53 protein-coding genes (2 of these 53 cut by a window edge) are annotated in these 56,783 nt (G+C 67.6%); 28 read left to right on the top strand and 25 right to left on the bottom strand.

Annotated elements, in window-relative coordinates; translation table 11 throughout:
* The 5 genes from ACFK0J_RS09530 to ACFK0J_RS09550 all read right to left on the bottom strand — a co-directional run.
* Positions 1-706 carry the 5' portion of a polynucleotide kinase-phosphatase gene (locus tag ACFK0J_RS09530; RefSeq protein WP_378738533.1) on the bottom strand. It extends 1,883 nt beyond the left edge of the window, so the window shows 706 of its 2,589 coding nt (coding positions 1-706); the start codon lies at positions 704-706; its stop codon lies off the left edge, out of view.
* A complete protein-coding gene (locus ACFK0J_RS09535) occupies positions 706-2,235 on the bottom strand; it encodes a 3' terminal RNA ribose 2'-O-methyltransferase Hen1 (RefSeq protein ID WP_378738535.1) in 1,530 nt (509 codons plus the stop codon). Before ACFK0J_RS09535 ends, ACFK0J_RS09530 begins: the two co-directional genes overlap by 1 nt.
* Positions 2,236-2,326: 91 nt before the next feature.
* A complete protein-coding gene (locus ACFK0J_RS09540) occupies positions 2,327-3,226 on the bottom strand; it encodes a glycosyltransferase (RefSeq protein ID WP_378738536.1) in 900 nt (299 codons plus the stop codon).
* 193 nt (positions 3,227-3,419) lie between these two features.
* Complete coding sequence (locus tag ACFK0J_RS09545) at positions 3,420-4,322, bottom strand: glycosyltransferase (protein ID WP_378738539.1); 903 nt, start codon at positions 4,320-4,322, stop codon at positions 3,420-3,422.
* A 181-nt stretch (positions 4,323-4,503) separates the two neighbouring features.
* Positions 4,504-6,972: a phosphoketolase gene (locus ACFK0J_RS09550; RefSeq protein WP_378738541.1), complete on the bottom strand. Its 2,469-nt coding sequence runs from the start codon at positions 6,970-6,972 to the stop codon at positions 4,504-4,506.
* A 240-nt stretch (positions 6,973-7,212) separates the two neighbouring features.
* Between ACFK0J_RS09550 and ACFK0J_RS09555 the strand changes: the two genes are divergently transcribed.
* The 7 genes from ACFK0J_RS09555 to ACFK0J_RS09585 all read left to right on the top strand — a co-directional run bounded on the left by ACFK0J_RS09555 (position 7,213) and on the right by ACFK0J_RS09585 (position 13,702).
* Positions 7,213-7,785, top strand: a complete 573-nt coding sequence (locus ACFK0J_RS09555; RefSeq protein ID WP_378738543.1) for an FKBP-type peptidyl-prolyl cis-trans isomerase — start codon at positions 7,213-7,215, stop codon at positions 7,783-7,785.
* 172 nt (positions 7,786-7,957) lie between these two features.
* Positions 7,958-9,364 (top strand): trigger factor, encoded by a 1,407-nt coding sequence (gene tig, locus ACFK0J_RS09560; RefSeq protein ID WP_378738544.1) that lies wholly within the window; start codon positions 7,958-7,960, stop codon positions 9,362-9,364.
* A 274-nt stretch (positions 9,365-9,638) separates the two neighbouring features.
* Positions 9,639-10,229, top strand: coding sequence for an ATP-dependent Clp protease proteolytic subunit (locus ACFK0J_RS09565; protein ID WP_218475169.1), 591 nt, complete (start codon positions 9,639-9,641; stop codon positions 10,227-10,229).
* Positions 10,230-10,296: 67 nt separating this feature from the next.
* On the top strand, positions 10,297-10,965 hold the full coding sequence (locus tag ACFK0J_RS09570) for an ATP-dependent Clp protease proteolytic subunit (RefSeq protein ID WP_378738546.1): 669 nt from the start codon (positions 10,297-10,299) through the stop codon (positions 10,963-10,965).
* Between the two features lie 447 nt (positions 10,966-11,412).
* Positions 11,413-12,693 (top strand): ATP-dependent Clp protease ATP-binding subunit ClpX, encoded by a 1,281-nt coding sequence (clpX, locus tag ACFK0J_RS09575; protein ID WP_218475172.1) that lies wholly within the window; start codon positions 11,413-11,415, stop codon positions 12,691-12,693.
* Between the two features lie 382 nt (positions 12,694-13,075).
* On the top strand, positions 13,076-13,384 hold the full coding sequence (locus tag ACFK0J_RS09580; RefSeq protein WP_378738547.1) for an STAS domain-containing protein: 309 nt from the start codon (positions 13,076-13,078) through the stop codon (positions 13,382-13,384).
* A 36-nt stretch (positions 13,385-13,420) separates the two neighbouring features.
* The gene (locus ACFK0J_RS09585; RefSeq protein ID WP_378738549.1) at positions 13,421-13,702 is read left to right on the top strand and encodes a ribosomal protein L7/L12; all 282 of its coding nucleotides are present in this window, start codon (positions 13,421-13,423) and stop codon (positions 13,700-13,702) included.
* Positions 13,703-13,723: 21 nt separating this feature from the next.
* Here ACFK0J_RS09585 and ACFK0J_RS09590 read toward each other — a convergent pair whose 3' ends face one another.
* Positions 13,724-14,176, bottom strand: a complete 453-nt coding sequence (locus tag ACFK0J_RS09590; RefSeq protein ID WP_378738550.1) for an Lrp/AsnC family transcriptional regulator — start codon at positions 14,174-14,176, stop codon at positions 13,724-13,726.
* Between the two features lie 110 nt (positions 14,177-14,286).
* On the opposite strand from ACFK0J_RS09590, the gene ACFK0J_RS09595 reads away from it, so the two are divergent.
* Together ACFK0J_RS09595 and ACFK0J_RS09600 are read left to right on the top strand one after the other, a co-directional pair.
* Positions 14,287-14,904 (top strand): LysE family translocator, encoded by a 618-nt coding sequence (locus ACFK0J_RS09595; RefSeq protein WP_378738551.1) that lies wholly within the window; start codon positions 14,287-14,289, stop codon positions 14,902-14,904.
* A gap of 48 nt (positions 14,905-14,952) precedes the next feature.
* Complete coding sequence (locus ACFK0J_RS09600; RefSeq protein WP_378738553.1) at positions 14,953-15,543, top strand: DinB family protein; 591 nt, start codon at positions 14,953-14,955, stop codon at positions 15,541-15,543.
* Positions 15,544-15,561: 18 nt separating this feature from the next.
* On the opposite strand, the gene ACFK0J_RS09605 is transcribed toward ACFK0J_RS09600, so the two are convergent.
* The 7 genes from ACFK0J_RS09605 to ACFK0J_RS09635 all read right to left on the bottom strand — a co-directional run bounded on the left by ACFK0J_RS09605 (position 15,562) and on the right by ACFK0J_RS09635 (position 20,856).
* Complete coding sequence (locus tag ACFK0J_RS09605; RefSeq protein WP_378738556.1) at positions 15,562-16,341, bottom strand: ESX secretion-associated protein EspG; 780 nt, start codon at positions 16,339-16,341, stop codon at positions 15,562-15,564.
* 2 nt (positions 16,342-16,343) lie between these two features.
* Positions 16,344-17,657, bottom strand: coding sequence for a hypothetical protein (locus ACFK0J_RS09610; protein ID WP_378738559.1), 1,314 nt, complete (start codon positions 17,655-17,657; stop codon positions 16,344-16,346).
* Complete coding sequence (locus tag ACFK0J_RS09615; protein ID WP_378738560.1) at positions 17,654-18,043, bottom strand: hypothetical protein; 390 nt, start codon at positions 18,041-18,043, stop codon at positions 17,654-17,656. Before ACFK0J_RS09615 ends, ACFK0J_RS09610 begins: the two co-directional genes overlap by 4 nt.
* Positions 18,044-18,045: 2 nt before the next feature.
* Positions 18,046-18,690, bottom strand: a complete 645-nt coding sequence (locus tag ACFK0J_RS09620; RefSeq protein WP_378738562.1) for a DUF3558 domain-containing protein — start codon at positions 18,688-18,690, stop codon at positions 18,046-18,048.
* Positions 18,691-18,789: 99 nt separating this feature from the next.
* The gene (locus tag ACFK0J_RS09625) at positions 18,790-19,281 is read right to left on the bottom strand and encodes a hypothetical protein (RefSeq protein WP_378738564.1); all 492 of its coding nucleotides are present in this window, start codon (positions 19,279-19,281) and stop codon (positions 18,790-18,792) included.
* A gap of 189 nt (positions 19,282-19,470) precedes the next feature.
* On the bottom strand, positions 19,471-20,286 hold the full coding sequence (locus tag ACFK0J_RS09630) for a hypothetical protein (RefSeq protein ID WP_218475189.1): 816 nt from the start codon (positions 20,284-20,286) through the stop codon (positions 19,471-19,473).
* A 192-nt stretch (positions 20,287-20,478) separates the two neighbouring features.
* Positions 20,479-20,856: a nuclear transport factor 2 family protein gene (locus tag ACFK0J_RS09635; protein ID WP_218475191.1), complete on the bottom strand. Its 378-nt coding sequence runs from the start codon at positions 20,854-20,856 to the stop codon at positions 20,479-20,481.
* A 551-nt stretch (positions 20,857-21,407) separates the two neighbouring features.
* Here ACFK0J_RS09635 and mihF point away from each other — a divergent pair.
* Positions 21,408-21,722: an integration host factor, actinobacterial type gene (mihF, locus tag ACFK0J_RS09640; protein ID WP_029895202.1), complete on the top strand. Its 315-nt coding sequence runs from the start codon at positions 21,408-21,410 to the stop codon at positions 21,720-21,722.
* A gap of 186 nt (positions 21,723-21,908) precedes the next feature.
* On the opposite strand, the gene ACFK0J_RS09645 is transcribed toward mihF, so the two are convergent.
* The 3 genes from ACFK0J_RS09645 to ACFK0J_RS09655 form a co-directional block, all read right to left on the bottom strand.
* Positions 21,909-22,439: a hypothetical protein gene (locus ACFK0J_RS09645; RefSeq protein ID WP_378738566.1), complete on the bottom strand. Its 531-nt coding sequence runs from the start codon at positions 22,437-22,439 to the stop codon at positions 21,909-21,911.
* 79 nt (positions 22,440-22,518) lie between these two features.
* Entirely contained in the window at positions 22,519-23,358 is an 840-nt protein-coding gene (gene fdhD, locus ACFK0J_RS09650) for a formate dehydrogenase accessory sulfurtransferase FdhD (protein ID WP_378738567.1), read from the bottom strand.
* Positions 23,355-25,649, bottom strand: coding sequence for an FdhF/YdeP family oxidoreductase (locus ACFK0J_RS09655; protein ID WP_378738569.1), 2,295 nt, complete (start codon positions 25,647-25,649; stop codon positions 23,355-23,357). Before ACFK0J_RS09655 ends, fdhD begins: the two co-directional genes overlap by 4 nt.
* 1,037 nt (positions 25,650-26,686) lie before the next feature.
* Here ACFK0J_RS09655 and ACFK0J_RS09660 point away from each other — a divergent pair.
* The 3 genes from ACFK0J_RS09660 to ACFK0J_RS09670 are packed head-to-tail and all read left to right on the top strand — an operon-like array spanning position 26,687 to position 30,302.
* Positions 26,687-27,130 carry a hypothetical protein gene (locus tag ACFK0J_RS09660; RefSeq protein ID WP_378738571.1) on the top strand — a complete coding sequence of 148 codons (444 nt, stop codon included), beginning with the start codon at positions 26,687-26,689 and terminating at the stop codon, positions 27,128-27,130.
* On the top strand, positions 27,127-27,963 hold the full coding sequence (locus ACFK0J_RS09665) for a hypothetical protein (protein ID WP_378738573.1): 837 nt from the start codon (positions 27,127-27,129) through the stop codon (positions 27,961-27,963). The genes ACFK0J_RS09660 and ACFK0J_RS09665 overlap by 4 nt, the downstream gene beginning before the upstream one ends.
* Positions 27,960-30,302 (top strand): protein kinase, encoded by a 2,343-nt coding sequence (locus tag ACFK0J_RS09670; RefSeq protein ID WP_378738575.1) that lies wholly within the window; start codon positions 27,960-27,962, stop codon positions 30,300-30,302. Before ACFK0J_RS09665 ends, ACFK0J_RS09670 begins: the two co-directional genes overlap by 4 nt.
* A 97-nt stretch (positions 30,303-30,399) precedes the next feature.
* On the opposite strand, the gene ACFK0J_RS09675 is transcribed toward ACFK0J_RS09670, so the two are convergent.
* Together ACFK0J_RS09675 and ACFK0J_RS09680 are read right to left on the bottom strand one after the other, a co-directional pair.
* Positions 30,400-31,653: an FHA domain-containing protein gene (locus ACFK0J_RS09675; protein ID WP_378738577.1), complete on the bottom strand. Its 1,254-nt coding sequence runs from the start codon at positions 31,651-31,653 to the stop codon at positions 30,400-30,402.
* A gap of 306 nt (positions 31,654-31,959) precedes the next feature.
* Positions 31,960-32,790: an SDR family oxidoreductase gene (locus ACFK0J_RS09680; protein ID WP_378738579.1), complete on the bottom strand. Its 831-nt coding sequence runs from the start codon at positions 32,788-32,790 to the stop codon at positions 31,960-31,962.
* 164 nt (positions 32,791-32,954) lie between these two features.
* On the opposite strand from ACFK0J_RS09680, the gene ACFK0J_RS09685 reads away from it, so the two are divergent.
* Complete coding sequence (locus tag ACFK0J_RS09685; RefSeq protein WP_378738581.1) at positions 32,955-33,626, top strand: TetR/AcrR family transcriptional regulator; 672 nt, start codon at positions 32,955-32,957, stop codon at positions 33,624-33,626.
* Between the two features lie 8 nt (positions 33,627-33,634).
* Positions 33,635-34,189, top strand: coding sequence for a GNAT family N-acetyltransferase (locus tag ACFK0J_RS09690; protein ID WP_378742721.1), 555 nt, complete (start codon positions 33,635-33,637; stop codon positions 34,187-34,189).
* 9 nt (positions 34,190-34,198) lie between these two features.
* Here the strand turns inward: ACFK0J_RS09690 and ACFK0J_RS09695 are convergent, their stop codons facing one another.
* Positions 34,199-35,749 carry a glycerol-3-phosphate dehydrogenase/oxidase gene (locus ACFK0J_RS09695; protein WP_378738583.1) on the bottom strand — a complete coding sequence of 517 codons (1,551 nt, stop codon included), beginning with the start codon at positions 35,747-35,749 and terminating at the stop codon, positions 34,199-34,201.
* Positions 35,746-36,372, bottom strand: coding sequence for a TetR/AcrR family transcriptional regulator (locus tag ACFK0J_RS09700; protein WP_378738585.1), 627 nt, complete (start codon positions 36,370-36,372; stop codon positions 35,746-35,748). The genes ACFK0J_RS09695 and ACFK0J_RS09700 overlap by 4 nt, the downstream gene beginning before the upstream one ends.
* Positions 36,373-36,511: 139 nt before the next feature.
* On the opposite strand from ACFK0J_RS09700, the gene ACFK0J_RS09705 reads away from it, so the two are divergent.
* Together ACFK0J_RS09705 and ACFK0J_RS09710 are read left to right on the top strand one after the other, a co-directional pair.
* Positions 36,512-38,089, top strand: a complete 1,578-nt coding sequence (locus tag ACFK0J_RS09705) for an FAD-binding oxidoreductase (RefSeq protein ID WP_378742723.1) — start codon at positions 36,512-36,514, stop codon at positions 38,087-38,089.
* A complete protein-coding gene (locus ACFK0J_RS09710) occupies positions 38,086-39,033 on the top strand; it encodes a diacylglycerol kinase (RefSeq protein ID WP_378738587.1) in 948 nt (315 codons plus the stop codon). The genes ACFK0J_RS09705 and ACFK0J_RS09710 overlap by 4 nt, the downstream gene beginning before the upstream one ends.
* 11 nt (positions 39,034-39,044) lie before the next feature.
* On the opposite strand, the gene ACFK0J_RS09715 is transcribed toward ACFK0J_RS09710, so the two are convergent.
* On the bottom strand, positions 39,045-39,719 hold the full coding sequence (locus ACFK0J_RS09715) for an AAA family ATPase (protein ID WP_378738589.1): 675 nt from the start codon (positions 39,717-39,719) through the stop codon (positions 39,045-39,047).
* Positions 39,720-39,882: 163 nt separating this feature from the next.
* Complete coding sequence (locus ACFK0J_RS09720; RefSeq protein ID WP_378738591.1) at positions 39,883-40,476, bottom strand: helix-turn-helix domain-containing protein; 594 nt, start codon at positions 40,474-40,476, stop codon at positions 39,883-39,885.
* Between the two features lie 170 nt (positions 40,477-40,646).
* On the opposite strand from ACFK0J_RS09720, the gene ACFK0J_RS09725 reads away from it, so the two are divergent.
* The 11 genes from ACFK0J_RS09725 to proB all read left to right on the top strand — a co-directional run bounded on the left by ACFK0J_RS09725 (position 40,647) and on the right by proB (position 54,678).
* Positions 40,647-41,570, top strand: coding sequence for an NAD(P)/FAD-dependent oxidoreductase (locus tag ACFK0J_RS09725; RefSeq protein WP_378738593.1), 924 nt, complete (start codon positions 40,647-40,649; stop codon positions 41,568-41,570).
* Positions 41,571-41,772: 202 nt separating this feature from the next.
* Entirely contained in the window at positions 41,773-44,448 is a 2,676-nt protein-coding gene (locus ACFK0J_RS09730) for a valine--tRNA ligase (RefSeq protein WP_378738595.1), read from the top strand.
* Between the two features lie 95 nt (positions 44,449-44,543).
* Positions 44,544-45,914, top strand: a complete 1,371-nt coding sequence (locus tag ACFK0J_RS09735; protein WP_378742725.1) for a bifunctional folylpolyglutamate synthase/dihydrofolate synthase — start codon at positions 44,544-44,546, stop codon at positions 45,912-45,914.
* 65 nt (positions 45,915-45,979) lie between these two features.
* A complete protein-coding gene (locus ACFK0J_RS09740; RefSeq protein ID WP_378742727.1) occupies positions 45,980-46,321 on the top strand; it encodes a DUF4233 domain-containing protein in 342 nt (113 codons plus the stop codon).
* Between the two features lie 137 nt (positions 46,322-46,458).
* Positions 46,459-46,740 carry a hypothetical protein gene (locus ACFK0J_RS09745; protein WP_378738597.1) on the top strand — a complete coding sequence of 94 codons (282 nt, stop codon included), beginning with the start codon at positions 46,459-46,461 and terminating at the stop codon, positions 46,738-46,740.
* A 124-nt stretch (positions 46,741-46,864) separates the two neighbouring features.
* Positions 46,865-47,281: a nucleoside-diphosphate kinase gene (gene ndk, locus ACFK0J_RS09750; RefSeq protein ID WP_357383066.1), complete on the top strand. Its 417-nt coding sequence runs from the start codon at positions 46,865-46,867 to the stop codon at positions 47,279-47,281.
* A gap of 504 nt (positions 47,282-47,785) precedes the next feature.
* Positions 47,786-50,836 carry a translation initiation factor IF-2 N-terminal domain-containing protein gene (locus ACFK0J_RS09755; RefSeq protein WP_378738599.1) on the top strand — a complete coding sequence of 1,017 codons (3,051 nt, stop codon included), beginning with the start codon at positions 47,786-47,788 and terminating at the stop codon, positions 50,834-50,836.
* Positions 50,837-51,170: 334 nt separating this feature from the next.
* The gene (gene rplU, locus ACFK0J_RS09760; RefSeq protein ID WP_218475229.1) at positions 51,171-51,482 is read left to right on the top strand and encodes a 50S ribosomal protein L21; all 312 of its coding nucleotides are present in this window, start codon (positions 51,171-51,173) and stop codon (positions 51,480-51,482) included.
* Positions 51,483-51,504: 22 nt separating this feature from the next.
* Entirely contained in the window at positions 51,505-51,771 is a 267-nt protein-coding gene (gene rpmA / locus ACFK0J_RS09765; RefSeq protein ID WP_040732806.1) for a 50S ribosomal protein L27, read from the top strand.
* A gap of 158 nt (positions 51,772-51,929) precedes the next feature.
* Entirely contained in the window at positions 51,930-53,384 is a 1,455-nt protein-coding gene (obgE, locus tag ACFK0J_RS09770) for a GTPase ObgE (RefSeq protein WP_378738602.1), read from the top strand.
* A 196-nt stretch (positions 53,385-53,580) separates the two neighbouring features.
* Positions 53,581-54,678 (top strand): glutamate 5-kinase, encoded by a 1,098-nt coding sequence (gene proB, locus ACFK0J_RS09775; RefSeq protein WP_378742729.1) that lies wholly within the window; start codon positions 53,581-53,583, stop codon positions 54,676-54,678.
* A 123-nt stretch (positions 54,679-54,801) separates the two neighbouring features.
* Here proB and ACFK0J_RS09780 read toward each other — a convergent pair whose 3' ends face one another.
* From ACFK0J_RS09780 to ACFK0J_RS09790, 3 genes are all read right to left on the bottom strand, one after another.
* Positions 54,802-55,926: a hypothetical protein gene (locus ACFK0J_RS09780; protein ID WP_378738604.1), complete on the bottom strand. Its 1,125-nt coding sequence runs from the start codon at positions 55,924-55,926 to the stop codon at positions 54,802-54,804.
* Complete coding sequence (locus ACFK0J_RS09785; protein ID WP_218475235.1) at positions 55,923-56,297, bottom strand: hypothetical protein; 375 nt, start codon at positions 56,295-56,297, stop codon at positions 55,923-55,925. Before ACFK0J_RS09785 ends, ACFK0J_RS09780 begins: the two co-directional genes overlap by 4 nt.
* A gap of 92 nt (positions 56,298-56,389) precedes the next feature.
* Positions 56,390-56,783 carry the 3' portion of an ESX secretion-associated protein EspG gene (locus ACFK0J_RS09790; protein WP_378738606.1) on the bottom strand. It continues 311 nt past the right edge of the window, so the window shows 394 of its 705 coding nt (coding positions 312-705); the start codon falls outside the window, past its right edge — the gene reads right to left on this strand; the stop codon is at positions 56,390-56,392.

A 56,783-nucleotide genomic window follows, 5' to 3' on the forward strand; every position in this document is an offset into this window, starting at 1 on the left:
GGTCGACCAGATCGCCGACGAACACCGCGGTGCGGCCCGCCGGATGCCGCGCGCAGATCGCGCGCCCCGTGTCGTCGCGGTCGAGGACATAGCCGAGTTCGCCGAGCAGTGTTTCCAATTCGGCCCGGCAGCCGTGCACGTCACCGATCACGTCGAACGGCCCGGTGAGCTCTCGCTTGTCGTTCCAGGCCTTCTCGTCGACGATGGTCGCGGCCTCGATCTCGGCCACCCCGCGCAGCACGTACACCTTGCGGAAGCCCTCCCGCTCCAGTCCGCGCAGGCTGCGCCGCAGTTCGCGCTGCTGCCTGGCGACCACGTGCGGGCCGAGGGACGCCCGGTCCGGGCGTGCCGAATTACGTTCCAGGCACACCGAATCCGGTACATCGAGCACGATCGCCACCGGCAGCACGTCGTGCGCCCGCGCCACCGCGATGAGCTCCTGCCGCGATTTGGCCTGCACGTTGGTCGCGTCGACGACCGTGCGCAGTCCGCGCCGCAGCCGGACGCCCGCGATGTGGTGCAGCAGCGCGAATGCCTCCGGCGTCGCCGTCTGGTCGTTCTCGTCGTCGCTGACGACGCCGCGGCAGGCGTCGGAGGAGACCACTGCGGTCGACCGGAAGTGCTTGCGCGCGAACGTCGATTTGCCCGAACCGGTGCTGCCGATCAACACGACCAGGGAAAGTTCGGGTACCGAAAGCTCCGCCATCAGGCCGCTCCTTCCCTCGTCGATGTCGCTGTGCTGGTCGATTCGACCTTGGTGAACACTGCCATTTGCGTCGGTGCCCCGACCTCGGCATCGGCCACACCGATCGGCACCAATCGCACGGAATACCCGTTCCGGGCCGCCACTGCGTCGGCCCACGCCGCGAATTCCGCACGGGTCCACTCGAATCGATGGTCGGCGTGCCGGAACGCACCGGCCGCCAACCTCTGGAACTGCCCATTGAACTCCGCGTTGGGGGTCGTGACGACCACCGCGCCCGGTGCGGCCGCTGCGAACACCGCGTGCTCGAGCGCGCTCAGCCGTGGCAAGTCGATGTGCTCGATGACCTCCATCAGCACCGCCGCGTCATAACCGCGCAGCCGGGCGTCGGTGTAGGTGAGCGCGCCCTGTCGCAGGGTCAGTCGCTGCGCCACCCGTTCGGGCAGCCGGTCGATCCGCAGTTTGCGTTCGGCGATGCGCAACGCTCGCATCGAAACATCCACACCGACGATCTCGGTGAATGTCTTGTCCGCCAGCAGCTCCCGAAGCAGCACGCCCTCACCGCAGCCGAGATCGAGCACCCGCCGCGCGCCGACCTCATGCAGTGCGGTGAGCACCGCGGCGCGTCGAGTAACCGACAAAGACGGTGTGCCCGACGCGGTGTCGACTTCGTCGTGCCCGTCGTCCACCGCGGTGTCGGCGTCTTCCGCACCACTGCCCGTAGCGCTGTCCTCGGTAGCGTCCACCTCCTCCACCGCGCCCAACTGCTCCGGCTCCACCTCATCCAACTCGGCCAGCCGCGCCAGCGCGGTCCGCACCAGGGACTGCCGCCGAGCCAGATAGCGCCGCGTGATCAGCCCCCGCTCCGGGTGTTCGGCCAGCCACCCGCCACCCGCCCGGATCAGCTTGTCGACCTCATCCGCGGCCAGCCAGTAGTGCTTGGACCCGTCCAACACCGGCAGCAGAACATAGAGGTGCGACAGCGCATCGGCCAGTCGCAGGGTGCCGGTCAACGCCAGCCGCACATGGTGCGAGTCGCCCCAGTCCGGAAATGCCGGATCCAACGGCAGGGGAGTGGCGCGCACCGTCCACCCCAGTGGCGCGAACATCCGCTCCGCCACCTCCGGCCCACCCTTGCACGGCACCGCGGGCAGTTCGATACGCAACGGCAGCGCCGTCCGCGCCAGCTCCGGACGCAGCGTGCAGCGCCCGTGCAGTGCGGTGCGGAACACCGCCCCGATCGCTACCGACAACAGCGACGACGCGGCGTACGGCCGATCGTTGACGTACTGGCCGAGGCTGAAATCCGCTGTGCCACGGGAACGTCCGCGCACCAGCCGGATCGGATCGATTTCCAGCACCAGCGCCGCGGTGCATCGGCTGGCCGTCGCCTCCGGATACACCACATGCGCTGTGCCGTAGGACTGTTCGAACGCCTGCACCCGGTCGGGATTCTTGTGCAGCAAGAATCCGAGGTCGGTAGCCGGCCAGGCGGCGCCGTCCGGTGGCGTGCAGGTGATCGTGAGGAGCATTCAGCGATCGTGACCCAGTCGCGGGAACCAGCGCAAGGAAGTTTCATCGCAGGCGAGGCAATCCAGGCGAAAATGCTCCATCCCAGGTCCGTTACCCGTAGTAGACGCGATGGCGCAGGCTGCCCTGGATCCGTCCGACGAGCACGCCCGCATGCAGCGTCCACAAACCGCGCGGGAACCGATTCCGGGTGAGCCGGATGAACGGATTATGCAGCACCACAAGCACTATCGAGAACCACGTCGCTTGGAACGGCAGCCGAGGGCAACCGACGGACCGATGTTTGGCGTACACCGCGACGGCACCGCGCCCGTAGTTGAGCGCTTGCCGCCAGGTGTCGCGATAGGTCGTGCGCAGCCGGTACGCGACGAGAGCGTCCGCGGCGTGGCCCAAGCGCAGCCCGGCTTCCTGGATGCGCCAGCTGATGTCCACGTCGTCGCCGCCGAAAAGGCTTTCGTCGTAGCCGCCGACCTTGTCGAAGGTCGTGCGCCAGTAGCCGGCGTTGTTGCCGTGCGCGTAGGGCAGGTAGTGGGTGGGGAACCCGTCCTCGGGCGCGGGCACCGGTCGCCAGCTGGCGACTTCCGGGCTGTTGAGCGTGGTCACTTCGACGGCGCCACTCACCGCGTCGTAGTCGGCGGCGGTCCGGACCATCGCGCTGAGCCAGCCCGGATGCACCCGGTCGTCTTGATCGACGAAGGCGAGGAAGTCGCCATCGGCGAGCGCTGCCCCGTTGTTGCGCGCATAGGACGGGCCTTGCGTGGCGGAGCTGTCCACGTAGCGCAGCCGCAACGTTTCGGTGAGCGGATGCCCGTCGATGTGTTCGGCCAGGCCGTCGCTGGACCCGTTGTCGCTGACCAAGACCTCATAGGGCTCCGGGTAGTCCTGTTCGGCCAACGCGGCGAGTTGTTCGTCCAACTCGGGAAGTCCGTTGAACACCGGAATGATGACCGAGACGAGCTCGGGCTTACGCGCGGACACGGCAGACGCCGACATCGATACTCCCCCTAGGTCCTCGAGAGGACGCTATCTAGCGGATCTGACACATGGACTGGTGCCGCCCCGACGGCATCGAGGAACATACTCGCGAACTCCCCTTTGCCGCAATATTTCTCGAATGTGTCACCCGCCACCGGGGAAAACGTCGAGTACCGCCGCGCCGAATACTTTCGCGCGCAGCGGAACCCGGTTACCCGTAGTAGACCCGATGGCGCAGCATGCCCCGGATGCGCCCGACCAGCACACCAGCGTGCAGCGTCCACAACCCCCGGGGCAGCCGATTCTTGGTCAGCCGAATAAACGGATTGTGCAGTACCACAATGGCGATCGACACGAACGTCGCCGGCAACGGCAAGCGCGGGCACCCCAGGGGTCGATGCTTGGCGTACACATCGACGGCACCGCGCCCATAGTTGACCGCCTGCCGCCAGGTGTCGCGGTAGGTCGTGCGCAGGCGGTAGGCGACCAAGGCGTCCGGCGCGTGGCCGAAGCTCAACCCGGCCTGCTGCAGCCGCCACGTGATGTCGACATCGTCACCGGCGACGATCAGGCTCTCGTCGTAGCCGCCGATCTTCTCGAAGGCCGTGCGCCAATAGCTGGTGTTGTTGCCGTGCGCGTAGGGCAGGTAGTGGGTGGGGAAGCCGTCCTCCGGGGCAGGCATCGGTCGCCAGCTGGCAACCTCTGGGCTATTAAGGGTCTGCACTTCGACGGCACCGCTCACCGCGTCGTAGTCGGCGGCGGTCCGGACCAGCGCGCTGAGCCAGCCCGGATGCACCCGGTCGTCCTGGTCGACGAAGGCGAGAAAGTCGCCCTCCGCAACGGTAGCCGCATTGTTGCGGGCATACGGCGCACCCGGTTTGGCCGAGCTGTCGACATACCGCAGCCGCAACGCCTCCGTCAGCGGGTGGCCATCGATATGCTGGGCCAACCCGTCGCGGGAACCGTTGTCACTGACCAGCACCTCATAGGGCCCGGGATAGTCCTGTTCGGCCAAACCGGCCAGTTGCTCGTCCAAATCGGGAAGCCCGTTGAACACAGGAATGATTACCGAGACGAGCTCGGGCTTACGCGCGGATGCGACAGACGCCGACACCGGTACTCCCTATCTGGGTCCCCGACGAGGACGCTATCTAGCAGATCTAACAAGTGAACCATTTCAACTTACCTTGCTGGCGTCGTGGAACATACTCGCCAACTGTGGGTTACCGCCAGGTTTTCGGCGGGTGACACGTGCGCGCTCAGGCGATTAGGGGATGGATTAGGGGAATGACCGTTCAAGCGGTCTGATACGGCCAGCTCCAGTCTGCGACCGCGGGAATATCCTCGCCGTGCTCGCGGGTCCAGGCGCGCGCCTCCCACCGGGCGTCCACCATCTCCTGCCGCAGTCCGGCGGCTCGCTCGCCCAGGCTCGGCACCCGATCGATGACGTCCATCACCAGGTGGTAGCGATCCAGATCGTTGAGCATCACCATGTCGAACGGTGTGGTGGTGGTGCCGCGCTCCTTGTAGCCGCGCACGTGCAGCCCGGCATGGTTGGTGCGCCGGTAGGTGAGTCGGTGCACCAGCCACGGGTAGCCGTGGAAGGCGAAGATCACCGGCCGGTCGTGGGTGAACAAGGTGTCGAATTCACTGTCGGGCAAGCCATGTGGGTGCTCGTCCTGCGGTTGCAACCGCATCAGGTCGACCACGTTCACCACCCGCACCCGCAACTCCGGCAGCCGATCCCGCAGAATCGCCGCCGCCGCCAGGGTTTCCAGTGTCGGCACGTCTCCGGCGCAGGCCAGCACGACATCCGGGACGGTGCCGAGCTTGTCGTTGTGACTCGCCCAGTCCCAGATGCCGATGCCGCGGGCGCAGTGCTCGGCCGCGTCGTTCACCGAAAGCCAGTCCGCCTGCGGCTGTTTGCCCGCGACCACCACGTTCACGTAATGCCGCGAACGCAGACAGTGGTCGTAGGTGGACAGCAGGGTGTTGGCGTCCGGCGGCAGATAGACCCGGACGATCGACGGTTTCTTGTTCAGCACCACGTCCAGGAAGCCCGGGTCCTGATGGGTGAACCCATTGTGGTCCTGCCGCCAAACATGCGAGGAGAGTAGGTAATTGAGGCTGGCGATGGGGCGCCGCCACGGCACCGCCGCGCTGGCGTCGAGCCACTTGGCATGCTGGTTGAACATGGCGTCCACGATGTGGATGAACGCCTCGTAGCAGGTGAACACCCCGTGCCTGCCGGTGAGCAGATAACCTTCGAGCAGCCCCTGGCACATGTGCTCGGACAGCACCTCGACCACCCGGCCGGTGCGGTCGAGTTTCTCGTCGTATTCGCCGATTTCGGCCTGCCAGTTGCGGCCGGTCACCTCGAGGATGTCCTGCAACCGATTGCTGGCCAGCTCGTCCGGCGCGAAGGTGATGAAGTTGTCCGGGTTGGTCCGGGTGACCTCGCGCAGCCAGCCGCCGAGCACCTTGGTCGCCTCGTGCGTGCTGCCGCCCGGCGCGGCCACCTCGACACCGAAGTCGCGCCAGTCCGGCAGATTCAGATCACGAACAAGCATGCCGCCGTTGGCGATCGGGTTCGCACTCAGCCGCTGGTCGCCCTGGGGCACCTGGTCGAGCAGCTCCGACACCGGCCTGCCCTGCTCGTCGAACAACTCCTCCGGCCGGTAGGAGCGCAGCCACTGTTCCAGCACCGCACGGTGGCTCGCGTCGGAGCGCGCGGCGGGCAACGGCACCTGATGCGCCCGGAACGTGCCCTCCACCTGATCGCCGTCCACCATCGGCGGACAGGTCCAGCCCTTCGGGGTGCGTAACACGATCATCGGCCAGATCGGGCGCACGCCGTCGGTGCCGGCCCGCGCGGCGCGCTGGATCTGCGCGATGCGTTCCATGCAGGTGTCCACCGCGACGGCCATCGCCTGATGCACCGCCGTGGGATCGCTACCGGACACGATGATCGCCTCGTAGCCGTACCCGCGCATCAGCGCGACCAGCTCCTCCTCTGGAATGCGCGCCAGGATGGTCGGATTCGCGATCTTGTACTGGTTCAACGCCAGGATCGGCAGCACCGCGCCGTCGCGCGCCGGGTTGAGGAATTTGTTGGCATGCCAGCTGGTGGCCAGCGGACCGGTCTCCGCCTCGCCGTCGCCGACCACACAGAACACCGTCAGGTCGGGGTTGTCCAGCGCGGCGCCGAAGGCGTGCAACAGGGAATAGCCGAGCTCGCCACCCTCATGGAACGAGCCGGGCGTCTCCGGCGCGCAGTGGCTCGGCACCCCGCCGGGAAAGGAGAACTGCGCGAACAGCGCGCCCATCCCGGTCGCGTCCCGCGGAATATGGCTGTACAGCTCGGAGTACGTGCCTTCCAGCCAGGCGCACGCGTTCGGCCCCGGCCCGCCGTGCCCTGGTCCGGCGACGAAAACGGCGTTGAGCCCGCGCTGCCGGATCGCCCGATTGGCATGCACCCACACCAGGTTCAACCCGGGGACGGTGCCGAAGTGCCCGAGCAGTCGCGGCTTGATGTGCTCGGCTTGCAGCGGCTCGCGCAGCAACGGATTCGCCATCAGATAGATCTGACCCACCGAGAGGTAATTCGCGGCTCGCCACCAGGCGTCGATCGAGACCAGTTCGTCGCGGTCCAGTGGGCCCGCGGCATCGGTCAGTCGATAGGGCTGGGGGGCGACGGTCGCGCCGCCCGTGCTGCCGACATTGTCGGCCGAGGTGTCGCCACCCGCACTGGCCAAGTGGGTCATGCGCCGACTCTCCTCACGCTCGGGGCCATCGAAAGCGGTCCTGGAGCGCCGCCGGCGTCGGTCCGGCAGCCGCACCGAATCAATCGGCAACTCCAGATGGAGGATTCACCGTCAGCCTACTGATCAATCACTTGTTCTGTAGGTAGGTCCGCAGGCCAGCGGCCTCCGGCGCGGCGAAGGCGAGCTGGGGACGGCGCGTGGCGCGCCGGGGCGGCCGGATCGGGCGGTAGGGTCCGCGCCATGCACACACTCGGCAGGATCATCGGGATAACCACCATGACCGCGGCGGCGTTCACCCTCGTCGCCTGTGGCTCGGACGACAAGGCGTCGTCCTCTCCTTCCGCTACCTCCTCCGCGAAGTCCGCCGCACCGGCGCAGGCCGGGCCCACGCAGAGCAAGGGCCGCGAATGCACCGCGGAGGACATCAGCGTGAGCGGCGACTTCGGCACCGCACCGAAGGTCACCATCCCCGACAACTGTGACCCGCCCAAGGCACTGATCACCAAGGATTTGATCCAGGGCAGCGGCCCCGGCGCGGCCTCCGGTCAAGAGCTGACCATGAACTACGCGCTGTTCACCTGGTCGAATAGGCAGAAGAAGGACAGCTCGTTCGACCGCGGGACGCCGTTCCAGCTCACCCTCGGCGGCGGCCAGGTCATCGAGGGCTGGGACCAGGGCCTGGTCGGCGTGCAGCAGGGCACCCGCAGGCTGCTGATCGTGCCGCCGGACCTCGGCTACGGCGCGGGCGGTCGCGGCATCGCGCCGAACGAGACGCTGGTCTTCGTCACCGACGCGGTCTCCGTGGGGAAGTAGCGGCGGCGAAAAGCGGCCGAGTGCAGCCCGCCGGGGCCGGTCAACTAACCTGGTCGGGATGCGTACGCCGCGTCCCTCGCCAGCCCGGCGGGCGCCGGGGTTCCCGGATCGAGTCCGGGACGACGGGGGATCGCGTCTCAACCAGAACAGACGACGAACAAGGAGCATGTCCGTGAAGAGCACCGTCGAGCAGCTGAGCCCGACCCGGGTCCGGATCAATGTCGAGGTGCCCTTCGAGGAACTGAAGCCGGACTTCGAGCGCGCGTACAAGGCACTGGCCAAGCAGGTCAAGATCCCCGGCTTCCGTCCAGGCAAGGCGCCGGCCAAGCTGCTCGAGGCCCGCCTCGGCCGCGGCGCGGTGCTGGAGCAGGTCGTCAACGACGTGCTGCCCGGCCGCTACAGCGAGGCCGTCACCGCCGCCGAGGTGAAGGTCATCGGCCAGCCCGAGATCGAGATCACCAAGATCGAGGACGGCGAGCAGCTGGCGTTCACGGCCGAGGTCGACGTGCGCCCGGAGATCACGCTGCCGGAGTACGAGAACCTGGCGGTGACCGTCGACGCGTTCACCATCGGCGACGAGGACATCGAGGAGCAGCTGCAGTCGCTGCGCCAGCGTTTCGGCACCCTCACCGGCGTCGAGCGCCCGGTCCAGGACGGCGACTTCGTCTCCATCGACCTGTCGGCCACCGTGGACGGCGAAGCCGTGCCGGAGGCCTCCACCACCGGCCTGTCCCACGAGGTCGGTTCCGGCCAGCTCATCGAGGGCCTCGACGAGGCGCTGATCGGTCTGTCCGCCGGTGAGTCGAAGGACTTCACCTCCACCCTGGTGGCCGGTGAGCACGCGGGCAAGGAAGCCGTCATCACCGTCACCGTGCAGTCGGTCAAGGAGCGCGAGCTGCCGGCGGCCGACGACGACTTCGCCCAGCTGGCAAGCGAATTCGACACCCTCGAAGAGCTGAAGGCCGACCTGCGCAACCGGGTCGAGCGCAACAAGAAGGTGCAGCAGGCCGGCGAGATCCGCGACAAGGTGCTGGAGACCCTGCTGGAGCAGGTCGAGGTGCCGCTGCCCGAGGCGGTCGTGCAGGCCGAGATCGACGCCGTCACGCACGACGCGGTGCACGGCTTCGACCACGACGAGGCCAAGCTCGCCGAGGCGCTGGAGGCCCAGGGCTCCAGCCGCGAAGAGTTCGACAAGGACGCCAAGGAATCGGCCGAGAAGTCGGTGAAGACCCAGCTGCTGCTGGACGCCATCGCCGAGGCGGACAACACCCAGGTCGGCCAGGACGAGCTCACCGAGCGGATCCTGTTCCAGTCGCAGCGCTACGGCATGGCGCCGGAGCAGTTCATCCAGCAGGTGCAGCAGGCGGGCCAGCTCGGCGCGATCTTCGCCGACGTCCGGCGCGGCAAGGCACTCGCCGGTGTGGTCAACAAGGTGAAGGTGACAGATTCCGAGGGCAACGCGGTGGACACCGCCGAAATGTTCGGTGCGCCCGAGGATTCCGACGCCGCGACCGACGCTCCCGCCGATTCGGCGGTAGACGGCGACTCGACCGAGACCGCTGCGGCGAAGGCCGAATAAATTTTATGGAATGCCAGCGTGAGACGTGGCAACAGGCCGCGTTGATTGCGCTGTGAACGAGCGAAGCGAGTGAACCAAAGACACAGCGCGCCCTCGCGAACAGCGCAACTGAGCGCCAGCGAAGTTGCGCTGTGAGCGAAGAAAGGGCGGTACCGGGAGTTCGGTGCCGCCCTGCTTCGTTAATGTTTGTGACAACGAACCAGAGATGGCCGTCGGCCAACGAGCCGGTAAGAAAAGGCAGGTATCCGTGACAGTCAATCAGGCAGGGGTCGTCATGACATCCGCGACTGCTGGTCTCAACCTCAGCGATTCGGTGTACGAGCGCCTGCTCCGTGAGCGCATCATCTTCCTCGGCACCCAGGTCGACGACGACATCGCGAACAAGCTCTGCGCGCAGATCCTGCTGCTTGCGGCGGAGGATCCGACCAAGGACATCTTGCTCTACATCAACTCGCCCGGTGGTTCGGTGACCGCCGGTATGGCCATCTACGACACCATGCAGTTCGTCGAGTGCGATATCGCCACCTTCGGCATGGGCCTGGCCGCGTCGATGGGTCAGTTCCTGCTCACCGCGGGCACCAAGGGCAAGCGCTACGCCCTGCCGCACGCGCGGATCATGATGCACCAGCCGTCGGCCGGCATCGGTGGTTCCGCCGCCGACATCGCGATCATGGCCGAGCAGTTCGCGCACACCAAGCGTGAGCTCAACGAGCTGCAGGCGCTGCACACCGGCAAGTCCGTGGAACAGGTCACCATCGACGCCGACCGCGACCGCTGGTTCACCGCCAAGCAAGCGCTGGAGTACGGCTTCATCGATCACGTGATCGGTCACGCGAACCAGGCCAACGGCGTAGGCAACGACTAGGCGCCATCCGGACTCTTTGTCCGTTCAGCGCAGCAGCCGCTAACACACACAGACTTTGGAGACGAAGATGGCCAACCAGTTTGACCCACGCGCACTCGGCGGTATGGCACCGCAGAGCCCGCAGTCGCGCTACATCCTGCCGTCGTTCATCGAACATTCGAGCTTCGGCGTCAAGGAATCCAACCCGTACAACAAGCTGTTCGAGGAACGCATCATCTTCCTCGGCGTGCAGGTCGACGACGCCTCGGCGAACGACGTCATGGCGCAGCTGCTGGTGCTCGAGTCGCTGGATCCCGACCGCGACATCACCATGTACATCAACTCGCCCGGTGGCTCGTTCACCTCGCTGATGGCCATCTACGACACCATGCAGTACGTGCGCGCCGACGTCGCGACCGTCTGCCTCGGTCAGGCGGCCTCCGCCGCGGCCGTGCTGCTCGCCGCCGGTACCCCCGGCAAGCGTGCCTGCCTGCCCAACGCCCGCGTCCTGATCCACCAGCCGTCGCTGGAGGGTGGCATCCAGGGTCAGGTGTCGGACCTGGAGATCCAGGCCGCCGAGATCGAGCGCATGCGTCGCCTGATGGAGACCACGCTGGCCCGGCACACCGGCAAGGACGCGGACCAGATCCGCAAGGACACCGACCGCGACAAGATCCTGACGGCCGAAGACGCCAAAGAGTACGGGATCATCGACCAGGTGTTCGACTACCGCAAGCTCAGCGCGCAGAAGAAGTGATCGAACCGGGCGAATCGCCGATCCCGGCGGCGATTCGCCCGTAAATTGCTGTACCCCAGGGAATTCCGGCCGGGAGGTGTGCCACGTGGCATGCTGCCCGGCCGGACTGCTTCAGTCGCCAGGCCGGCCCGGAAACGCTTCCGTCACCAGCACCGATGTACCCAGCGGCCGGAGCGGAAAAGGCTGCTGAACGGATACAACGCGCTCCGGTGCCGTGAGAACTCGCACAACCCGGCGGAGAAACATGCTCGAGTTGTCGACCTCCATCGCACACACCAGGTACGGTCAACCTAGGGACCTTTGCTCCCGGTTGACAGCACTGCCCCACCCACCGGAACCGGTCGACGCGTTTGCGACTTCGTCGGTGGCGTTGAGAACTATGGCGGCAGATAACTGGCAACCTGGACAGACGGTTGCACGCGGACGAAGGAAGTAGGGACCCACGAGATGGCGCGCATCGGAGATGGCGGCGATCTGCTCAAGTGCTCGTTCTGCGGAAAGAGCCAGAAGCAGGTCAAGAAGCTCATTGCGGGACCAGGGGTGTACATCTGCGACGAGTGCATCGATCTATGCAATGAGATCATCGAGGAAGAGCTCGCGGAGTCCAGCGAGGTCAAGCTCGATGAGCTGCCCAAGCCTGCCGAGATCCGGGACTTCCTGGAGAACTACGTGATCGGGCAGGACACCGCCAAGCGCACTCTCGCGGTGGCCGTGTACAACCACTACAAGCGCATTCAGGCCGGCGACAAGGGCCGCGACAGCCGCGGCGAGGTCGTCGAACTGACCAAGTCCAACATCCTCATGCTCGGCCCCACCGGCTGCGGCAAGACCTACCTCGCGCAGACGCTGGCCAAGATGCTCAACGTCCCGTTCGCCATCGCCGACGCGACCGCGTTGACCGAGGCCGGGTACGTCGGTGAGGACGTCGAGAACATCCTGCTGAAGCTGATCCAGGCCGCCGATTACGACGTGAAGCGCGCCGAGACCGGCATCATCTACATCGACGAGGTCGACAAGATCGCCCGCAAGAGCGAGAACCCGTCGATCACCCGCGACGTCTCCGGTGAGGGTGTGCAGCAGGCGTTGCTGAAGATCTTGGAGGGCACCCAGGCGAGTGTGCCGCCGCAGGGCGGACGTAAGCACCCGCACCAGGAGTTCATCCAGATCGACACCACCAACGTGCTGTTCATCGTGGCGGGCGCGTTCGCGGGCCTGGAGAAGATCGTCTCCGATCGGACCGGCCACCGTGGCATCGGCTTCGGCTCCGAGGTTCGCTCCAAGCAGGAGATCGACACCGCCGATCACTTCGCCGAGGTGATGCCGGAAGATCTGATCAAGTTCGGCCTGATCCCCGAGTTCATCGGCCGCCTCCCGGTGGTTGCCTCGGTGACCAACCTGGACAAGGAATCGTTGGTCAAGATCCTCTCCGAGCCGAAGAACGCGCTGGTCAAGCAGTACATCCGGCTGTTCGAGATGGACGGCGTCGACCTCGAGTTCACCACCGACGCCCTCGAAGCCATCGCCGACCAGGCGATCCTGCGTGGCACCGGTGCTCGTGGCCTGCGCGCCATCATGGAGGAAGTCCTGCTGCCGGTGATGTACGACATCCCCAGCCGCGACGACGTCGCCAAGGTGGTCGTCGACTCCGATACCGTCACCGAGAACGTCCTGCCGACCATCGTGCCGCGCAAGGCGCAGCGCACGGAACGCCGGGAGAAGTCCGCGTAACCACGCAGCACAGACACAAGAGGGAAGTCGCCGCGAAGCGGTGGCTTCCCTCTTTGTTTGCCGTGCGAGAGTCTTTGTTTCCAGTAGGAAAGAAGTTGCCAGAAAAAGGTGTAGCCGCTCGGCGGCTGGGGTACCCCTGATTCAGGGTTGAGCAGACAGCCTAGTCCTGGACCGCTCAACGCGGCCGGGGCGCAACGCATTGCCGGCAACGGACGTCTTTGCCGTGCGCGACAGGACCGAGATCCTCATGTCGTCAACACTTGCTACTCCTGCATCCCTCGCCACCACGTCGAGACCCGCGCCTATCCCCGAGCGCGGTGCGATACCGAACGCCCCGGAACCGGCGGCCCGACTGAGTGTTTCCCTTACCTCGCCGAGTGAAATGGTCACCCTATGCGCTGTCGCGGGTGAGGTTGACTTCTACACCGCCGACCTGTTCCGTGACCGGCTGATCGGCTCACTGAGCACAGCCGCACCGATGGTGGTCATCGATCTGTCCCAGGTGACGTTCTTCGGCGTCGCCGGTCTGCACGTGCTGATCGAGGCGCGCACCTGGGCTGAACACACCGACCGCCGGGTCCGCCTGGTCACCGGTCCCCGCTGCGTCGACCGACTGCTGACGGTCGCCGGGGACGTGGTCGCCTTCGACACCGCGACCAACCTCGCCGACGCGGTGCTCGACGCCGCGTAAGTATCGGGACGCGGTGGCGGTCACTACGATTCGATCATGTTTGCCCGCCACCGCCTCGAGCGGAAGATCGACGCGCTCAACTTCAAAATGGACCGGATCCTCGAGCACCTGGGGATCCAAGAATTGCCCGCGATACCCACCGCCGAACCGGTCCGGGCGGCACCGGTTACCGCACGGCCCGGCTCCGGCAGCTTCGCCGAAATCGATGAGCTCTTGGCGCAGGGCAAGAAGATTCACGCCATCAAGCGCTACCGCGAGCTGACCGGCTGCGGCCTCAAAGAGGCCAAGGAGGCCGTCGAGCGCCGCTACCCGTATTGACGCCCGTTACCCGTATTGACGTCACAGTGGCACCGGCCGTTCGTGCACCACGTGCTTCATCACCAGCGTCGACGTCAAATGCTGAACGCCGGGTAGCGTGGCCAGCTTTTCGTCGTAAAGCTGTTGGAACGCAGGCAGATCCGCCGCGACGATGCGCAGCAGAAAATCCGGGTCACCGAAGAGTCGCTGCGCCTGTAGCACGTGCGGGATCTCGGCGACGGCCTGCTCGAATGCCGCGACGGTGCGGCGATCTTCCTGGCGCATGGTGACGAAGACCAGCGCCTCGAACGTCAACCCGACGGCGGCGGCGTCGACCAGCGCGCGGTAGCCGCGGATCACACCGGAGCGTTCCAGTTCCCGCAGTCTGCGGTGGCACGGCGACAGACTCAACCGCACCCGGGCAGCGAGTTCGGTGATCGTCAAACGCCCGTCCTGTTGTAGCTCGGCAAGAATCTTCCGGTCGACGCGATCCATGGGGCAGATCCTTCCACATATGCGCGTTCAGCTGCGAAAACTTGGAATCAACTCCCGGCTCGATCCGCCTATTCTTCCTTCGAGTGTCTATTCGAAGGGAGAAGTTCCGTATGGCTGTCGGGTACATCGCCGCGTTCTGGACCGTGTCGATCCTGCTGATCCTGGTGCCCGGCGCGGACTGGGCGTACGCGATCGCCGCCGGTCTGCGTGAGCGTTCGGTGCTGCCCGCCGTCGGCGGACTGCTCCTGGGTTATGTCGCATTGACTGCGGTTGTCGCGGCCGGGGTGGCTGCCGTTGTCGACCGGAATCCCGTTGTGCTGACGGCACTCACGGTGTTCGGCGGGCTCTACCTGATGTGGCTCGGCGGCACGACGCTGGCCGCGCCGAGTGCCCCCGCCACCCTGCCGGAGGAGACGAATCCGTCCCCATGGGGCGCCAGCGTCCTACGCGGCATCGGCATCAGCGGACTGAACCCCAAAGCCATCCTGCTTTTCCTCGCCCTGCTCCCGCAGTTCACCGACCGCACCGGCTCCTGGCCCCTCGCCGCCCAGATCGGCACTCTCGGCCTCATCCACACCGCCAGTTGCGCGGCCATCTACCTGTGCGTCGGCGTGCTGGCCCGCACCGTCCTACGCGCCCGCCCCACCGCCGCCCGCATAGTCACCCGAGCGTCCGGCATCGCCATGCTCATCATCGGTGCCCTGCTCTTGGTGGAACGCTTCGTGTGACTTGGCTGTTCGCCGCGGCATCGGGAAGTGCCCGGCTAGCCTGCCTGTATGAACCCGCAACACGTGATCGGGGCTGAAATCGCTGCCGATCTGCACCGCTATCTTCAGCAGGGCCGGGACAGCGTTCTTTCTTCGTTGGAAGGCTTGGGGGAGTATGACATTCGACGGCCGGTGACGCCCAGTGCTACCAATCTGCTCGGGCTGGTCAAGCACCTTGTTGGGATCGAGCTCGGGTATTTGGGTGACTGTGTCGGTCGGCCCGCTCCGGTGCGGTTGCCGTGGGTCGAGGATGAGTCGATCTGGGAGGGTGCCGATATGTGGGCTACGGCCGAGGAAACGAAGGATGAGTTGGTGGGGTTGTATCGAACGGCTTGGCGGCACGCCGATGAGTCGATCGAACAGCTCGGCTTGGGTGCCCCGGCCGAGGTGTCGTGGTGGCCGGAGGAGCGTCGGAAGACCACGCTGGGGGCTCTGCTTGTTCGGGTTGTTGCCGAAACTGCCCAGCATGCGGGGCATGCCGACATCGTGCGCGAAATGATCGATGGGCGCGCGGGTGGTGATCATGACGAGATGGGCGATGCCGCCTGGTGGTCTCGCTACGTCGAGCGTGTTCAGCGGGCGGCGGACAGCCATCGGTGACCGAAGTGCTTGTGGCCTTCACCACGAGGCTTTGCTCTGCTCGTTTTCCATGCGGTAGTAGCGGCGGGTGAGGTCGAGGAGGCGGGCTATCTCGTTGGTCATCGAGGTCGGGCTCATCGGGGTCGCGACGATGGGGTCGCCGGATTTGATGTAGTAGCGGCCGTCGTCGGCGTAGTCGGTCCAGAGGAAGCCGCGACCATCGGTGGTCGGCCTGGAATCGATGGAAGGGCCGGGGAATACGGTGATTTCGCCGACGGCGGTGCGGTAACGCTTGAACATGCGGTTGAGCTGTTCGTTGATGCTGACCTCGTCGGGGCGGCGGACGTAGCGCTGGCGGTCGGCGGCGATCTCGTCCCTGCGGAAGCTGACCGCGGGGTGGGTGCCCGCCGGTGCCTTCGGTAGTGCGGCCACCGCCGCGGCGGCCACCTCGCTCGGCGCGCACAAGCCCATGATCACGTCACCGCCGGTGTCTTCGGCCGTGCCGGGTAGCTGAACAAGGGTGGCGCCGGAGCCATTTCGGACCGCGCCATGGAACCGGAACACTGCGGCGAGCCCCGAACCGCCGAAACCCTTGGATTCGACGCGTGTTTCGGGTTCCAGCAGCGTCGCCAGGGCCAATTCCAGGTTCTCGGAATACTGGCCGAGCAGTGACTCGACAGCCGACTCTCGTTGCCGGACAAGGTCATCCCAATCGACCGCCGTCGTCGGCCGGAACGCCAACGGGTAAGGCAGGCGGTCGCGTCCGTAGGCCGACCAGAGGATGTCGAACTCCTGGCCGGTGAATCGCCAACTGCGCACGCTCAGTTTTCCCCGATCACCGGAGGTACGGCCGGGTTCGGTGTGCCGAGCAACTCCTCGGACCTGTCGATGATCAAGTAGTCCGGGATCTGGTGGGTCTCTTCGTCATCCTTCTTCCCGCCCGCACCACCTGCCATCGGCATGCCACTCATGCCAGGGCGGCCCGCGGCGCCCGTAGTGGAGGTGCCGGAGCGGGCGGCGAGCGGTGCCGCGGTTCCCGGCTGTTGCGGGGTGCCGGGGATGCTGCGGCCAGGGGAGGGGGTGCCCGAAGTGCCTGGGGTGCCCGGACCGGGTCGGGTGCTAGGACTTCCAGGACTGCCGGGGGAGCGAGTCGTGCTCGGGCTGCCCGGAGTAGTGCTTCGGCTGGGCACCTGAGTTCCCAGCGGTGTTGTGCCCGGGGTGTTTTGGTTCGTAGTGCCGGTGGGAGTGGAGCTCGTTGTCGCGGGATTGGTTGCCTGAGTGGCGGTTTGCGTTGTACCGGCGGCGGTGGTCTGCGGGTTCTCACCAGCCGTCTGAGTGTTGGAGTTCTGCTCCTGCTTCGGATCTCCGGAGCTGCCGCCCGATGCCTGAGTTTCCTGCTTCGATGGATCGCCGGTGTTCGAGGAAGTCTGCGGGCCCGCGGAAGAGGAGGACGGCGGAGCCATCGGCTGATCCGGATTGTTCACCAGGGTCGGGCTGTTCGGCACCACGGGAACACCGGTGTCCGTCTGGTTCGCGACCTGCCAGTACACCGTGCGGAGCACGCGGCGCGCCTCAGCGGTCGCCTCGGCCTGGTTGTGATCGTCGACCTTCAGCACACCCTCGGTGGGGAGCGTCTTACCGCGCAGGTCGGGGCCCGATTCGGAGGCGCGTGGCATGAGGGCCTGCGTTTGGTGTAGGCCGGTGTACAGCTCGTTCAGTTTGACCGAGATGAGCTCGGTGGCGAGGGTCAGTTGTTGTGACTGGTCTACGTACCGGCTGACGGACTGGACTGCCTGCTGCGCGGCTTGACCCTCCCAGCCGTTTGCGACGGTCGCCTTGATTGCGTCACCGAAGGTGTGCGACTTCTCCCGGAACGTGGCACTGATGTTCTGCCACATTTGCGAGGCTTCCCATGCTTGGCCGGGTTTCATCGCCTCGACTTTGCTGACGAGGTCCTGCAAGGTGCCGGTCTCGATGACGAACAAGTCCTCGCCGGGGTTGGTGATCGACGGCGGATCGTAGCCCTGCTCGATCTCCTGTGCTAGGCGGCTGCGGTGCGAGTAGATCGCGGTACGGTCGTCATTCCACTGCTGTTGAGCAGCGATGATTCGTGCTTGATAGTCGTCTTGACTCATGAGCCGCCCTCCCCAGGGACGTCAATGGCCGCGATCTTCTGGCTGTTGCTTTCGTCTACCGATTGGTAGTTCGCCATGGCCTTGGCGAACACTTGACGCATCAGTTGGACTTCTTCGATGTGGGTTTGAATCGATGCGTCGATCGAGTTGTCGCCGCTCTTGGCTTTCTGTTGGAACTTGTTCTCAAGGATCGGGCCTGATGGCATGGTCCCGAACCCGGCTACTGCTCGAACTCGGTAGGTCGAGCTGCGGATGTCATCCAAATCATCCAGGTAGGTCTGGCATCGGGCGTCCAGATCCTTACCGACTTCGGGACTGAGCCGCAGTTCACCGGCATTCGCCGAATCCAGCAGCCTCTGCCATTCCGCCACCCCGTCCGCAGCCATGGTCAGCTCCCTCCTCCGGGCAAAAACTTTGCAAGATCAGTGGCGTGGCGGAGCGCTTCATCGCAGGGCTCGCCGAGTCTTCCCACTGATAGTCGCGTTGTGACAGCGAAAAGAACTGAGCCACGAGCGGATCCCTGTGGCACATCTACCGCGACGCCGCAGTCGAGGCGCTTTTCGTCACCAACATTCGTATAGCGCAATGCCGGACGGCCTGCGACGGTCATGGCAGTGAATCCCTCGAAGTCGCTCCGTTGCTGGAACTGCTGGAGCGTCACAATCGACGACATCACCGACAGGTCGTACCAGCGAGCAGAGGAACGCCAGCCGCACACCTTCCACCCAGTGGGGTCAACGCCTGCAACATCCTTGTCTTTGGACTCGGGGTTGAGCCCATCAGCCCGCAACGCATCATCTGGCAATGCGGTGCACGGATCCCAGATCGCTGAATCCGGATCCTTCGAGCCCGACGGCTTCCCAGTGGCACTTGTCGTCGTCGCACTCGGCCCCCCGGTCGCCGTAGGCGACCCATCAGTCGAGCCCCCACACCCCGCCAACCCCAGCACCACACCCACTACCAGGGCGATACCTCGCAGCTTGTTCCCCCTGCTGGTCATCCGTTCCCCTAACCGCCGGTGTCCGAAATCCATCCGAGGTGGATGCGTCCCGGTGCCCACCCCCGTTACCTGGGCAAACCGTACCGCCGACCACTCGCGCGCCGCAACAACCCCGGAACATTCCACCACCGATCAGCACGTCTGATACGTTCCGCGAGTGCCTGCTCGGCCGGGCTGGGCTGAGAACGACAATGCGGTTCCGGTGGAGGCGTGTTGGTCTCCGGGCAGACGCTCTAGACCCGCTTCGATTCGGGTCGACTGCTGACTGAGATTCGGTCGTGGATCGCTGGCCGCGGCGTTCATCAGAGCCATTCCGCCGCAGGCTGAAATGAGGACGCCGCCCAGTGCCGCCATTGCCCAGATGAACGGTGGCCGACCGCGGCGCGCAGCGACGACGAGCATCACCCCGGTCACGAGCAGGGTGCTGCCGACGCCGACGAAGGTCACGCCAAGTGACCAGGGCACCAACCATTCTCGGCATTCGTGATACGAACAGCCGTCGGTGAACATCACGGTGAAGGGGGCGATCCAAGCCGCGAACACGCCGATCCCGACCGCGAGGGCATACACGAGCCAGGCCGTGACCAAGTCCCCGACGGACGGCCGAGGCTGCTGATCTTTCACTTCGACAGGCCCCCTGAAATGTGGACGGCTGTCCGGACACCCACTCCCAGGTCACTATAAGTGCCAGCAGCGGGACAGAAGGGACAATCCGGGACGGCGGGGACCGATCCCGCTCAGATCGAGCGGATACCTCCCGCTGGCGCGGCCGTGGCGTGCGGGTCCGTGGATACGACGATCAGAACCCGCGGGTCACCCGCGCGCCGTGCTCATCATCGGCCCTTCCTGCCGCGGCCGCGGGAAGTCCGGGTTCTCCCGAATGTGCTCCGTGGCGCGGGTAATCGCCTGGCTGTACCGCGCGCTCGCGGCATTGTGCGTGAGCAGCGCGACGCCGATCATCGCCGGTGCGACGGCGTGCACGCCCGCGTCGAACCAGCGGGCGTCCTTGACGTGCGGATAGGTGTTGAGCCCGATTGTCAGTGCGAGCAAGACGATTTCGGCGGCGACCACCTGGGTGCGGCTGTTCAGCACGCCCCATTCGGCCAGCTTGGTGGTGCCGATCATGATGATCACCAGGCACACGCTGATCATCGCTTCGACCAGGTAGCTGAACCAGTACAGCGGGTCGGTGATGCCGTCCGGGGCGATGTTGTGCTGCACGTTGACGGCCGACCACAGCATGCCCGCGATCACGACGCCGGCCAGCGCGCGCAGCGACCAGGCGCGGTGCCGGTACAGCGAGGCCAGCTGGGCGTGCGGGCTGGATTCGCGGCGCTGGGCGGCAATGGCTTTGCGTGCCATCAGCAGATCGCGGATGTCGGCCTTTTCGATGGCTTCTTTGGTCTGCCGGGCGCGGTCGGCGGCGGCGGACACGGCCTCGGCGTACTTCCAGCGCTGGCCGCGGTCCTGGGTGCGGATGCGCTCGGCCAGTTCCCGCTCGGCCTCCAGCTCGTCTTCGGCCAGCGCCTCGGTCAGCGCGGGATCGAACTGGTAGGCCAAGCGGCCGCGGGCCCGCTCGACCCGCCTTGCCAACTGCGCGACTTCGTCGAAGGGGTGTTCGTCGGGCATGCGGGCTCCAAATGTGGATGGGCTGAACGGAACTCGACAAATCGGAAGACGCCGGGCTGCCCGCTCACCGGGAGCTGGGTAGTAGCTCGCTGCGAGGGTAGCGGACAGGTGGCGTCGACACCTACTCTTCATAGTCGATTCCGCGCGCCGAAAGCACGCTGGAGCGTCAACTGCGCCGAAAATACCGGCGAGTCACTCGGGTTCGATGGCCATGTCTTCCTGGCTCCAGTACGCGCGCATGCGGGTGATCTTGCCCGCGTCGTCGAACTCCATCACGTCGATCGGCGACAACGTGAAGCGCTGTCCGCCGACCTTGGTGACGATGGTGAACATGAAGGCGGCCTCGTTGCCCACGATGCGCACGGTCTCCGGTCGCAGCTCGGTCTCCCGGTCGAGCGCGGCGATCACGTCGTAGAACTCCCGGATGGCGGCGTGCCCGTGCCGGGCCGGGGTACCCACCGGGTCTTCGACGGTCGCATCGGCGGCGTAGAGGTCGACGACGGCCTCGGTCGGGCCGGAGCCGACCAGCTTGACGTACTGCTCGACCGCATCGCGGATCTGCTGGGTCATCGAAACTCCTACCGAATTGGAACCTGTTCTAATTCGGCAGATTAGCAGCACAGCGGCGGGGGCGGTCAAGGATCGGTTCCGCGCTGTCGTTGCGCTGTCCACGGCGATCGGTGTGGCTCGAGCCGTGGGGAATCCCCCCGAAAGTTGGAATGCCCCCGCAGCTGCTGTGCTGGTGTCGGCATCCGCGTAGAGGGATACGGTGACGACCCGAAAAACTCGATCGCGCCCGGTGCCGGGGATCGTCTTTGACCCCCCGTGGTTCGCCGTTGAACCTTCATCCCGCGCTGATGCTTTCGTAGGTTCTGTCGCTCGAACGGGCCTCGGTGTTACCGCGCCGTCGGTCTTCTTCAGAGTTCCGACCGGTGCGTCTTTTTGTCCGTTTCGTCCGTTGTGTGCGCGTTGATTACTGCTTTCCTCGGCGTCCAGCCAGGAAACTCATCGCTAACTCCGCCGTACCGATCCCGGTGTGTCGACCTTGCGCTGCCGGTGAAGTGCTGTTTACTCGGTCCGGTCAACCAGATGTTCGAGTGACGAGTGGAAGCGGAGGAGACATGGCACTGCCTACCATGACCGCGGAGCAGCGCACTGAGGCGTTGGCCAAAGCGGCAGCGGTCCGCAAGGCGCGCTCCGAACTGATCGGCAAGGTGAAGGCGGGCAAGGTTTCGGTCGCCGACCTGCTGAAGAAGGCCGACTCTGATGAGCTGGTCAAGAAGACCAAGGTCGCCGCGGTGATCAAGGCTCTGCCGGGTGTCGGACCGGTGAAGGCCGCCAAGCTGATGGATCAGGCGGAGATCCCGGAGGATCGTCGGATCGGCGGGCTCGGCGCACGTCAGCGTGCGGCACTGCTCGACGCCCTGAAGGACTGACGGACTCCCCAGTCCGCAGGTTCGACCGGGGACCGAACACTCGCGTCGGTGGCGTGGCTTTGCCTCGCGAAGGACCGCCTGCTCGCGGTCCGGACGACGTAGCTCAGCCCCCAGCCGCACAGACAGTTCAAACGCCCCACAGCGCCTACAAGGGCTGTGGGGCGTTGTCGTCGGGCAACCAGTCGCTCAGCGTCGGCGTCGGGGGAATCGCACGTTGAGCGGTGCGGGATCGGTCATCGGGATATCGCCGCGCGGCGGCAGGAGCAGGCACGCCAGACCGAGCCCGATCAGGAGCGCGGCGCCGAGCAGGCTGAGGGTCAGACTGACCTGGCCCATGTCCTCCGGCCGGTGAAAGACGTGGTAGATGAAATGCGGCACGCTGAAGGTCAGCCAGCCGATGCCCGCCATCCGGGCCGCCGAGGTGGTGTTGAGGACCAGTGCCGTAATCGTCACCGCGGTCAGCGCCAGGAAGAACGCGCCGACATCGGCTGCCAGGTGATGGTTGAACGGGCCGTCCGGCGAGATCCATTGCATCCCGAAACCGGGGAAGCTGGTGTACCACGAGTGCGGCGCGAAGGTCGCCCACAGGCCCACGATGGCGCCTTGCACGGCCAAGATCGCCAAGGCGATCCGGGTGAGCAGCAGGCGGCGACGGTGTTGTTCGAACCGCATTCGCACGCGTAGCCCCTCTTGCGTGCCCTCCACCGAAAACCGCATCGGTCCCTCCGTTCTCGCCGAACCTCGCCGAATACGTGCTGTCACGGTAAAGCGGACATCCGGTCCGGGCAAGGGGCGATCAGGCCAGCAACGATGTCGGGTTCGGTGCCGTACCGAGCCGATCCGGGTGCGTGTAGACATTCATCGTGTCGCCGCGCAGGAAACCGACCAGGGTCAAACCCGCCTCGGCCGCGAGATCGACCGCGAGCGAACTGGGGGCCGAGACGGCGCCGAGCATCGGAATGCCCGCCATCACCGCCTTCTGGACCAGCTCGAAGGAAGCGCGACCGCTCACGATGAGTACCAGATCCCGTACCGGAACGCGGTTTTCGCGCAGCGCCCAGCCGATCACCTTGTCCACCGCGTTGTGCCTGCCGATGTCCTCGCGTACCGCGAGCGCCGTGCCGTCGGCGGTGAACAGTCCCGCCGCGTGCAGGCCGCCGGTCGCCTCGAACAGGGATTGCCTGGTGCGCAACGTGTCCGGCATTCCGGTGAGTACCCGGGTGTCCACCACCGGGCCGCCCTCGGTGATCGGGTAGCGGGTGCGGGTGCGTACTTCGTCGAGCGCCGTCTTGCCGCACAGACCGCACGCGCCGGTGGTCAGGAAGTTGCGGGTCGATACCGGTCCCGGGTTGCGCAGCGTGAGGTCGAGGACGTTGTAGGTTTGCCGGCCCTCGACGTCGGTGCCCGCGCAGTAGCGGGCCGCCATGATCTCCTCGGCGACGCCGATCATGTCCTCGCTCAACAGGAATCCGTGCACCAGGTCGACATCGTTGCCTGGTGTGCGCATGGTGATGGCGAGCGACTGCCCGCCGATCCGGATCTCCAACGGCTCCTCGACGGCCAGCGTGTCGGGTCGCTGGACCTCGCCGGCCGGCGAGATCCGGCGCATCCTGCGACGGGCAGTGACTCTACTCATGGCTGGCCCCGCTCGAGTCTGATGGTGACCGCCTTGGACACCGGGGTGTTCGACCGCGCCGCGACATGATCCAGCGGGACAAGGGGATTCGTCTCGGGATAGTAGGCCGCCGCGTTGCCGCGTGGGGTCGGGTAGCCGATGAGCCGGAAACCCTTGACCCTGCGCTCGATACCGTCGGTCCACTCCGAAACCACGTCGACGAGTTCGTCTTCCGCGAAACCGAGGGCGGTGATGTCGTCGGGGTGCACCAGCACCACCTTGCGACCGCCGTGCACGCCGCGGTAGCGGTCGTCCAGGCCGTAGATGGTGGTGTTGTACTGGTCGTGGCTGCGCAGCGTCTGCAGGATCAGCTTGCCCTCGGGGACCGGAGTCCAGGTCAGCTCGTTCACCGCGAAGTTGGCTTTACCGGTGCTGGTGCGGAATTCACGACTGTCCCGGGGCGGGTGCGGTAGGACGAACCCGTTGCGGGCGCGCACCCGCTTGTTGTAGTCCGCGCAACCCGGCACGACCCGGGCGATGGCGTCGCGGATGGTGTCGTAGTCGCGGCGGAAGCGCGCCCACGGGACCGGGTGGTCCGCGCCGAACAGGGTCAGCGCGAGATCGCAGACAATGGCGACCTCGCTGCGCAGGTGCTTGCTCACCGGCTTGAGTCGGCCGGTCGACAAGTGCACCATCGACATCGAATCCTCTACCGACACTTGCTGTTTCATGCCATCTCGCAGATCTTGATCGGTGCGGCCCAGGGTGGGCAGGATCAGCGCGGTCTTGCCGTGCACCACATGGCTGCGGTTGAGTTTGGTGGAAACCTGCACGGTCAGCGCGCAATTGCGCAGCGCGGCCTCGGTGACCGCGGTATCCGGGGTGGCCGAGACGAAGTTGCCGCCCATCCCGAAGAACACCGAGGCGCGTCCGTCTCGCATGGCGCGGATGGCCTCGACCGTGTCGTAGCCGTGCTTGCGCGGGCTGGTGATGCCGAACTCCTGGTCCAGCGCGTCGAGGAACGCATCCGGCATCTTCTCCCAGATGCCCATGGTCCGGTCGCCCTGCACATTCGAATGCCCGCGCACCGGGCAGACGCCCGCACCCGGCTTGCCGATCATGCCGCGCAACAGCAGCAGGTTCGTCGCCTCCTCGATGGTGGCGACGCCGTGCGCCTGCTGGGTCAGGCCCATGGCCCAGCAGATGATGATGTTCTTCGATTCGGCGAATTGCTTTGCCGTGCGGTCGAGTTCGGCTTTGGTCAGGCCGGTCGCCACCAGCACTGCGTCGAAATCTACCGCGCGGATCTGCTTTTCGTACTCGTCGAAGCCGGCGCAATGGGCGTCGACGAACTCCCGGTCCACAACGGTGCCCGGCGCGCGGTCCTCGGCCTCGAACAACAGCCTGCCGAGGCCCTGGAACAACGCCAGGTCGCCGCCGAGGCGGATCTGCAGGAAGTCGTCGGCGATGGATACGCCGGTGGTGAAGCCCCGCACGGTCTGCGGATCGCGGAAATTGAGCAGCCCGGCCTCCGGCAGCGGGTTGATCGCGACGATCTTGGCGCCCTTGGATTTAGCGTCCGCCAGCGCGCTCAGCATCCGCGGATGATTGGTGCCGGGGTTCTGGCCTGCGACGATGATCAGGTCGGCGGCGGCGAAATCATCGATCGACACCGAACCCTTGCCGATGCCGATCGAGCTGACCAGTGCGGCGCCCGAGGACTCGTGGCACATGTTCGAGCAGTCCGGCAGATTGTTGGTGCCGAAACTGCGGACCAGCAACTGGTAGAGGAACGCGGTCTCATTGCTGGTGCGGCCGGAGGTGTAAAAGACGGCCTCGTCAGGAGAAGCCAAGGCGCCCAAGTGATCCGCGATCAACCGGTAGGCGTCGTCCCAGGCGATACGCGAGTAGTGGGTGTCGCCGGGACGCAGCACCATCGGATGGGTCAACCTGCCCTGCTGGCCGAGCCAGTAGCCCGACTTGTCCGCCAGCTCGTCGATCGAGTGGGCGGCGAAGAACTCCGGCGTGACCGTGCGCAGCGTCGCCTCCTCGGCGACCGCCTTCGCGCCGTTCTCACAGAACTCGGCCGGACGGCGATGACCGGACGGCTCCGGCCACGCGCAGCCGGGGCAGTCGAAACCGTGCACCTGATTGACCCGAGCCAGCGTGCGGGCGGTGCGGATGACGCCCATCTCATCGACCGCGCGTTTCAGCGATACCGTGACCGCGGTGACACCCGCGGCCTGCTCTTTCGGCGGGGTCACGGTGAGCGAGGACTCGTCGATGTCCTGGATCGGCCCATTACGGTGCATAGTTCGTATTGTCCTCTTCGCGAGTGTCTGAGTCGGCAGTGGACCAGCTACTTCGATGGTATGCACTCGGGGCGTCGCGGGTGCGGAACACGCTGGCGGCTCGGCGCTGACCATAGCCGGGTACTGCGGGGTATCTAACTGGGGAATAGCCGAGGGCGGGACCGTTCGAGTTGCCTCCGTGTTGGCGCACAGAGCATTACGATGCTAGTGATCGCACGCAAGACGGAAGCGGTCGGACGAAGTCCGTCATCACCCCGCCCATGGCCGGAGCGAAGGCGGAGGTACGCCTAGCGAAGGCATGGCCGATGGGGACGCTGGCATCAGATGCTGCGCGTGCCGGCGCAGCGCGGCGGCAGGTGCGGCGGACACGCGCGAGTCGCGTGCTCATGGGGGGTATCGGGATCTTCTGTGGGGTTGCGCTGACCGGGTTTCCGGGCGTGGCGGCCGGGGATCCGGGGACGGTGGAACCGACGACGATCGCGGTGGAACCGCAGCGGCCGGTGCCGGGGGATGGACTGAACAACACCGGGAGCCGCCTCGGGCCGGTCGCGCCTGTTCCGGTGCGGCAGCCGACGAGTCCGCAGCCGCAACCCCGAGACGGGGGTGGGACGCGGGACGGTTCAGGGTCGCCCGCTCCGGCGCAGCAATCCCCGCCACCGCCGCAGGAGGGCAGTGGTGGGCGCGAAGCGCCGCCGCGACCGGAGGGCAGTGGGACCCACGATGGGCCGGTGGTGCCGAGGCCGCCCGCACCACCCCAGCCGCGTCGGCCACACGAGCCATGTGGCGGGCCGGACGGGCCGACCTGCCCGCGGATACCGCCGAGTGTTCCGAAGCCGCCGGACATTACGACCCCGCCGCAACCCGACAAGCCGCCCGACATTTCGACGCCACCACCGCCCGACAAGCCGCCCGACATTTCGACGCCGCCACCGCCCGACAAGCCGCCCGATGTGGTCCCGCCGGAGCCGGAAGTGGTGGCACCGCCGCCGCCCCCGCCACCCAGTGCACCGGAAGGTGTTGCGCCACCGAGGAATCCAGTGCGGACGCCGCAGGTGGCGCCGCTGGAGCCCGGACCGCTTCCGCCGCCTCCGCCACCCGCACCACCTGAATTGCCCGCCGCCGCATTCGCTCTCACGCCGCAGGCGGTAGGACCCGGTACCGATGTCAAGGCCAGTGGTCAAGGCTGTGTTCCGCAATCCGCAGTTGATGTCGCCATCGGGGGCGTCGCCGTCGGTAAGACCGTCGCGACGGCGGAAGGTGCGTTCGAGGTGCCGCTGGCCACCGGTGCGGTGGACGTCGGCAGGCATCAGGTCACGGCGCAATGTGGGCGCACCCTGGTCGCGCCGCTGGATGTAGTGCTGGTCAGCAGCGTGGGGGCGGGCACATCGACGCTGACGGTGATTGTGTTCTTCCTCTTGCTCGGCGGGTGGTATTACGGCCATCGCCTCGTTTCGCATCTACCTGCGCGGAGGGGCGAATGAGCGGTCGTCGCCACGGCATTCGGCCTGTTGTCTGGGCAGTGCTGCTGTTGATGGTGCTGGGGTGGACCGGGGCGCAGGCGGGCGCGCGACCCGAGGGCGTCGACATGTCCGCGAATATCGATGGGCGTGACATCGCGGACACATCGGTGGGTGATCCGTTGCGGCTCGAGCCGGGCAGCACCATCCAGGTCGCGATCGAGTTGACCAACAATATGAGTGCGCCTTTGGAGATCCGGCACGTCGATCTCGCGGGGCAGGTGCTCGGTCTGAGCTTCTTCTCCTATTCCACCGCCGTCGAATTGACCATTCCGTCCGGGCAATCCGAATCGTTGCGGTATCGGCTGGAGTTGCGCGGACTGGAGGGGCAGGCGACCGGGTTCATCGGTGGTGAGCTGGCGGTCTACGGGGCCGAAGGCGCGGCGGTCGCGGGCATCCCGGTGGTCACCGATGTGCGCGGGTCGCTGTGGTCGGTGTACGGACTGTTCGGGATCGCGTTGATCGTGCTCACCGCGCTCGCCATCGCCGATGCGGCGTTGGCGATTGCGCGGCACCGGCTTTCGGCCAACCGCTGGCAGCGCGGGTTGCGGTTGCTCGCGCCGGGGATCGGCATCGGGTTGGTGTTCGCGTTCACCGCGTCGGTGGCGCGGTGGTGGGTGCCGGAAACCAGTCTGTGGCTGGCGTTCGCGGGAGTTACCGCGGCCGTTGCGTTCTTGCTCGGCTACGCGTCGCCGACACCGGAACCGGACGAGGACGGCGACGACGACGTCGAGGACGCGGACGAGATCGCCGAAGCCGACACCTATCGGTTCCCGGCCGGGGGCCCGACGCAGTGACCGGGCAGAGCGAACGGGTGCGGGCGGCCCTGCCCGCCTACGACATCGGCGACGAAGTCGGGCGCGGCGGGTGCGGCGTGGTGCTCGCGGGGATGCATCGCAGGCTGCGCAGGCCGGTGGCGATCAAACAGATTCCGGCCCAATTCGCGCACGACGCGCAGGTCCGCCGCCGGTTCGTCGCGGAGGCGCGGGTACTCGCGGCGATCGACCATCCGCACGTGGTGCGGGTTTTCGACTACCTGGAGCACGACGACCTCTGCCTGCTGGTGATGGAGTACCTGCCCGGCGGCACGGTGGGCGACCGATTCGCCACGGACGGGTACGATGCCGCGACCGCCGTCGCGATCGCGCTGTCCTGCGCGGCGGGACTGGAAGCGGCACACCGGCATCGGGTGCTACACCGGGACGTGAAACCGGCCAATCTGATGTTCGCGGCGGGTGGGGCGATCAAGCTCACCGACTTCGGCATCGCCAAGATCGTCGGCGGGGACGAGACCTGGGTGACCAAGGCGGGCGACATCATCGGCACACCGTCCTACATCGCGCCGGAGCAGGCACGGGGACAAGAACTTTCGCCCGCCACCGATGTGTACGCGTTGGCCACGATGCTTTATCAGCTGCTGTCGGGAGTGCTGCCGTTCCCGCCCGGTGACGGCCCGCTGGCGATGCTGTTCGCGCATGCCTTCGATGAACCGATCCCACTCGGTGAGGTCGCGCCGAGTGTGCCGGAACCTATTGCCGCAGTGGTGATGCGCGGGCTGGCCACCGATCCCGCTCAGCGCTTCGACACGGCCGAAGCCTTCGGCGTCGCCCTGGCGCAGCCCGCCGCCTACTGCTGGGGCGAGGATTGGCTTACGCCGGTGGGTATTCCGGTGATCGGGGCGGACACCATTGTCGCGGCGGCGACCGGGGGTGGGCGGACGCCGAGCCGGGCGGCAGGTCAACTTCGAACACCGCCGGTGACACCAGGGCCGCGCCCGCCCTATCCCTCAGCTAGAACAATGTTGTCCGCCAACCGAACACCGCCACCGTTTCGACCTGCCACGCCGGAGCGGGCAGAAGATTCCGCAGCGGGAGGGACGCAGGAGGGCCCCGGTCCACCGGTCGGGCCAGCGGAGCAGCGGACCCCACCGGGATATTCGGCGTCCGCTGGATCGTCGAGGAAGACGTCCGCTCCGCAGGAGGGTGAGCCGTCCGGTGCGGCCCCGCCGACTACGCCATGGCTCGCGGCTACATCTGGCGCGGCACCGGACGAAGGCGAGACGCGGTCCGAGCAGACGCCGCCCCCGTTCGGGCCGGCGATACCGAGTGCGCCATGGTCGACCGGGTCGCCGTCCTCGGGCGATGCTCCGCCTACGGTGCCGTGGCATCCGGGTTCGCACCCGCCGGTCGGCGGTCGTCCGATGGCGGGGGCTCGGCCCTCCGGTGGTGCTCCGCCTCCTGCTGGCGTTCGGCCACCGGCCGGGCCGCGGCCTCGGGGCCACGGCGCAATGCCGTTGCGTGCGCCGGTGACGCGGGTGCGGCCGCTGCAAGCGATGCCGGACAGCGGGGCTCCGCTGGTCGAAATCGATCGGCGGGACTTGGTGCCCATCCAGGATGTCGTGAGCTTCAAGTCGCCGCGAATGCCCTTCACGGTTGCTGGTCTGCTTGCCGTGGCGGCGGTGGTGCTGGCCGTGTTGGGGCTGGGCGCGCCGAAGATCGGTGGTGATCTGCCACCAGGAGCGGTAACTCTCGGTGGTGTCGATCCGGCCACTACGCCCGTCGATGTGGATCTGGCGAAGCCGATCCCGTTGCGCGTGAGCGGAATAGACGCCGACGCCGCTTCGCTGAAGGTGGCGGTGCTCGGGGTGCCGGTCGGTGGGGAAACCGTCCCGTTCGTGCCGGGGGATCAAGGTGCCGTGCTGCCCGCGCCGGTCAACCAGTACGTGCTGGCGGGGACGCTTACCGGGGAGCTCGTATTGCTGCGGAACGGCAGTGAAATCGCTGTCGAGCGCGTGGAATTGCGCTCCGCGCAGCGGCCGACAACCACCGCGACCGCCGCCGGCGTGGTACTCCTCGGCTTGTTCTCGCTGGCCTACCTCGAGTCGAACATGCGCCGGTTACGCAGGGGGCGTGGCGGCGTCGCCAACAGCATCGGCCTCGCGGTGAGCGCGGGCTTGCTCGCCGTGGCGCTTGTCGGTGCGGTATGGACCTTGCTCGAGCAGCCGCCCACGATGGCTACCACCGCTGGCTCCGCCGCGCTCGCCGCGGCTGCGGGACTGGCCGCGTCCCTCGGTGCGCGCCGAATCGGTAAGCGCCACCGCTACCTTCGCCGCGCTCGCCGACGCCCGCCATCCTGAGCACCGGAGGCTCGGCACTCGCCCACGGCGGCCAATGCGCCGCCGAAGCCCGCGCGGTGACTTCGCCTGCCGCGCGCCCTTGGGAGCGCCGCTCGGGTCAGGCTGGGGTGTGGTCGGCTTCGGACTCGTCGGGGCTGCGGTAGGTGAGTACCCGGTCGCTGATGCGGATGCTCCAGCCGGGGAGGAGTTCTGTTGGGGCGGTGCCGATTCGGGTCCACTTGTCGGCGCTGGGCGGGGCGATGAAGGTGCCGGAGGTGGCGGGGGCGTCGCGGACGAAGACCTTACCGCGGTCGACCGAGACGTAGGCGTGCACACGGGAGACGTGCCGGTCGCGCTGGATCACGATGGGGGCGGCTTTGGCGGCCCGGACGGTGTCATCGGCCTGCGGGCCACGGCCGATGACATAGGGGCGGTCCAGCGGGTAGGCCGCGCCGTCCTCGAGGATCAATGTGCCGACGGCCTTGCCCGGCTCGGGCGCGGCGGGGCGGATGATGCGGTCCACCGAAGGCTTCAGCAGCGCAACGGGTTCGGGGCGGCCGAGGGGCTGGCGGGCTTGGGACCAGGCGAGTGGACGGTCGGCGGCGGGCCCGTTGCCGACCGGTGGTCGCGGTCTTACCAGCGGCCTCGCGGATTCCGGCGGTTGGACCGCGGCGGTGGCGGACCGGGTTGCCGCGGGCGCCGCCGTCGACGCGGACCGGGCTGGGGCGGATGAGCGCGCGGACGAAGAGGTAGCCGAGGTCGGTGCCGCTACGGCGTCGGCGGCGCCGGTGGATTCGGAGGTGGCGGCGAAACCGGCGGCGGCGGTGGGCTCCGGCTCCGCTGCCGATGCGGCGGAGGGACGCGGCGAGGTGGAGCTCTTGGCTGCTTTGCCGGAACGGCGCACCGCGGCGTGCAGGACGAATCCGCCACCGGGAACCACGCCCGCGCGCAGGTCGGTGCGCGGCAGTGCCTTCAGCGGTGTTCCGGTGTCCGTGCCGACGGTGATGCGGCGCAACGGTTCGCGCACGATCTCGTCCACCCAGGTGAACGCGCGTGCCCCGTCCAGTCGCCTGGTGCCCTCCGCGCCGTTGAGCTCGGCGAAAACCGGTCCGCGCAGCAGGATCAGGGTGCCGTCGGCGGTCGGTGCCACCACGCCGAACGGGGGCGGTTCGGAGGTGCTGCCGAAAACGATCGAGGCCAGCCGCTGGGCGAGCGCGGCACCGGGATGTTCGGTATCCGCGACGGCCTCGATCGCGCCGAGTATCCGGTCGGTGGAAGCGGTTTCACCAGCCAGATAGACGACGACACCACCGAAGCGTGCGACAAGGCCGTGGCCCTGCGCGATACCAACGGTGGAAGATTTGCTGCGCACCCGCGCCCTCCTTCCCGGCGCACTACCGACATTCGAAGCCAGCATAGAGCGTGCGGGTCGGGGGGATCGGGGTGCCGAAGGGCGGTAGCACACGCACGGAAGCCCTACCGTGCCTGCCTGGTACGAACGGTGGAACGCCGAATTGAAAAGTGCCGCCGAGGTTTTGGTCGCTGCCTCGGCAACGGGCTACCAACCGCGCGAACCGGCGATGCGGAGTTCGCGCCATTCGCCCAAGTCCACAAGTGTGGCCACCATCTCGCCGCTCCCCGCCGCCCCCGTAGCGCACCTGTGGGGGCCATGTCCTGATCAGGCGGTGAATTCTGCGGCGTTGTCCTCGATCCAGTTAGTGAAGGTGCGGGACGGTCGGCCGGTGAGGGTGGTGACGGTGTCGGTGAGTGGTGTGGGGACACCGTCGTGGCGGCGCCAGTGGTCGAGCAGGGCGTCGGCGACGCTGATGGGGAGGTGTCCCCGGATCTGCTCCTTCCACTCCTCGGGGGTGACGTGGTCGACGGCGACGGGCTGGCCGGTGACTTCGGCAATGCGGTCGAGTTGCTGACGGAAGGTGAGTGCTTCGGGGCCGGTCAGTTGGTGCTCGGCGCCGCGATGGTCCGGCTTGGTGAGCACTGCGTGGGCGGCTGCGGCGATATCGAGCTCGTGGATCGGATCGGTGTAGGCGTCCGGGTAGGGGAGGCTGACGGGACTGCCTGCCTTGATCGCGTCGGCCCAGATGCGGGCATTGCCCGCGAAGGTGCCGGGTCGCAGGACGGTTGTGGTCATCCGGGCAGCCGCGAGTCCGACCTCGGTGTCCAGATGAAATTTTCCGAGCGGGTTGGTGGCGGCGTCGGGGCCGAGTGCGGCGGTCGAGGACAGCAGCACGATGTGTTCGACGCCCGCTTCGGTTGCGGCGGTGGCGAACTCGGTGATCGTGCTGGGCTCGGCATACAGGAACACCGAGGTGACGCCGGCGAGGGCGGCGGGGAAGGTGCTCGGGTCGGTCAGATCGCAGGTCATCGCGGAAATGTCCGCAGGCAGCTGCTCGGGTCGGCGGGAGCCGACGCGGACAGCGAGATCGTCGGCTCGCAGCAGGGCCAGCAGGTTGGTGCCGACCGAGCCGCGGCCGCCGGTAATGAGAATCATGGGAAGTCCTCGGGGGAGCGCTTGATTGGCGGCGGCACGGTGATCGTCGAAGGCAGCGTCCGGTACCGAACCGCATTTGTCACGAACGTTGTTCGTCGCAGTGAAATCTAGGAGACGAACAACGTTCGTGTCAAACGATGTTCGTCACCGCGTATGCTCGGCCCATGAGTGAAGCGCCGATCAGTCGCCGAGCCCGCCCGGCGAAGGCACCTCTCAGTCGCGAGGTGATCATCGAAACCGGACTGCGCATCCTGGACCAGGAGGGCCTGGCCGCACTGACCATGCGTCGCGTGGCGCAGGACCTCGATACGGGCGCGGCCTCGCTCTACGTCTACGTCGCCAACCGCGACGACCTGATGGCCGCGATGCTCGACCACGTGCTCGGCACGATCGAGCAACCGACCGGCGGCAGCTGGCGGGAACGGCTGGGAACGCTGGTGCAGGCGGCGGTGGTGGCGATGAGCCGCCACGAGGGACTGGCCGTCGTCGCGCTCGGTGCGATTCCGACCGGAACGAACGCCCTGGTGCTGATCGACCGGATGCTGGCCTTGCTCGCCGAGGGCGGGGTGGACGAGCGCACCAACTCGTGGGCTGTCGACCTGCTGTTCCTGTACATCACCGCGGCCGCCGCCGAACAGAGCGCCTACAACACCAAGGGCATGCGGGCCGAGGCCCACCTCGCCGAGGTCGACAAGCGGTTCGCCGGGTTACCCGCCGATCGTTATCCGATGATCGTGGCGATGCGAGAAAGCCTGATGGCGGGCGACGGCGACGCGCGCGCACAATGGGCGCTTCGCGTGCTGATCGACGGCATTCTCGCCACGCCGGTCCGGTGAACTCTATGATGCAAGACGTGTCCGTGATCCGACCGGCGACCGAGGACGATTTGCCAGTCCTTCAGGATATCGAGATCGCGGCGGGAAAACCGTTCGCTGAAATCGGTATGACAGCCGTAGCCGAGGATGAACCACCCTCGTTGGAAACGCTGCGCGAGTACCAACGCGCCGGGCGCGCGTGGGTCTGGGTCGACGACGACGATTATCCGATCGGTTACCTGGTCCTGGGCGTCGTCGACGGCGTCGCCCACATCGACCAAGTGTCGGTGCATCCCGACCACCGCGGACGGCGGATCGGCAAACGCCTGATCGACCACGCGGTGTTCTGGGCGAAAGACCACGGGATGCCCTCGATCACCCTGACCACGTTCACCGACGTCGCCTGGAACGGGCCGTACTACGAGCGCCTCGGCTTCCGCTACCTGACCGACGAGGAGCAAACGCCAGGTTTGCAGGCGATTCGCGCCGCCGAAGCCGCCCACGGTCTGCAGGACTGGCGGCGGGCTTCCATGCGCGCCGACCTGGATTCCTGGTCCTTCGACGGCAGCGTCTCGGAGACCTGAGCCCGACGGCTAGGTGACCGGGGCCAGTGCCGCCAGCGCGGCGGGGGTGGCGGCCGCGCGGTCTTCGGCGATCAGGCCGATGCGGGTGCGACGGTCGAGCAGGTCGTCGGCATCAAGCGCGGCTTCGTGGGTGACGGCGAACTGGAATTCCGCTGCGGTGACGTCTATTCCGGGTGCCACGGGTCGGGCCAGTGCTGGATTGTGTTGGGCGGCGGCCAGAATGCTGGCCGCTTCGCTGCCGTAGCGGTCGATCAAGACCGGTGGTGCGTCGATGCCGTCGCGGGCGGCCCCGGACACCGCGCCCACCAGCGGAAGTCGCTTCGTGCGGCACGGGCCCGCGGTGAGACCGGCACGGGTGACGGCGGCGTCGATGACATCCTCGGCCATCTGCCGGTAGGTGGTGAGCTTGCCGCCCACGATGGTGATGACGCCGGAGGGGGAAGGCAGGACCGCATGTTTGCGGGAGATATCGGCGGTGCTGTCGTCGGCGGTCTTCAGCAGGGGGCGCAGGCCCGCGTAGGTGCCGCGAATATCGGCGCGGGTCAACGGCTCTCGCAGCGCGGTGTTGATGGTGTCGAGCAGGAAATCGATCTCGGTGTCGGTGGGTTTCGGTTCGTCCGGAACCGGGCCGGGGGCATCCTCGTCGGTCAGGCCGAGGTACACGCGACCGTGCGCGGCGGGGAAGGCGAAGACGAAACGGCTGGTGCTGCCGGGAACCGGGACGGTCAGCGAGGCGCTGAGGCCACCGAACGACTCGGCGGCGAACACCAGGTGGGTGCCGCGGCTCGGGCGCAATTCGATGCTGGGATCGACCTCGTCGGCCCAGACACCGGTGGCGTTGACGACGGCACGGGCGCGGACGGTCATCGTCTCGCCGGTCAGCGTGTCCCGCAGGGTGGCTGAATTGCCGGTGACGGCAAGGGCTTCCACGCGAGTCAGGACGGTCGCGCCCGCCGCGCCCGCGGTCCGGGCAAGGGCGACCACCAACCGGGCGTCGTCGACGAGCTGTCCGTCCCAGGACTGGAGCCCGCCCCGCAGCCCGTTCCGGCGCACGGTCGGAGCGAGCCGCAGCGCTTCGGCGGCTGCCACTCGCCGGGAACGGGGCAGGATCGCCGCGGGGGTGCCCGCGCCGCGCCGGAGCACATCGCCCGCCAGGAAACCCACCCGGACGAGCGCGCTCTGCGCGGCTCCGATGCCGGGCAGCAGCGGTACCAGCTGCGGGAGCGGGCGTACGAGATGTGGTGCGGTGGTGCGGATCAGAATGCCCCGCTCGACCGCACTCTCGTGCGCGATGCCGACCTGGCCGCTGGCCAGATACCGCAGGCCGCCGTGCACCAGCTTGGAGCTCCACCGGCTGGTCCCGAAGGCCAGGTCGTGCCGCTCCACCAGCACCGTCCGCAGCCCGCGTGCGGCGGCGTCGAGCGCGGCGCCGACGCCGGTGACACCGCCGCCGATCACCAGCACATCGATCTGCGGCTCGTCGCCGAGTTGCCGTAGCTCCCGGGTGCGGCGGTCCGCGTTCAGCGCGGAATCTCCCCGCGACACCGAATTCGCTGTCATCGCAATGCCTTTCCGGAGTGATTCGTTCCGGTGGGAACGAGATAGCCGTCGATCGCGCGAGATAGTTCCGTGTTCAGATCGGCATCGGCGAGCAGCGGGGCGACCGTGCCCGCCGACTGAACCGCGGACTGCGCGATCAGCAGCAGCATGGTGGCCAACTGCTCCGGGTCGCCGTCCCGAATGGAGCCGTCCTGCTGGCCTGCCCGGATGCCTTCGGCGAACAGCTCGATCAGCGCGCGCTGGTTGCGGCCGAGGCGGCCGAAGACGTAGGTGAGCATCAGGTCGGTGTCGGTACGGAAGATCTTGCCGAACAACGGATTCGAGCGAATCTTGGCGGCGCCCGCGACGATACCGTCGACCAGTCGGGTACGGCCGTTGCCCGCCGTGGGCATGGTCGCGGCGACGATCGCGCGCAACTCGCGGACCAGGAGTTCGGCGACCAGCGAGCCGGTGTCCGGCCAGCGCCGGTAGACGGTCGGCCTGCTCACCCCGGCGCGGCGCGCCACCTCGGAGAGGGTGGTGCGGCGCACACCGAACTCTTCGACGCAGCGCCGGGCGGCATCGAATATCGCGAGATCGATGGCGGAGAGCGCGTCGTCGGTCGCCTCGTCCGGAGCGGTCACAGCGTCCCCTCGGGCAGATTGGTTTCGTTACTGCTTGACATTCTATGTCAAACTGTAACGCATGGTCGAGACGCAGAAGTACACCGGCGGGGGATCGGGTCCGGCGGAAAACCCGGACGTCACCGGGGCCGCGCCGAGTATGGTCTGGGATGCCTGGGGCATTCCGGCCGGACACAAGCCGTTGTCCGCGCAGGTCCGTGGCCTGCTGACCCAGGTGTTCGGAGTGTCCGGCGACCCGCTGGCGCGCCGCGATGAGGGCAACGTGCCGCTGCGCGAGTCGGCGCTCACGCCTGCCCAGCGAGCCGGGTTGGCCGAAGTGGTCGGCGCGGACAATGTCTCGGCCGACCACCGCCACCGGTTGCGGCACGCGGGCGGCAAGAGCACCCCCGACCTGCTGCGCCGCCGCGCCGAGGAACCGCAGGACGCGCCGGACGCCGTCGTCTGCCCCGCCGATCACGACCAGGTGCTCGCCGTGCTGGCCTACTGCGCCGAGCACGCCATCGCGGTCGTGCCGTTCGGCGGCGGCACCAGCGTGGTCGGCGGCGTCGATCCGGTGCGCGGGCGCTTCGACACGGTGATCGCGGTGGACCTGCGCAGGCTCGATACCGTGTCGCAGGTCGACCCGGTCAGCGGCATGGCCACCCTCGGCGCCGGAGTCACCGGCCCGCGCGCGGAGGAACTGCTCGGCGCGCACGGACTTTCGCTCGGGCACTTCCCGCAGAGCTTCGAATTCGCCAGCATCGGCGGCTTCGCCGCCACCCGGTCGTCGGGGCAGGCGTCCGCCGGATACGGGCGGTTCGACGACATGGTGCAACGGCTGAAGATCGCCACTCCCACCGGCACACTGGAACTCGGCCGTCCGCCCGCCTCGGCGGCGGGCCCTGACCTGCGCGAACTGTTCGTCGGCTCGGAGGGCGCGCTCGGTGTGATCACCGAGGTCACCCTGCGCGTGCACCCGATCCCCGAAACCACGGCCTACCAAGGGTGGTCGTTCCCCGACTTCGAGACCGGCGCTGCCGCATTGCGTTCGGTCGTGCAGGCAGGTGCGGCACCGACGGTGCTTCGCCTGTCCGACGAGGCGGAGACTGGGGTCAACCTGGCCCCCGCCAGCGATATCGGCGGCAACGCGGTGTCCGGTTGCCTCGCCATCACCACCTTCGAAGGCAGCGAGGCGCACGTCGCGGCCCGCAGCGCCGAAGCGAGTGCGCTGCTCGCCGCGGCGGGTGGCACCGCCCTCGGTGAAACCCCGGCTCGGGAATGGGAACACGGCCGCTTCGGCGCACCATATATGCGCGACGCCCTATTGGATGTCGGCGTGCTCTGCGAGACCCTGGAAACCGCGACCACTTGGGCGAACCTGGCCAACCTGAAGGCAAAAGTGACTGCGGCACTGACCGACTCGCTCTCCGGTCTGGGCACCCCGCCGCTGGTCATGTGCCACATCTCGCACACCTACCCGACCGGTGCGTCGCTGTACTTCACCGTCGTCGCCAAGCAGCTCGACGATCCGATTGCCCAGTGGTACACCGCGAAACGAGCAGCCGGTGACGCGATCGTGGCGGCGGACGGCACCATCACCCATCACCACGCCGTCGGCACCGACCACCGGCCGTGGCTGCCCGCCGAGATCGGCGACCTCGGCGTGCGCGTATTGCGTGCGGTAAAAGCCGAATTGGACCCTGCGGGCATCCTCAACCCTGGAAAGCTGGTCCCGTGACACAGGATTCAACCCCTGCCGTGCGTGCGGTCACCGTGGTGACCAATCCGCTCGCCGGGCTCGGCAAAGGGCACGACGTCGCGGGCGCGGCGATGGCGCGGTTCCGGGAACACGGGGTCGAGGTCATCGAGGTGCGGGCGCCGTCGGCCGCTGAAACGGTTCGGCTGGTGCGGGATTCGATCGAGCAGGGCAAGCCCGATGCGGTGGTCTGCATCGGTGGCGACGGGCTGATCAACGTGACCCTTGCCGCGGTCGCGCAGACGGGTGTGCCGCTGGGCATGGTCCCGGCGGGCACCGGCAACGACCTGGCCAGGGAGCTCGGCGTACCCACCGAGGACGCCGTCGCGGCGGCCGATGTCGTGCTCGCCGGGCGCACCCGCACTATCGACCTGGGCCGGATCGACGCACCGGGTTCGCCGATGTGGTTCGCCACGGTGACCGGCACCGGGTTCGACGCCCGAGTGACCCTGCGCGCCAACACTATGCGCTGGCCGAGGGGCAGGCTGCGGTACACCGTCGCGGCGCTGGCCGAGATCTCCGGCCGGTTCACCGTGCCCTATCGGGTGGAGCTGTCGGGTGCGGTCACCGATGGCCTGACGAACCCTGGCGTGGGTTCGCTGTTGGAAACGAACGCGGTGATGGTCGCGGTCGGCAATACCCGCACCTACGGCGGCGGCATGCTGATCTGCCCGGACGCGTCGATGGATGACGGCCTGCTCGACCTCACCGTCGTCGGCGCGCTGTCGCGGCTGGAGATGCTGCGTCTGCTGCCCGCCCTGTCCGCGGGAAAACGGCAGAATCACCCGGAAGTCAAGCAGCATCGGGCCGCGGAAATCACGCTGACCGCGCCCGGCGCCCCCGCGACCGCCGATGGTGAACCGGCGGGCATCCTGCCGATCACCATTCGGGCTGTCCCCGCGGCACTGACCGTACTGGTTCCCTGACCGTCTGATGCCTACGCGGCGAAGGTGATTCGGTTCAGCTGGTTGACGTTGCCCCGGTCGACGATCACCAGCGACGCCGGAGCGGGCCGCAGATTGCCACCGGCCGCCAGCCGCTCCATCAGCCGCCGCCAGCGAAAACAGTGCAGCGTGAAGGTCATTCGATTGGACCGCCGCCCACGTGCGTGCTGACCGGCGCGGGCCACCACGGCCGGAACGTCGACGAGGATCACGTGCAGTTCCCTGCCGTACTCGGCAGCCCAGCGGGAGATCATCCGCCGCGCCCAGCCGAAGGTGGCGCAGTCGTGGATCACCACCGGGCCGTCCGTATCCCGCAGTGCCGCGCGGATTCCCGCGAAATGCGCGACATGCACGACCGGTCGCCACAGCGTATAGGGCAGCCAGTCGAGCCGGTGCCGCCACCGATTGCGGGCCTGTAGCGAGTCCAGCACCACCGAACCGGCCGGACCGCACGAGGGATCCTCGGACTCGCTGGTCGCGCCGAAGAATCGGCGCAGCACGGTGCTCTTGCCCGCCCCCGGGATGCCCGCGACGACCAGGGCAGTCATTGCGGGGTACTGCAATTCGTCGATCTTGTGACCCCGCAGATCGTGCACGCCGTCCGGCGCGAGGACGGGCAGCAGCGCCGCGGGGGAGTGCGGTGACAGCGTGTCGAGCGGGGGGTTCACCTCTTCCAGCGTCCTGATTCGCCGCCGTTCCGGCAACGGGGAAAACCCTGGATTTTCACTGAGATTTCCCTGAAGGGGACTAGCGGATGCGTTCACACACTCCAGCGTCCGCATCCTGGGCCGATCTGACAAGGCCGGACAATCCGGTCACCTCGAATTGTGATCAGCTCGACTGCCCGCTCCGGGACCGCGCGCGGACGTGCATGCGCTCGCCCTGGCTGCCGAAAAGACTGAGGATCTCGACCGGACCGCGTCCGGTGCTGCCGAACCAATGTGGTTGGCGGGTATCGAATTCGGCGGCTTCGCCGGGCCCGAGCACGATGTCGTGCTCGCCGAGCATCATCCGGAGCCGCCCGGACAGGACGTACAACCATTCGAACCCGTCGTGCACGCGCAGGTCCGGTTCGGTGCGGTCGGCGGGCAGCACCATCTTGAAGGCCTGTAGCGGGCCGGGCTGGCGGGTGAGCGGAAACACGGTGATACCGTCGACCTTTCGCGCCGGAGCATGCACCCTCGGGTCCGCGATCTTCGGTGCGGCGACGAGTTCGTCCAGTGGCACCCCCAGGGCCAGCGCGATCGGCAACAGTAGTTCCAGGCTGGCCCGGCGCTGGCCGGATTCCAGCCGGGACAGGGTGCTCTTGGAGATCCCGGTGGTCTCCGCCAACGCGGTCAGCGTGATGTCGCGGTGCGTGCGCACCGCCTTGAGCCGTGGCCCGATGTCGGCCAGGGCGGCGGCGATGGTCGGCTGATTCTGCATGACACCAGTTCACCTCGATTTCCCGGAAACGGCAATATTAGTTGCCGTTATCGCGACAGGACCGGCACCCTGGTCGGCGGAGGTGATCGCCAGATGAGCGAGTGCAGCGAGCGAATAGTGTCACAGTGCGCATCGCGCATGCCGGAGCCGAGCGCCAGCGAGGTGCGGGCATGAGCGAGATGTACGACGTAGTGATAGTCGGCGGGGGTGCGGCGGGACTGTCCGCGGCGCTGGTGCTGACCAGGTCTCGGCGCAAGGTGGCGGTGGTGTGCGGTGGTGCGCCGCGCAACGCGCCCGCCGAGCACATGCACGGATTCCTTTCCCGGGACGGGATGCCACCCGGCGAGCTGCTCGCGACCGGTGCGGCGGAGGTCGCCGGTTACGGCGGTGAGCTGATCGATGACTTCGTGAGCAGTGCCGAAAAGTCTTATCGGCAGGACGACTTCACGGTTCAGCTGGCCAGTGGGCGCACGCTCACCGCACGCCGGATCCTGATCGCGACCGGACTGCGCGACGAGCTGCCCGGCCTGCCCGGTCTGCGCGAGCGGTGGGGCGCCGACGTGCTGCACTGCCCGTACTGCCACGGCTACGAGGTACGCGACCAGCCGCTCGGTCTGCTCGGTGGCAATGACCCGCGGACGCTGCACGTGGCGTTGCTGTTGCCGCAATGGTCCGCCGATGTGATCTTGTTCCAGCACACCATGGAGCTCTCCGACACCGACCGCGCCCAGCTCGACGCCCGTGGCGTCCGGGTGGTCGAGGGCGAGGTCGCGCGGTTGGTCGTCGACGGAACGCTGCGTGGCGTGGAGCTGGCCGATGGCCGCGCGGTGCCGCGCTCCGCCGTATTCGTCGCACCCACCTTCGTGCCCAACGCGGACTTGTTGCACAGCTTGGGGTGCGACTTCGACGAGAAGGGCTGGGTGGTCGTCGACCCCACCGGGCGGACCAGCGTGCCCGGCGTCTGGGCCGCTGGCAATGTCTCGAACGCCGCGGCCCAGGTGATCGTCGCCGCTGCCGCGGGCTACAACGCCGCGGTCGCGATCAACGGCGACCTCGTGTCGGCGGCCGCTCAGGTGCCCGTTTCGGCCGGTTAGGGCGGATTTTTCGGGCGGAAAGTGCCGGAAGCTGAGAATTAGTTATGGATTCCGGAACCCTTCCACCTGGGACGGTAAGCTCTGAGAAGTAAGGCGGAGTGTTCGGTGTCCCTCATCCACCGAAGGCTCCGCCTTTCTTTGTGTCCGGCAGTTGGCTCGTACCCTGCGGAAATCGGTTGAGACCGGCCACTAGAATCGTTGGGTGACCAGCGCAGCCCCTGACAATCCGCGTAATCGTGCCGATGCCCTCCCCAAGAGCTGGAACCCCGGCGAGGTAGAGGCCTCGATGTACGAGCGCTGGGTAGCCGCTGGCTATTTCGCCGCGGACGCGACCAGCGACAAGCCGCCGTTCTCGATCGTGCTGCCGCCGCCGAACGTCACCGGCAACCTACACATGGGCCACGCCCTCGACCACACGATCATGGATGCGCTCACCCGCCGCAAGCGCATGCAGGGCTACGAGGTGCTCTGGTTGCCCGGCATGGACCACGCGGGCATCGCCACCCAGACGATCGTGGAAAAGCAGCTTGCCGTCGACGGCAAGACCAAAGAAGACTTCGGCCGCGAGCTGTTCATCGACAAGGTGTGGGACTGGAAGCGCGAATCCGGCGGCGCCATCCAGTGGCAGATGCGCGCCCTCGGCGACGGCGTCGACTGGAGCCGGGACCGGTTCACCATGGACGACGGCCTGTCCCGCGCCGTGCAGACCATCTTCAAGCGGCTCTACGACGCCGGATTGATCTACCGCGCCGAGCGACTGGTCAACTGGTCGCCCGCGCTGCGCACCGCCATTTCCGACATCGAGGTCAAGTACGAGGACGTCGAAGGCGAGCTCGTTTCGCTGCGGTACGGCTCGCTCGACGACAACGAACCGCACGTGATCGTGGCCACCACCCGGGTCGAGACGATGCTCGGTGATACCGCGGTGGCCGTGCACCCGGACGACCCGCGCTATCGGGCGCTGATCGGCACCACCCTGGAGCACCCGATCACCGGGCGGCAGATCCCGATCATCGCCGACGACTACGTGGACCCCGAATTCGGTTCCGGCGCGGTGAAGATCACCCCCGCGCACGACCCGAACGACTTCGAGATGGGCCTGCGGCACAACCTGCCGATGCCGAACATCATGGACGAGCGTGGCCAAATCATCGACACCGGAACCGAATTCGACGGCATGGACCGGTTCGAGGCGCGCGTCGCGGTGCGCGAACGGCTGACCGCCGAAGGCCGCGTGGTCGCCGAGAAGCGGCCCTACCTGCACAGCGTCGGGCATTCCGAGCGCAGCGGCGAGCCGATCGAGCCGCGGCTGTCCATGCAGTGGTGGGTCAAGGTGGACACGCTGGCCAAGGCGGCAGGGGACGCGGTTCGCAACGGTGACACCGTGATTCACCCGGCCAGCTCCGAGCCGCGCTGGTTCGACTGGGTCGACAACATGCACGACTGGTGTATCTCCCGGCAGCTGTGGTGGGGGCACCGCATCCCGATCTGGTACGGCCCCGAGGGCGAAGTGATCTGCGTCGGCCCCGACGAGACCGCGCCCGAGGGCTACGTGCAGGACCCGGACGTGCTCGACACCTGGTTCTCCTCCGGCCTGTGGCCGTTCTCCACCATGGGCTGGCCCGACGCCACTCCGGAACTCGAGAAGTTCTATCCGACAAGCGTTCTCGTCACCGGCTACGACATCCTGTTCTTCTGGGTGGCCCGGATGATGATGTTCGGCACCTTCGTCGCCGACGACCCGGTGCTCGCCGCGGGCAAGGAAGGGCTTCAGGTTCCGTTCCAGGATGTGTTCCTGCACGGCCTGATTCGCGACCAATACGGCAAGAAGATGTCGAAGTCGCGCGGCAACGGCATCGACCCGCTGTCCTGGATCAACGAATACGGCGCGGACGCACTGCGATTCACCCTGGCCCGCGGCGCGCAGCCCGGCGGCGACCTGTCCGTCGGCGAACAGCACGCGCTCGCCTCGCGCAGCTTCGTCACGAAGCTGTTCAACGCCACCAAGTTCGCGCTGATGAACGGCGCGCGGACCGGCGAGCTGCCGGATCGCGCGCAGCTCACCGATGCCGACCGGTGGATCCTGGATCGGCTCGAAGAGGTGCGCGCCGAGGTGGATTCGGCGTTCGACGGCTACGAGTTCGGCAAGGCCTGCGAGGCGCTGTACCACTTCGCCTGGGACGAACTGTGTGACTGGTACCTGGAATTGACCAAGGTGCAGTTCGCCGAGGAAGGCGCGCGCGCCGAGACCACCCAGGTGGTGCTCGGCACCGTGCTCGACGCGGTGCTGCGCCTGCTGCACCCGGTCATCCCGTTCGTCACCGAATCACTCTGGCAGGCGCTCACCGGCGGCGAGTCCCTCGTGATCGCCGCCTGGCCGCGGTCCTCCGGCGTGCCGACCGATCAGGTGTCGGCCCAGCGCATCGCCGACACCCAGCGGTTGATCACCGAGATCCGCCGGTTCCGCGGCGATCAGGGCCTCGCCGACAAGCAGAAGGTGGCGGCCAAGCTCATCGGCCTCGACGCCGCGGGCCTGACCGAACTGCACGACTCGGTCGCGAACCTGGCTCGGCTCACCGAGCCCGGCGACGAATTCGCGGCGACCGCGACGGTGGAGGTCCGGTTGAGCGGCGCCACTGTGACCGTCGAGCTGGACACCTCCGGCGCCGTCGACCTCGACGCCGAACGCCGCCGATTGGAGAAGGACCTGGCCGCGGCGGAGAAGGAATTGGCGGGCACCACAGCTAAACTCGGCAACGAGGCGTTCCTGGCCAAGGCGCCGGAGCCGGTGGTCGCGAAGATCAAGGACCGGCAAGAGGTCGCCGCCGCCGAAGTGGCACGCATCGGCGCCCGGCTCGCGGAATTGAGCGGCAAATGAACCACGAACCCGAACCGCAGTACGGTGACGACCTCCGGCACCCGGCCGCGGGACCGCGGCTGAGTTCCGGGCCGTCGCCGGTCGAGCTGGCCGAAATGGCTTTGGTGGAAGCCGAACTCGACACCCGCTGGCCGGAAACCAAGATCGAGCCGTCGCTCAGCCGGATCGCCACCCTGATGGACCTGCTCGGCTCGCCGCAGCAGAGCTACCCGGCGATCCACGTCGCGGGCACCAACGGCAAGACCTCGGTGACCCGGATGATCGACGCACTGCTCACCGCCCTGCACCGGCGCACCGGTCGGATCACCAGCCCGCACCTGCAGCTGGCCACCGAGCGGATCAGCATCGACAACGCGCCGATCACACCCGCCAGGTATGTCGAGACCTACCGCGAATTGCAGCCGTTCATCGAGATGATCGACGCGCAGTCGGCGGCGGCGGGCGGCCCGGCGATGAGCAAGTTCGAGGTGCTCACCGGCATGGCCTTCGCGGCCTTCGCCGAGGCGCCGGTCGACGTCGCCGTCGTGGAGACCGGCATGGGCGGTACCTGGGACGCGACCAATGTCATCGACGGGCAGGTCGCGGTGATCACTCCGATCGGCTTGGACCACACCGACTACCTCGGCACCGATCTCGCCGCCATCGCGGGCGAGAAGGCCGGCATCATCAAACGCGCGCCGGAGAGCCTGATTCCGCGCGATACCGTCGCGATCATCGCCGAACAGGATCCCGAGGCGATGGAGGTGTTGCTGCGCCGCGCGGTGGAAGTAGACGCCGCGGTGGCGCGCGAAGGCGGCGAATTCCGAGTACTGGCACGGCAGATCGCGATCGGCGGCCAGCAGCTCGAATTGCAGGGCCTCGGCGGGGTATACGACGAGATCTTTTTGCCGCTGCACGGCGAGCATCAGGCGCGCAACGCGGTGCTCGCCCTCGCGGCGGTCGAGGCGTTCTTCGGCGCCGGTGCCGACCGGCAGCTCGACATCGAGGCCATCCGCGCGGGTTTCGCGAGCGTGACCAGTCCGGGCCGGCTCGAGCGGATGCGCAGCGCGCCGACCATTTTCATCGACGCCGCGCACAACCCGGCGGGCGCGCAGGCGCTTGCCTCGACGCTGACCGCGGAGTTCGACTTCCGCAAGCTGGTCGGGGTGGTCGCGGTGCTGGCCGACAAGGACGCGGACGGGATCCTCACCGCGCTCGAACCGGTGCTCGACGAAATCGTCGTCACCGGCAATGGTTCGCCGCGCGCGATGGATGTCGACATGCTCGCCGATCTCGCGGTACAGCGCTTCGGCGACGAACGGGTGATCACCGCGCCGACCCTGCCGGACGCGCTGGAGACCGCCATCGCCATTGCCGAAGAGGTCGGCGAGGCGGGGGAGATGGTGTCCGGCGCCGGGGTCGTGGTGACCGGCTCGGTGGTGACGGCGGGCGCGACGCGCGCGCTGTTCGGAAAGGACCCAGCGTGAACGACGCCGACAAGCCCGAGGTGCCGCCGCCCGCGACCGATCCGTGGAAAGGCTTCCGCGGCGTCATGGCGGGCACGCTGGTGCTCGAGGCGATCGTGGTGCTGCTCGCGCTGCCGGTCGTCGGCTCGGTCGGCGGCGGGGTGACCTGGGCCTCGGGGACCTACCTGGTGGCGCTGGCCGTCGTGATGTTCCTCGGCGCGGGATTGCAGCGCAGATCGTGGGCCATGCCGTTCAACCTCGGACTACAGGTCCTGCTACTGCTCGGCACCTTCATCCACCTGTCCATCGGAATCATCGGCGTCGTGTTCGCCGTGGTCTGGGGCTTCATCCTGGTGCTGCGCGCTGACGTGCGCAGCCGGATGGAGAAGGGCCTGCTGCCGAGCCAGCGCATCCAGCGTTCGTCCTGAGCGCATGACCCCGCCACCGGGGTCGAAAGTGTTGGGGTCGAGGTAATTCCGGTCTGCCCCGCAGCACCGCGGATCCCTACCGTGGCCGCTGATACGACGTCGAACGTGGCGTCGTACGGCTAGCGGAGGAGCAGTTCATGAAGCGGATAGTGGCGAATAGTGTTGTGGTCGGCGCGATTGCGGTGGGCACGATGATCGGCGCGGGCCAAGCGGCGGCCCAGCACGGCTTGCCTCTCGAACCAGCCGTCACCGCCCCTGACGCGGGCGCATCGGCTGCGCAGGCGGCACCGGTACGCGAGACCGGTACCGGGTCCGCGGAGGGCCTGTCCAAGCTTGCCACCACCCTGGCGACCCTGTCCGGTAACGCGCCCTGCGGCCCGGGCGGCAAGCCGGCTACGGGCAGCGAAATCGTCTGCTGATCGAAGACAACCAGCCGATTCGACGAAGGTGCCCCGACACTCCGGTGGGTGTCGGGGCACCGCCGTGTCACGCAGTCGAGCGCTGGTTCGGTACCGGGCGGGGGTGCCGGTTAGAGTGTGCGCCGTGACTGAGCAGACGTTGGTACTCATCAAGCCGGACGGTGTGGCCCGTGGCCTCGTCGGCGAGGTGCTGGTACGAATCGAGCGCAAGGGCCTGAAGATCGCGGCCCTCGAGCTGAAGCATGTGTCCGAGGACTTGGCCAAGGGCCACTACGCCGAGCACGCCGAGAAGCCGTTCTTCGGCTCCCTGATCGAATTCATCACCTCCGGCCCGGTCGTCGCGGCCATCCTGGAGGGTCCACGCGCCATCGCGGCATTCCGGCAGATCGCCGGCGGCACCGACCCGGTCGAGAAGGCCGTGCCAGGCAGCGTTCGCGGAGACTTCGCCTTGGAAACGCAGGAGAACCTGGTACACGGGTCCGATTCGCCCGAATCGGCCAAGCGCGAGATTGCTCTGTGGTTCCCGGAGTTCTCCGCCTGAAAATAGTTTGCGAGTTGGATTCGGTCGTGAGCGAGCGCAGCGAGTGAACCGAAGATGCAGCGCCCAGCGGGGCGCGGCCAGCCGAGCTTCAGCGAGGTTGGCCGTGCGCCGCGGTGAGCTCGCGGCGCGCGGTGTGGGATACTGACATCGGCTGCTTTTGATGCCGACTGTTCGCGCAGGTACGTGGACTATCGGGGCCATCGCAGCCGGATGACACACCGCGGTTCGATGCCGATCATCGCTGCCACGGACAAACGGCCCGGTTGCTGGGCCCGCTGTTCGCGTCGGCACGCTGGATGAGCGCTCACACCGTGGAGTTCAGCCAACAGCCAGGCGCCGCGTGACCAGTTAGCTCAACCGACGAACAATTTGGTGATAACCGGACATGCGGGGCGAGACCAGATGACCTTGCGCTGAACGGCGTGAGGCGAACGGACAGTGCCCCCGCGTCGGCCGCTTCACTCCTTACCGGGAGGGACGCGCCCGGGGGTCCGAGGAGACTTCGTGGCCGAAAAAGAGCCATTGGAAACAACACCACAGGATGCCGAACAATTGCCGGAGCGAATCCGAGTTCACGCACTCGCCAAGCTGCTGGGGGTAACGAGCAAGCGCATCCTGGCCAAGCTCACCGAGTTGGGGTCCGACGCGCGCAGCGCGCAATCGAATGTCGACCGGGCGATCGCGGAATCCGTCCGCGACGCGCTCGGCCCGCCGGAAGGCGACACCCCCGCGCCACCCGCGGCCCCGGCTACTGAGGCACCGGTCGAGCAACAGGCCGAGGCGCAGCAGCAGCAGCCGGAAACGCATAGCAGAGGTCACGGCGGACTGGTCTTTTCCGCGCCGGAACCGCTGATCGGCAACTCCGAGTCGGAGAACCCGAACGAGGTCGCCCACCAGCCTTCGGTGCAGCTGTTCACCCACCCGGTCCGGGAAGAGCCGCACGTCGCGGCGCCGGTGGTCTTCGAGTCCGCCGCCGTCGTGCAGGCCCCGCTGTTCCTGCCGCCGGATGCCGCGGCCGCCGAGCAGGCCCGACGCAAGCGCCGTACCGAGCGCGACGTCCGCCGCGAAGAACCGGTGGTCGAGCAACAGCCCGAGGAAGAGCCCGAAGCCGTCGAGGACGACCAGGAGTCGGCCGACCAGCAGGGCGACGCCGACGGTCAGCCGCGGCGCAGGCGCCGTGGCCGCCGTGGTCGTGGCCGTGGGCGTGGCGAACAACACAGCGACGCCGATGACGAGAACGATTCGGACGACAACGAGGACGAGCAGCCCGGCGAGACCGCCGAGCCGACCGAGTCCGCCGAGTCGACCGACGACAACACCGACACCGAGGACGACGAGAACGAGCCCGAGGGCGCGAGCCGTCGCCGCCGTCGCCGCCGTCGTCGCAAGGTGGCGGGCGAGCCGGCCGAGTCCGAGGTCACCGAGGACGACCCGCCGAACACCGTCGTGCACGAGCGCGAACCGCGGAACAAGAGCCGCGCTCGCGCCACCGTCGACGAGGTGCAGGGCATCTCCGGCTCCACCCGGCTGGAAGCCAAGCGGCAGCGCAGGCGGGACGGCCGCGACGCGGGCCGCCGCCGTCCGCCGATCCTGACCGAGTCGGAGTTCCTGGCCCGCCGTGAATCGGTGGACCGGGTGATGGTGGTGCGCGAGAAGGCGTTCCCCGACCACCCGACCGCCACCCAGGTCGCCGTGCTCGAGGACAGCATCCTGGTCGAGCACTTCGTCACCAGCACCGGTTCCGCGTCGATGGTCGGCAACGTCTACCTCGGCAAGGTGCAGAACGTGCTGCCCAGCATGGAGGCGGCGTTCGTCGACATCGGCCGCGGCCGCAACGGCGTGCTCTACGCCGGTGAAGTGAACTGGGAGGCCGCCGGTCTCGGCGGCAAGGAACGCAAGATCGAGCAGGCGCTCAAGCCCGGCGATCAGGTGCTGGTCCAGGTCTCCAAGGATCCGGTCGGGCACAAGGGCGCCCGGCTGACCACGCAGATCAGCCTCGCGGGCCGCTTCCTGGTGTACGTGCCGGGCGGCACCTCCACCGGCATCAGCCGCAAGCTGCCCGACACCGAGCGCAAGCGGCTCAAGGAAATCCTGCGCGACATCGTCCCCAACGACGCCGGTGTGATCATCCGTACCGCGTCCGAGGGCGTGGCCGAGGACGAGCTGGCTCGCGACGTGGAGCGGCTGCAGGCGACCTGGCGCACCATCGAGAAGGCGGCCGAAGGAAAGAACGACGGCCAGCCCAAGACGCTGTACGAAGAGCCCGACCTGTTGGTCAAGGTCATCCGCGACCTGTTCAACGAGGACTTCTCCAAGCTCGTCATCGAAGGTGACCGGGCCTGGAGCACGGTCGAGAAGTACATCGGCACCGTCGCGCCGGAAATGCTCGCCCGGGTCTCCCGGCACGACAGCAGCAACGGCATCGACGTGTTCGAGGCTTACCGGATCGACGAACAGCTGGCCAAGGCGTTGGACCGCAAGGTGTGGCTGCCCTCGGGCGGCACCCTGGTGATCGACCGCACCGAGGCGATGACGGTGGTCGACGTGAACACCGGCAAGTTCACCGGTTCCGGCGGCAGCAACCTGGAAGAGACGGTCACTCGCAACAATCTGGAGGCGGCCGAGGAGATCGTGCGCCAGATGCGGCTGCGTGATATCGGCGGCATGATCGTCGTCGACTTCATCGACATGGTGTTGGAGTCGAACCGAGACCTGGTGCTACGCAGGCTCACCGAGGCCCTCGGCCGGGACCGTACCCGCCACCAGGTGTCCGAGGTGACCTCGCTCGGCCTGGTGCAGATGACCCGTAAGAAGCTGGGCACCGGCCTGGTCGAGGCATTCTCCACGACCTGTGAGCACTGCCATGGGCGCGGCATCCTGGTGCACGCCTACCCGGTGGAGCCGTCCGCGGGCGACGACGGTGGGGCCGGACGCGGAACTCGGGAAACCGGTTCGCGTCGCCGCCGTGGTCGCGACAAGGGTGCGGCAGCCGCCGCACCCGCGGCCGCGAGCAATGGCACCGTGCCGGTGGAGGCCGAGGAGGACATCGCTGTCAAGCGGGCCCACCCGGTCGCGCTGGCGATGGCCGCGCATCACGGCGACGCCGACGACGACGAATCGGCCGATGACATCGAACCGCTCGAGACCGAGGACGTCGAGGTCGTGACGACCGAGGCCGCGGTCGCCGTGCCCGCTGAGGACGTGGAGACCGAACCGGCCGAGGTCGTCGAGGTCGTCGAGACGGTCACCGAGCCCACCCCGGCCGCCGAGGCTCCGGCCCGCGCGGAAGCGGTGCCGGAACCGGCCGCGGATCGCGCGATAACCAACGGTGCGCCGGAACCGGCCCCGCGCACCGGACGTCGTCGCAGGGTTGCTCGTTCGGCGGCCGCACCGGCCGCGGACAGCAGCGGTGCGGTGTTCGTGCTGCCAACCACGGAGCAGGCTGCTGCCCCCGTTGTCGACTTCACCGCCGAGGTCCCGGCGGAGGTGCCGCAGCGGCGGCCGCGCCGCCGTGCCGTCGGTCGTCCCGCTGGTCCGCCGCCCGCGGAGGGGTAGCGGCTGCTCTGACAGCTTTGATTCGGCCGGTCGTACCCCAACGGGGCGACCGGCCGAATCGTTGCGTGGTGGCGACACAGGGCTTGCTGTGCTCGCTACTCGGGGCTCGACGCGGGAAAGCCACCGAATCCCGGCGGCTAAAGGTTGCTCGGAGGCTGCCTACAGGCGGATTGTGTCGATGAGGGACTGCTCTGGTAACCTTGGTCGGTCGCTGCCTGGCGATGGGCGTTATACCACGCCCCGCGCAGCAAGCCAGCCAAGAACATCTCGCGTCGCGCAGTTGTGACGCGAGCAGAAACATGACTGTACTTAATCGAGTGGAGGAAGCCGACCGATGGCAACGTACGCGATCGTCAAGACCGGCGGAAAGCAGTACAAGGTCGCGGTCGGTGACCTGGTGAAGGTCGAGAAGATCGAGGGTAAGCCGGGTACTGCCGTCGCCCTGGATCCGGTTCTCGTCGTTGACGGGGCCGACCTGACCACCGACGCCGCGAAGCTGGCCAAGGTCTCCGTGGCCGCAGAGGTCGTCGAGCAGACCAAGGGCCCGAAGATCCGCATCCACAAGTTCAAGAACAAGACCGGCTACCACAAGCGTCAGGGTCACCGTCAGCCGCTGACGGTCATCAAGGTCACCGGCATCAAGTAAGACATCCCGAGGAGATTCAGCTATGGCACACAAGAAGGGTGCGTCCAGCTCCCGGAACGGTCGCGATTCCAACGCCCAGCGACTCGGCGTCAAGCGCTTCGGCGGCCAGAAGGTCAACGCAGGCGAGATCCTGGTGCGTCAGCGCGGAACCCACTTCCACCCCGGCGTGAACGTCGGCCGTGGCGGTGACGACACCCTGTTCGCCCTCGCGGCGGGCGCGGTCGAGTTCGGCACCAAGCGTGGACGCAAGACCGTCAACATCGTCGTCCCGGAGCCGGTTGAGGCCTGACCGCCTCAAACCTCTCCAGACACACCGAGCGGGTCAGGGTCGCAAACCCTGGCCCGCTTTTGTGCTTTCCGAAGACTCAGCGTGCTTTCCGAAGACCCACGCGCTCTAGTTGGGCGCACTCTGCGATCGACCAGTCCTGAAGGAGGATGATTCGGCATATGTCCAAGTTCATCGACCGTGTCGTACTGCACGTGCGTGCCGGCAAGGGCGGACACGGCTGTGCTTCGGTGCTTCGCGAGAAGTTCATGCCGCTCGGCGGACCCAATGGCGGTAACGGCGGCAACGGCGGGGACGTGATCCTCGAGGTCGACCCCAACGTGCACACCCTGCTGGACTTCCACTTCCACCCGCACGCCAAGGCCGGCAACGGCAAGCCCGGCGAAGGCAGCAACCGCGACGGCAAGCAGGGCACCGACCTGCTGCTCAAGGTGCCCGACGGCACCATGGTGCTCGACGGCAACGGCAAGGTCCTGATGGATCTGGTCGGCGCGGGCAACCGCTTCATCGCCGCCCGTGGCGGCCGCGGCGGACTCGGCAATGCCGCGCTCGCCTCGAAAGCGCGCAAGGCTCCCGGCTTCGCGCTGCTCGGCGAGGACGGCGAAGAGTGCGACCTGATCCTCGAGCTCAAGTCCGTCGCCGATGTCGGCCTGGTCGGCTTCCCGTCGGCGGGGAAGTCCTCGCTGGTCTCCGTGCTCTCGGCGGCCAAGCCGAAGATCGCGGACTACCCGTTCACCACCCTGGTGCCCAACCTCGGTGTGGTGCTCAGCGGCGACACCACCTTCACCGTCGCCGATGTGCCCGGCCTGATCCCGGGTGCCAGCGAAGGTCGCGGTCTCGGGCTCGACTTCCTGCGGCACATCGAACGCTGCGCGGTGCTCGCGCACGTCGTGGACTGCGCCACGCTCGAGCCGGGCCGTGACCCGGTCTCCGACGTGGACGCGCTCGAAGCGGAACTCGCGGCCTACAAACCGGCGCTGAGCGCCGACGCGACCCTGGGCGATTTGGCCGATCGGCCGCGCGTGGTGATCCTGAACAAGATCGACGTACCCGATGCCGCCGAGCTGGCCGAAATGGTCACGCCCGAATTCACCGCCCGCGGCTGGCCGGTCTTCGAGATCTCGGCGGTGAGCCGAGAGGGCTTGCGGCCCTTGACTTTCGCGCTCGCTGATCTGGTGCTGCAGTACCGCGCGGCCCATCCCAAGGCGGCGCCCGCGCGTCCGGTGATCCGGCCGATCGCGGTGAACGAGTCCGGCTTCAGCGTGATCGCGGACCCGCAGGAGCCGGGCGGCTTCATCGTGCGCGGCTCGCAGCCCGAGCGTTGGGTGAAGCAGACGCAGTTCGACAACGACGAGGCCGTCGGTTACCTCGCGGACCGGCTTGCCCGCCTCGGCGTCGAAGACGAGCTGGTCAAGCAAGGTGCCGAGCCGGGTGCCCCGGTGACCATCGGCAACGTCACCTTCGAATGGGAGCCGATGATCGCCGCGGGCATCGAACGGGTGCCCACCGGCCGCGGCACCGATATTCGGTTGGAACAGGACGAGCGCATCAGTGCCGCCGAGCGCAAGCACGCCTCGCGGGTGCGCCGCGGTCTGGTCAAGGACGACGAGGAGTAAAGCCAGTGGCCCGGTCCGGATTGCCCGTCAGCACGGCCGACCTGGACCGCCCGTCGTTTCGGGTAGCTGGTCCGCCGGATCGGCTCGGTCTACGACAGCTTTCGGCCGGGACGACTGGTTCGGCGGATTCGATTGCTGTGCAGGGAGTTCAGGGGCTATGACGGTGAATTCGGGTGTTACCGAGGTGGATTCGGAGCTGAGTGAGGCGCGGCGAGCGATCGCCTCGGCGCGCCGGGTGGTCGTGAAGATCGGATCGTCGGCGCTCACCAGCTTGGCGGGTGGGCTCGACACCGCGCGCCTCGATCGGCTCGCCGATGCGGTAGAGGCGCGGATGCGCGCGGGATCCGATGTGGTGGTGGTGTCTTCGGGCGCGATCGGCGCGGGTATCGCGCCGCTCGGCCTGAGCACCCGCCCGCGGGACCTCGCCACCAAGCAGGCTGCCGCGAGTGTCGGTCAGCTGGCATTGGCGCACGCGTGGGGCACCTCGTTCGCGCGCTACGGCCGCACGGTCGGCCAAGTCCTGTTGAGCGCGGACGATTTCGCGCGCCGCGAGCACCACCGCAACGCGCAGCGCACGCTGGATCGGCTGCGGTCGCTCGGCGCGATCGCCGTGGTGAACGAAAACGACACCGTCGCAACGGAAGAGATCCGGTTCGGCGACAACGACCGGCTCGCCGCGCTGGTCGCCCATCTGGTGGGGGCCGACGCACTCGTGCTGCTGTCGGATGTGGAGGGACTTTATGACGGCGACCCGCGCAAGGGTGCGGCAAGCTTCATTCCCGAGGTGCGCAGCAGTGCCGACCTGGACGGCGTGATCGCGGGCAGCGGTGGGGCGCTCGGTACCGGCGGGATGGCCTCGAAGTTGTCCGCTGCGCGGCTCGCCGCCGACGCGGGCGTTCCCGTACTGCTCGCCGCGGCCACCTCCGCCGCGGAGGCGTTGACCAGCGGCAAAGTGGGTACGGCGTTCGCGGCGAGGCCGGTTCGCTTGTCCGCCCGCAAGTTCTGGGTCCGGCACGCTGCCGACAGTCGTGGGGCGCTGCTCATCGACGACGGCGCGGTGCGTGCTGTCGCGGACCGGCGTTCGCTGCTCGCGGCGGGTATCACCGGATTGCGTGGGCGGTTCTACGGTGGTGATGTCGTCGATCTCGTGGGCAGTGACAATAGTGTCGTCGCCCGCGGTGTCGTCGCTTATGACAGCACCGAGCTGTCCGGCATGCTCGGGCGTTCCACCGCGGAACTGCCGGACACTATGCAGCGCCCGGTGATTCACGCCGACGACCTGGTGAAGGTCTAGCCGCACCGAAACCCGCCGGACGGCTCCAGCGCGACGAGCTCGGAGCCGGTTGCCGCACGCTGCACGCGGCTGCCACCCGGTGCGAGTTGTGTTGCGCGCCAACAGGAGTCGGCGCGCTCACGTTCACTTCTGCGAGGGGACCACGCCGGGTTGGTTGGTGGTCGACGGAGGTTGCGGCTGTTCGTCTTCCTCCGGTATCGGGCCGGTGACACCTGGCTGACCGCCCGGATCCGGAAGGGGCACAGGCGGTTCCGCCGGGCCGGGGAACGGCGGTTGGGGTGGCGGTTCGGGCAGAGGTGGCTGAGCAGGGGGCTCCGGTAGGGGAGGGGCTTGCTCGGTCGGCGGGGCAGGCGGTGCCTGGGTGGTCGGCGGTGGGGGCGGTGGTGCCTGGGTGGTCGGCGGTGGCGGAGGCGCCTGCTGAGTCGGTGGCGCTTCCGGAGTCGGCGTCGCGGAAGGTGGCGCCTGCTGAGTCGTCGGGGGTGAAGTCGGAGTTGGAGTTGGCGTCGGGTCCGGCACGGGCCGCGGCGGAGTCGTCGTGCTCGGTGGCGCTTGCGATTCCGGTGCCGACGGTGCGGGTCCGGGCACGGTCGGAGCGACGTTCGGTTGCTTGCCGTCCGGCTGACTCGGCTGCTGCGGCGTGTACTCCGGCTCGCTCGGCGGCACCGTCCGTTGCTGCTGAGGCACGAACGGCGCGGGCTTGACGTCGGTGGGCAACTCGGGTGGCGGCGGCAGCGCGGGAACGGCTTTGCCCGCCATCCCGTAGGCCGGTTTGTAGACCATGTTCATCGCCAGCACCGCCTCTTGGCGCATCGCCTCCTCGGCCATCTTCGCGTCGATGACGTGCGCCGCCTCGAGTAGTCGCGCGACAGCGCCGATCGGACCGGACGAGCCAGGCGGTGCCACCGCGATCTTGACCGCTTCCGCCGCCGCGGCGACGCCGCCGAGCCGGGCGCCGACCTGACCCATGATCGCGGCGAGTTCGTCCACCGAGGACGCGAAACTGTGCGTGCTCGCGTACGCGGCGTCGGCCGCCGCACCCTTCCACTCCATCGAGTTCATCACCCGGTCCACGCTGCCGCGGGTGAGCGGGAACGAGGTGCTGAGCGTGGCCGCCACCTCCAGCCAGGCGACCGAGGCTTGCAGCACCTCGGCGGCGTTGATCTGCTGGGTCTTCGCGTAGATCTCTTCGTGCCGCATCGACTCGAAGTGCTCCATCGAGCTGATGTAGTCGGGATCGGTGCCGCTCATCGGGGGAGCCTCGATGCGACGGCCCGCAGGGCGGCGGCGTTGGCGGCGTCGGCCTCGTCGAGCAGCCCGCCGCTGATCAGGAAGGCCTCCTTCAGCCGGTAGGCAGCCTCGATGTAGTGATCCAGCAACGCCGCGGCATCCCGCGCCTTGTGATTGAACCCGGCCTGTAATTGCTGGGCCGAGACGAATCCGCCGAATCCGCCGAGTTCCGCGGCGGTTTCGAGACGTTGTTGCAGGTAGATCAACCGCTCAGCCTGCCGGTCGTACATCTCGGCGCATCGTCGCGCCGCCGCCGGATCGAATTGGACGGTGCCTGCCTGGGCCGCTTGCTTGAACCGGACGATATCGGCTCGGCTGGTCTCGATCGTCATCGCACACCCCTGAGATGGTCGGTCAGCCTCAGACTAGCCCGAAGCGGAGCCAACGGGCAGCAGTGGTTATCGGTTGGCATCGAAGAACGGGTTCATGCCTGAATGCGCTTCTGTAGTTGCGCGGCGATCTGTTCGGCGGAGGCGGGGGTGATGTGAACTTCCGCGCCCGCTCTGATGAGGTAGCGGCCGTCGCCCTGGACATCGAACCAGGTGTAGTGGATCGGCGGTGCCGGGGTCGGGTGGTTCAGCCGGGACTCGATCCGGATATGGCCTTCCGCGCTATGCGGTTTCAGCAGCAGCTTGCGGATGCGAGGCGCGGTCGGCTGTTGCGCGACCACGACCTCCTCGTCGCGAACGGCCGCTGTCGGTGCCACCCTGGCCGGTTCCCGGCCGGGCGGGGTGTCCGGCAGCAGACCCGCGATCCGGGCGCCCAATTTGCCGCTGTGCCCGATCGTGAGGCGCACCCGCCCGCCGAAATCCGGGGAC

The organism is Nocardia brasiliensis (assembly GCF_042691675.1).
GTDB classification, from domain to species: Bacteria; Actinomycetota; Actinomycetes; order Mycobacteriales; family Mycobacteriaceae; genus Nocardia; species Nocardia brasiliensis_D.

Excerpts from the sequence above, each read along its gene's own strand:
- ACFK0J_RS09535 (WP_378738535.1), bottom strand. The coding sequence starts at position 2,235 with ATGCTCCTCACGATCACCTGCACGCCACCGGACGGCGCCGCCTGGCCG.
- ACFK0J_RS09540 (WP_378738536.1), bottom strand. The coding sequence starts at position 3,226 with ATGTCGGCGTCTGCCGTGTCCGCGCGTAAGCCCGAGCTCGTCTCGGTC.
- ACFK0J_RS09550 (WP_378738541.1), bottom strand. The coding sequence starts at position 6,972 with ATGACCCACTTGGCCAGTGCGGGTGGCGACACCTCGGCCGACAATGTC.
- ACFK0J_RS09555 (WP_378738543.1), top strand. The coding sequence starts at position 7,213 with ATGCACACACTCGGCAGGATCATCGGGATAACCACCATGACCGCGGCG.
- ACFK0J_RS09565 (WP_218475169.1), top strand. The coding sequence starts at position 9,639 with ATGACATCCGCGACTGCTGGTCTCAACCTCAGCGATTCGGTGTACGAG.
- ACFK0J_RS09570 (WP_378738546.1), top strand. The coding sequence starts at position 10,297 with ATGGCCAACCAGTTTGACCCACGCGCACTCGGCGGTATGGCACCGCAG.
- clpX (WP_218475172.1), top strand. The coding sequence starts at position 11,413 with ATGGCGCGCATCGGAGATGGCGGCGATCTGCTCAAGTGCTCGTTCTGC.
- ACFK0J_RS09580 (WP_378738547.1), top strand. The coding sequence starts at position 13,076 with ATGGTCACCCTATGCGCTGTCGCGGGTGAGGTTGACTTCTACACCGCC.
- ACFK0J_RS09585 (WP_378738549.1), top strand. The coding sequence starts at position 13,421 with ATGTTTGCCCGCCACCGCCTCGAGCGGAAGATCGACGCGCTCAACTTC.
- ACFK0J_RS09590 (WP_378738550.1), bottom strand. The coding sequence starts at position 14,176 with ATGGATCGCGTCGACCGGAAGATTCTTGCCGAGCTACAACAGGACGGG.
- ACFK0J_RS09595 (WP_378738551.1), top strand. The coding sequence starts at position 14,287 with ATGGCTGTCGGGTACATCGCCGCGTTCTGGACCGTGTCGATCCTGCTG.
- ACFK0J_RS09600 (WP_378738553.1), top strand. The coding sequence starts at position 14,953 with ATGAACCCGCAACACGTGATCGGGGCTGAAATCGCTGCCGATCTGCAC.
- ACFK0J_RS09610 (WP_378738559.1), bottom strand. The coding sequence starts at position 17,657 with ATGAGTCAAGACGACTATCAAGCACGAATCATCGCTGCTCAACAGCAG.
- ACFK0J_RS09615 (WP_378738560.1), bottom strand. The coding sequence starts at position 18,043 with ATGGCTGCGGACGGGGTGGCGGAATGGCAGAGGCTGCTGGATTCGGCG.
- ACFK0J_RS09620 (WP_378738562.1), bottom strand. The coding sequence starts at position 18,690 with ATGGATTTCGGACACCGGCGGTTAGGGGAACGGATGACCAGCAGGGGG.
- ACFK0J_RS09630 (WP_218475189.1), bottom strand. The coding sequence starts at position 20,286 with ATGCCCGACGAACACCCCTTCGACGAAGTCGCGCAGTTGGCAAGGCGG.
- ACFK0J_RS09635 (WP_218475191.1), bottom strand. The coding sequence starts at position 20,856 with ATGACCCAGCAGATCCGCGATGCGGTCGAGCAGTACGTCAAGCTGGTC.
- mihF (WP_029895202.1), top strand. The coding sequence starts at position 21,408 with ATGGCACTGCCTACCATGACCGCGGAGCAGCGCACTGAGGCGTTGGCC.
- ACFK0J_RS09645 (WP_378738566.1), bottom strand. The coding sequence starts at position 22,439 with ATGCGGTTTTCGGTGGAGGGCACGCAAGAGGGGCTACGCGTGCGAATG.
- fdhD (WP_378738567.1), bottom strand. The coding sequence starts at position 23,358 with ATGAGTAGAGTCACTGCCCGTCGCAGGATGCGCCGGATCTCGCCGGCC.
- ACFK0J_RS09655 (WP_378738569.1), bottom strand. The coding sequence starts at position 25,649 with ATGCACCGTAATGGGCCGATCCAGGACATCGACGAGTCCTCGCTCACC.
- ACFK0J_RS09665 (WP_378738573.1), top strand. The coding sequence starts at position 27,127 with ATGAGCGGTCGTCGCCACGGCATTCGGCCTGTTGTCTGGGCAGTGCTG.
- ACFK0J_RS09680 (WP_378738579.1), bottom strand. The coding sequence starts at position 32,790 with ATGATTCTCATTACCGGCGGCCGCGGCTCGGTCGGCACCAACCTGCTG.
- ACFK0J_RS09685 (WP_378738581.1), top strand. The coding sequence starts at position 32,955 with ATGAGTGAAGCGCCGATCAGTCGCCGAGCCCGCCCGGCGAAGGCACCT.
- ACFK0J_RS09690 (WP_378742721.1), top strand. The coding sequence starts at position 33,635 with ATGCAAGACGTGTCCGTGATCCGACCGGCGACCGAGGACGATTTGCCA.
- ACFK0J_RS09695 (WP_378738583.1), bottom strand. The coding sequence starts at position 35,749 with ATGACAGCGAATTCGGTGTCGCGGGGAGATTCCGCGCTGAACGCGGAC.
- ACFK0J_RS09705 (WP_378742723.1), top strand. The coding sequence starts at position 36,512 with ATGGTCTGGGATGCCTGGGGCATTCCGGCCGGACACAAGCCGTTGTCC.
- ACFK0J_RS09720 (WP_378738591.1), bottom strand. The coding sequence starts at position 40,476 with ATGCAGAATCAGCCGACCATCGCCGCCGCCCTGGCCGACATCGGGCCA.
- ACFK0J_RS09725 (WP_378738593.1), top strand. The coding sequence starts at position 40,647 with ATGAGCGAGATGTACGACGTAGTGATAGTCGGCGGGGGTGCGGCGGGA.
- ACFK0J_RS09735 (WP_378742725.1), top strand. The coding sequence starts at position 44,544 with ATGGCTTTGGTGGAAGCCGAACTCGACACCCGCTGGCCGGAAACCAAG.
- ACFK0J_RS09740 (WP_378742727.1), top strand. The coding sequence starts at position 45,980 with ATGGCGGGCACGCTGGTGCTCGAGGCGATCGTGGTGCTGCTCGCGCTG.
- ACFK0J_RS09745 (WP_378738597.1), top strand. The coding sequence starts at position 46,459 with ATGAAGCGGATAGTGGCGAATAGTGTTGTGGTCGGCGCGATTGCGGTG.
- rplU (WP_218475229.1), top strand. The coding sequence starts at position 51,171 with ATGGCAACGTACGCGATCGTCAAGACCGGCGGAAAGCAGTACAAGGTC.
- rpmA (WP_040732806.1), top strand. The coding sequence starts at position 51,505 with ATGGCACACAAGAAGGGTGCGTCCAGCTCCCGGAACGGTCGCGATTCC.
- obgE (WP_378738602.1), top strand. The coding sequence starts at position 51,930 with ATGTCCAAGTTCATCGACCGTGTCGTACTGCACGTGCGTGCCGGCAAG.
- ACFK0J_RS09780 (WP_378738604.1), bottom strand. The coding sequence starts at position 55,926 with ATGAGCGGCACCGATCCCGACTACATCAGCTCGATGGAGCACTTCGAG.
- ACFK0J_RS09785 (WP_218475235.1), bottom strand. The coding sequence starts at position 56,297 with ATGACGATCGAGACCAGCCGAGCCGATATCGTCCGGTTCAAGCAAGCG.